Raw genomic sequence first — 53,930 nt, forward strand, 5'->3', positions numbered from 1 at the left:
ACCTCGACCAAAATGGGCGCGGGATCGACGCCCTGAGGCAGGATCAACCGCCCGGCCAGGGTTTCGCCCGCCCCCTGGAAGCGCGTTTCAATCACGTCAAAGCTGAGCTGCTGGGCGGCCTGGCCGTCGAAGGACGTCAGCCCCTGGGCGCAGTCGCCGAGCTGGAAGGGCGTGGGGTCCGGCTCCTGGGTCCAGCCGCGCGTGGCGCGCGCCTCGGCGCCCGCGCCGCTGATCAGCGCCGTGCGCCCGTCGACGGTGCGCCAGCGCAGCTTGCCGCTGACCGTGCCCCAGACCGAGACGACGCGGCCGTCGGCCAGCCGCGAGACGCCGGCCCCGCAGGCCGTGTCAGGCGAAGCGGCGAGCGCCTGGCCGTCGCCCGCCGGGACGCAGGCCGCTACGCCCGCCAGTGCGCCGGCCAGACCGAGCGCGCGCAAGGAACTCATGATCACGTCGAACCCCTCCCATAATTATGCCGCATTCAGGATAGCGGCGTCATGCGAGGACGAAAAGGGAGCGCTATCGCGATTGTGAGCGGTTCTAACAATGCCGTCAGCACGGTTACGTCGCACCCGCAAAAGCCGTAGCTCGACAGCGGCTGAAACAACATCGGGAACACGACATGGCTTATGACGCCGCGGCTCAAGGCACGTCTGGCGGCGTGTCGGGCGCCCATGTGGAGCGGCTGTGCGCCGCTTACGACTGCCTCCTGGAGCCGAGCGGCGCCGTCTCAGCCGAGGCCGAGCAGGAACTGAGGGCCCTGGCCCGCATCTTCGATCTGGACGCCGACCGGCCGGCCGGCGAGCTGTGGCCTTCCGTGCGCGCCGTGCTGGTGCGCCAGACCCCCGCCGCAGCGCCCGGCGCGGACCCGGCAGCCGCCCCCGCGTTCGAGCCGATGACCATCCTGCTGGTCGAGGACGACGCCATCGCAGCGGCCGACCTGACCGCGGCCCTGGGCGACGCCGGCCATCGGGTGGTCGGCCCCTTCCACAGCGCCGAGGCGGCCGAGGCGGCCACCGCCCTCTATCCCATCGATCTGGCGCTGCTGGACATCAACCTCTCGGGCGAAGCCACCGGCGTCGATCTGGCCCGAAGCCTGAAGGCGCGCTGGGGCGTGCCGGTCATCTTCCTGTCCGGCGATGTGACCGCGGCAGCCCGGAACGCCGAACTGGCCGCCGCCATGGTTATCAAGCCCTATACCGGCCGCGACGTGCTGGACGCCATCGCCCGCATCGGATCGCCCGGCGCGGCCGTCCGCTGACAGGCTCAGATCAGCAGCGTCTTGCGCAGCACGGCGCCGTCGGCCGCGCGGCTCTCCGTGCGCACCAGAACCTGGGTCTCGCGGGCCAGCCAGAAGCGGGCGGGCGGCGTCTTGTCGGTGTTGTAATCCGTCTCGACCACCCAGCAGTCGATCGACCGGCCGTCCGGGGCGGCCAGGGCCTCGACGCCCGTGACCCGCCACAGATAGCGCGCCGCCGTCTGGCTGCCCGGATGGTGGAAGGGGATGGAGACGGCGTAGCCCTCGGCCAGGGGCAGGGTCTGGAGCATCTCCATGTCGGTCTCGAAATTATACATGGGCTCGGGAAAGGCGAAGGAGAGGGCCGCCTGGCTGTTGTCGGCCAGACCTTCCAGGCCGCTGATCCGATCGGGCGCGAAACGGAACCCTTCGACCAGGCGCGCCTCTTCGCGCGTGCTGACGCGCACATGGGTCAGAGGACGGAAACTGCCGACCTCGAACAGGGAATCCCGCTCGACCAGGCCGACCGGCGTGCCCGCGCTGTCCCAGCGCTGGACGATGCGCAGCCGGGGCTGGCCGTCGATGGTCTCGAACCGTGTCTCGCGACGCCAGATGTCGATCGCCGTATGGCGGCCGTCCTTCTCGCGCGAACGCAGATAGGTCCGCACGCCGGGCTTCAGCCAGTCGAACCGCGCCAGAGGCTGACCGACCGCCAGCCGCTGCGGCTCTGCGGCCAGGGCGCGTCCGGCGGCGGCGACCCCGGGGACCGAGGCGAAGGCGCCGACAAGGGCGCGGCGCGAAAGGAGCGGCGGCAAGCGGGCCTCCTGCGGCTGATCGGGACTGAGACCCTAGACCGCAGCCCGCAAAACGCTCCAGTTAAGGTTCGGCAACATTTCCAGCGTCGGCGGCGTTGCGATCTGGGCAGGAGACGGGGCGCACGTGGACAGTATTGAGACCTTTCTTCTCTTCCTGGTCGTCGGCCTGCTGGCCCAGGCGGTCGACGGCGCCCTGGGCATGGCCTACGGCGTCATCTCGTCCTCGGTGCTGCTGGCGCTGGGGGTGCCGCCGGCGACCGCCTCGGCCAGCGTCCATGCCGCCGAGGTCTTCACCACCGCCGCCTCGGCCGGCAGCCACGCCTGGCACCGCAACGTCGAGTGGCGGCTGTTCCTGCCGCTGGCGGTCGCGGGCGTCATCGGCGGCGTGGTCGGCGCCTATGTGCTGACGGGGATCGACGGCAAGGTCATCAAGCCCTTCATCATCGGCTATCTGGCGCTGATCGGGGTGTGGATCCTGTGGCGGGCGGGTCATGACATCAAGCCGCGCTGCCTGCCCACCTGGTTCACCGCGCCTCTCGGCCTCGTCGGCGGCTTCCTGGACGCGGTCGGCGGCGGCGGCTGGGGACCGACGGTCTCCTCGACCATGGTCGGGGCCGGCCACGACCCGCGCAAGGCCATCGGCACGGTCAACACCGCCGAATTCTTCCTGACCGTCGCCGTCTCGGCCACCTTCGTCTGGGCGCTGGTCAGCGGCCACTGGAAAGACGCCGCCGCGCTCCAGAGCCACGCCGCCGCCGTCGGGGGCCTGGTGGTCGGCGGCCTGATCGCCGCGCCGTTCGCGGGCCTGATCGTCAAGAAGATCTCGCGCCGGGTGCTGACCTATGCAGTCGGCGTCCTGCTGCTGTTCCTGGCCGGGTTCCAGGGCCTGCAACTGGCCGGATTGATCGGTCGATAGAACAAGGGCGGGACCGGCCTGCGCCCGTCCCGCCCCTGTGCCTTGATCCCGAGATGGATCAGACCGGGGCGGTCGCGGCGAAGCTGGGGCGTTGCTCCAACGCGGCTTGCAGGGCGACCAGATGGGGGCGACCGGTCTTCCAGTCGTAGTCGGGATGACGGAAATCGAGCCAGCTGACGGCGACGCCCGCCGTCAGAACGCCCATGTCGAAGCGGCCCGCGTCCGGGGCGGCGGATTCCAGGGCGTCCAGCGCGCGCCCCATGTTGACGGTCCAGCGAGAAATCCAGGTCGGCGAACGCTCCTGCTCGGGGCGGCGCTTCTCCAGCACCAGCTTGACGCCCATCTCCAGCGCCGCATTGCCCAGGGTTTCCAGACGCCGCACGCGCAGACGCTCAGGCCCTTCGGCGGGCAGCAGGCGCGGGCCGGAACCGATCGCGTCCAGATACTCGGCGATGACCGGGCTGTCGGTCAGCGGCAGACCGTCCTCGGCCACCAGGGTCGGGACCTGCACCACCGGATTGGTCGCCAGCAGTTCGGGCGCGTTGGCGTAAGGGTCGACCGCGACCTCCTCGATCCGCTCGGACAGGCCTTTCTCACGGGCGACGATGCGGACCTTGCGCGCGAAGGGCGACGGGGTGGTGATGTAGAGCTTCATGTTCACTCGGCGGCTTTGCGGGCGGCGTCCAGTTCGGCGGCCTTGGCTTCGACCAGTTCGACGATGTGGTCGATCATGCCGTCATTGGCCTGTTTGCCGGCGATCTTGCCGTTCAGATAGACCATGCCGGCGCCCTTGCCGCCGCCGGTGAAGCCGACGTCGGTGTAGAGGGCCTCGCCCGGGCCGTTGACGACGCAGCCGATGATCGACAGCGACATCGGCGTGGTCACATGGGCCAGCTTTTCCTCAAGGATGCCCACCGTCTCGATGACGTTGAAGCCCTGACGCGCGCACGACGGGCAGGCGATGATGTTCACCCCCCGGTGGCGCAGGCCCAGCGACTTGAGGATGTCGAAGCCGACCTTGATCTCCTCGACCGGGTCGGCGGCCAGCGAGACGCGGATGGTGTCGCCGATGCCGGCCCACAGCATGTTGCCCATGCCGATGGCCGACTTGATCGTGCCGGTGCGCAGCGGCCCCGCCTCGGTCACGCCCAGATGCAGCGGGCAGTCGATGGCCTCGGCCAGCTGCTGATAGGCGGCGACGGTCAGGAAGGGGTCGGACGCCTTCACCGAGATCTTGAACTCGTGGAAGTCGAGGTCCTGAAGGATGCGGGCGTGGTTCAGCGCGCTCTCGACCATGGCGTCGGGACAGGGCTCGCCGTACTTCTCGAGCAGCTCCTTTTCCAGCGAGCCGGCGTTGACGCCGATGCGCATGGAGCAGCCGTGGTCGCGGGCGGCCTGGACGACCTCTTTCACCCGCTCCATCGAGCCGATGTTGCCCGGATTGATGCGCAGGCAGGCGGCGCCGGCCTCGGCGGCCTCGATGCCGCGCTTGTAGTGGAAGTGGATGTCGGCCACGAGCGGCACGCGCGCTTCGCGGGCGATGGTCCTGAAGGCGGCGGTCGAGTCCTCGTCGGGGCAGGAGACGCGGACGATGTCGGCCCCGGCCTCCTCCAGCTGACGGATCTGCTCCAGGGTCGCCGCGGCGTCCGAGGTCAGGGTGTTGGTCATCGACTGGACGGTGATCGGGGCGTCGCCGCCGACAGGCACCGAGCCGACCATGATCTGGCGGCTCTTGCGGCGCTCAATGTGGCGCCAGGGACGGACGTGGCCGAGTTCGGAACTATGGTCGCTCATGTCGCACGGACCATAGGCGAGGAACGACGGCAAAACCACGACATCCGGCGGCGTCCGCGACGATTCACCTCGCGGGCGGCGGAGCGGGCGACGTCGGCGCGACCGGCGCAGGGGCGGCGGCCAGCGCCGCAGCCGCCTGGGCGGCGCGGGCGCGGGTCTGGGCTTCGACGGCGGCGGCGGCGCGCGCCTCGGACTGGCGCTCCAGGGTCTGGGCCCGGACGTTCAACTGGCCCAGCGGCGTCTCCTTGGCCGGCAGGACGCCGCTGTGCTCGCCGTTCAGATAGACGTCGATGACGGCGGGGTCGGACACGTCGACCGTGGCCGACAGATTGGGCGGGGCGCGCCAGGCCTCGCCCGCCGCCAGTTGGCGCGCGAACAGGACCCGGCCGTCGCCCTGACGGATCACCAGGCTGGCGGCCTTGCGCGCCTGCAGGATGACCTGGGAGGCGGTGGCCGAGGCGCCGTAGATGGCGCCGCGCGGGTTGAAGGCGGCCTGGACCGGCAGCGCAGGCGGCGGCGCGGCGTTGGGGTCGGCGGGATCGATCCCGGTCAGCTGGGCCTCCAGCCCCGGGGTGACATAGAGTGCCGGGGTGGTCTGGTCCGGCGGGGCGTCGCGCGGCGCCCCCAGATAGAGGGGCCGTTCGGCCTCGGCGTCGGCCTCGACCGCCCAGTTCTTGGGCACGCCCGCCAGGTCGGACGGATGCGGCGGCTCGATGCGGACGACGCGCTGGAAGACGTTCCAGCCGATCACGGCCAGGACCACCGCCGCGACCACGGCCAGAATTTTGGGCGAGCTGCGGCGCATCTGCTGGACGGCGGCGCCGGTCGGGGCCTGAAGCGGCACGGCCGCCTCGGGGAATTCGCGCTTGAACCGCTCGACCGCCGTCAGTTCGTCCAGACCTAGGGCGCCGGCGTAGGCGCGGACATAGCCCATGGAGAAGATGCGCGACGGCAAGACGGCGAACTCGCCCTGCTCCAGCGCCGTCAGATAGCGCGAATGCACCCGCGTCATGGTCGACAGTTGGGCCATGGAACGGCCTGAGGCGAGACGCGCCGCGCGCAGGGCCGCGCCCAGCGTCTCGGCGTCCTCGAGGGACGGCGCGTCGTGCCGATCCTGATCCATGCAGCCGGGGTTCCGTTCGTGCGGACGCAGATGCGCCCTCCCTTTCGCTTAGACGAGGCCTGTCCTGCGGGCAACGCGGGAAAGCGGCTCCGCTTGGATCGGACCGCCGTCAGACGATGACGTTGAGCTTGCGCGCCAGGGACTCGATCTCGCCGCGCACCGATCCGGCCGAGGAGCCCAACAGGACGTTCATGCCCCGGCGGGCGGCGGGCAGGTCGGCCGACAGGATCATCCGCTTGACCGGCCCCACCCCGCCGGCCGGCGCCGACAGCCGAGTATAGCCCAGGGTGATGAGGGCGAAGGCCTCCAGCGGACGACCGGCCAGTTCGCCGCAGACCGAGACCGGCGTGGCGCTGTCGGCGCATTTCTGCTGGATCTCGGCCAGAGCCCGCAGGGCGGGCGGCGACAGCGGATCATAGCGGTCCGACACCAGCGGATTGGTCCGGTCGGCGGCGAACATGTACTGCAGCAGGTCGTTGGTGCCGATCGAGACGAAGTCGGTCAGCGGCAAGAGGGCGTCGAGGTGCCAAAGCAGGCTGGGGCATTCGACCATGGCCCCGACGCGCAGCAGCGACGGCAGAGGCCGCCCGCGGCGCCGCGCCCAGTCGCACTCGACATCGACCAGTTCACGCGCGGCGCGGAACTCGTCCACCGTGGCGATCATGGGGAACATGACGCGCAGTTCGCGCCCGGCGGCGGCGGTCAGCAGGGCGCGGATCTGCATCCGCAGCAGGGCCGGCCGGTCCAGGCCCAGACGGATGGCGCGACGCCCCAGCGCCGGGTTCTCTTCGCGCTCATTGTCCAGATAGGGCAGGACCTTGTCGCCGCCGATGTCGAGCGTGCGGAAGGTGACGGGCCGGTCACCCGCCGCGTCCAGCACCAGCTTGTAGAGCGCCGTCTGCGCGTCCAGACGCGGCAGCTCGTCCGAGACCATGAACTGGAACTCGGTGCGGAACAGGCCGATGCCCTCGGCCCCGGTCGCGTCCAGGTTTTCCAGATCCACCGCCAGACCGGCGTTGGTCAGGACGGTGATCCGCGTGCCGTCCCTGGTGACGGCGGGCGTGTCGCGCAGCAGGTCGAACTCGGCCCGGCGCTGCGCGCGCACGGCCATGCGGGTCTGGACCGCCGCCAGCATGTCGGGACGCGGGCGCAGATAGGCTTCGCCCGTCTCGCCGTCGACGATGACCTGATCGCCCTCGGACAGGCGGTCGCGCAGACCCTGAAGACGACCGACGCAGGGAATCTGCAGCGCGCGGGCGACGATGGCGGCGTGGCTGGCGGCCGAGCCCTCTTCCAGCAGCAGTCCGCGCAGCTTGTGGCGCGGATATTCCAGCAGGTCGGCGGGGCCGAGGTTTCTGGCCACCAGGATGGCGTCGTCGGGCAGGTCGCGATGGCCGGGGTTGTCGCCCGCCAGCACCCGCAGCAGCCGGTTGGCCAGGTCCTCGAAGTCGTGCAGCCGCTCGCGGATATAGGGATCGCGGGCGTTGGCGAAGCGGGCGCGGTGCTCGTTGCGCACCCGGTCGACGGCGGCCTCGGCGGTCAGGCCCGAGCGCACCGCCTCCTCCAGCGACCGGTTCCAGCCCCGGTCGTCGGCGAACATGCGATAGGTTTCCAGCACCTCGAACGAGACGCCGCCCAGCTTGGTCTGCCCGCCCTCCAGCATCAGGTCGATGCCGGCCTTGAGCGCCCGCAGGGCCTCGGCCAGACGCTTTTCCTCGGCGGCGGGATCGTCGGACAGCAGTTGTTCGGGGGCCAGGGGCGCCTCGTGCTGGACGACGACGCCATAGGCCAGGCCCTCGGCGAACTTCTGCCCCTTCAGCCGCTCGGGCCGGTGAGGGGCCACCTCGACGTCGCGCAGTTCGTCCTGGGCCAGAAGCTCGCCAGAGGCGACCGTCTCGGCCAGGACCATGGCGATGGTCTGGATGTCCTCGACCTCTTCCTCGTCATAGCGACGGGCGGCGCGGTTCTGGACGACCAGCACGCCGATGGCCCGACCGCCGCGCAGCAGGGGCGCGCCGAGGAAGGCGTGGAAGGGATCTTCGCCGGTTTCCGGACGATAGGAGAAGCTGGGGTGGGACGGGGCGTCCGACAGGCTGATCGGCTGGGCCAGCCGGGCCACCTCGCCGACCAGGCCCTCGCCGGGACGCAGGCGGGTGGTGTGCACGGCCTCGGGGTTCAACCCTTGCGTGGCGAACAGCTCCAGCTCGCCCGAGGCGCGCCGCAGATAGATGGAGCAGACTTCGGCGACCATCGACTGGGCGATGGTGCGCACCACCATGTCCAGCCGGTCCTGCGCCGGGCCGCCGCCGGCCATGGCTTCGCGGATCTGGCGCAGGAGGTTGCGCGGCCCCCTCGTCGTCAATCCGCCCTTCACCATGATCGCTCCCGCCTTGCCGCCCGCTTGGCCGCCCGTCTGGCCTCACCAGATAGGGCGGCGTTGCCGTTCATCCTAGCGCGTCGAGCCCGTAGGCCGAATGCAGCGCCCGCACCGCCAGTTCGGCGTAGGCGTCGTCGATCAGCACGCTGATCTTGATCTCCGACGTCGAGATGGCCTGGAACTTGACGCCCTTGTCGGCCAGGGCCCGGAACATGGTCTGGGCCACGCCGGCATGGCTGCGCATGCCCACGCCGATGACCGAGATCTTGGCCACGTCGTCGTCGATGCGAAGCTCCTCGAAGCCGATCTCGGCCTTGGCGGCGGTCATCATCTCGGCCGTGCGCTGGGCGTCGCGGCGTCCCGTGGTGAAGGTCAGGTTGACCGCGCCCTCGGTGCGGGCCTGGCTTTGCACGATCATGTCGACATTGACGTTGGCCTCGGCCAGACGCGTGAAGACGTCGGCGGGGGCGTCGGTGCGGTCCGACAGGCCCAACAGCGTGATCCGGGCTTCGTCCCGGCTCATGGTCACGCCGGAAACGATGCGCTTTTCCACGATCTCATCCTCGTCGCAAATCAGGGTGCCGGAGGCTTCCGGCAGAATTCCGTTTTCATCCGGCTCGATGAAGCTGGACAGGACCCGCACGGGGACCTGCTTGGCCATGGCCAGTTCGACCGAGCGGGTCTGCAGCACCTTGGCCCCCAGGGAGGCCATTTCCAGCATCTCCTCGTAGGAGACCTTTTCCAGGCGCCGCGCGCGGCTCTCGATACGCGGGTCGGTCGTATAGACGCCGTCCACGTCGGTGTAGATGTCGCAGGGCGCTCCCAGGGCGGCCGCCACGGCCACCGCCGAGGTGTCGGAGCCGCCGCGGCCCAGGGTGGTGATGCGGCCGTCGCGGGTCACGCCCTGGAAGCCGGGCACAATGGCGATCTGGCCCGTGTCGATGGCGGCGCCCAGGACCTCGCCGGGCACGTCCTCGATGCGGGCGCGGCCGTGGGCGTCGTCGGTCAGGATCGGGATCTGCCAGCCCATCCAGCTGCGGGCATTCAGACCCATGTTGCGCAGGGTCAGGGCCAGGAGCCCCGACGTCACCTGCTCGCCCGAGGCGACCACCACGTCGTATTCGTCGTCAGACAGGGACAGGCCGGCGGCGGCCGGTCCCGCGCCGTCGGTCCAGGCCACCAGCTCATTGGTCTTGCCCGCCATGGCCGAGACTACGACCGCGATCTTCTTGCCCTTGGCGGCTTCGGCGGCGACGATCCGCGCCGCACGGCGGATGCGCTCGAGGTCTCCCATGGAGGTCCCCCCGAACTTCATCACCAGTCGTGTCGTTTCGGGCCGCGTCATCGTGGCGTTTCGTCCCCTGCTTGCATGGGCGGCCAAGGCGGTTCATGCCTGCGGCCATGTCCGCTTCTAACGACAGCCTTGATCCGCGCAAACCCCAAAGCGAAGAGGGTTTTTCACCCTTGGTGACCGATCGTGCCGAGGGGCCCAGCATCGATCCTGCCGACGTGGCGCGCTTTTCCGCCCAGGCGGCGGAGTGGTGGGACCCGAAAGGCCCCTTCGCCCCGCTGCACCGCTTCAACCCGGCGCGGCTGAAATTCGTTCGCGACCGCGCCGCCGAGCATTTCGGCCGCGATATTCGGGCGCGCGCGCCGTTCACGGGCCTCAGCCTGATCGACATCGGCTGCGGCGGCGGGCTGATCGCCGAGCCGATGCGGCGCATGGGCTTCGAGGTCACAGCACTGGACGCCTCGTCCGAGAACATCGGCACGGCCCGCGCCCATGCCGAACAGATGGGCCTCGACATCGCCTATCGCGCCGCCACGGTGGAGCAGATGGTGGAAGCGGGCGCGGGGCCCTTCGACGTGATCCTGACCATGGAGGTGATCGAGCATGTCGCCGATCCCGAGGCCTTCGTCCGCGCCTGTTCCAGGCTGATCAAGCCCGGCGGCCTGATGATCGTCGCCACCCTGAACAGGACCCTGAAGGGCCTGCTGCTGGGCAAGGTCGCCGCCGAATACCTGCTGCGCTGGGTCCCCGCCGGCACCCATGACTGGCGCCAGTTCCTCAAGCCCGAGGAGTTGCGCGCCATGCTGGACGGCGAGCCCCTGACCGTTACCGGCCCCTACGGCCTGGCCTATGACCCGCTCAATGACCGCTGGAGCGAGGGCGACGACGTCGGCATCAACTACATGATGATGGCGACGCGGGACGCCTGATCCTCCGCCCTTCAGAGCGACCGGATCATGTAGCGGGCGTCGGCGCCGTAGCTGGCCAGCTTCTCGGCCATGCCGGGCGGGTTCTGGACCTCGAAGCCGTGACGGCCCCAAAAGGCGGTCGCCTCGTTGACGGCCACCAGGGCGATGTCTCGCCAGCCCGCCGCCTTCGACCGCTCCGCCAGACGCTCGACGATGGGACGGGTGTGACCGCCGCCGCGCGCAGCGGGGTGCAGGGCCAGGTCGTGCAGATAGACGACGTCGGCGTCCTCGGGGATCGCGTCGATCAGGGTGTTCAGCGGCGGGGCCGCGTTGCGCCGCCAGGGATAGGCGACCAGATAGCCCATAATCGGCGCATCCTCGCCCTTGGCCTCGCCCGCCAGGACGAAACAGCCGTCGGGGTTGAGGGCCAGACGGTTAGCGAAACAGGCGTAGTCCTCGGGATGATCGGGGAAGGACAGCTTGGCCACCGCAGTCACGCCGTCCAGATCCCACGGCGTCATCGGCCGCCAGTTGGGTTCCGCCATCTAATTGGCCTTGGACGGATCGGGCGGCAGGCTGGGCAGGGGCGCGCAGGGCACGCCGTCGTCCTTCAGCTTCCTGACGTCGGCGGGGGTGGCCTCGCCGTAGATTTCGCGTTTTTCGCTGCGGCCTTCGTGGATGTCGCGGGCCTCGCGGGCGAAGGCGTCGCCGACATAGTCGAAATTCTGCTCGACGTGCGCGCGCACCTCGCGCGCCGCCTGCAGCATCATGGCTTGCATCTGCTTCATCGCGTCGGGCGCAGGCGCGGCCTTCTTGGTGCCGGCGACGGCCGGGGCCATCACCTGCTTGCGCATGGCGGTCGAGCCGCAGAAGGGGCATTCGACCAGACCGCGCGCCGCCTGATCGTCGTAGTCGGACGAGGAGGCGAACCAGGCCTCGAAGCCGTGGTCGCGGTCGCAGGACAGGGCGTAGCGGATCATTGCGGCCAGTCGAAATCGCGGTCGTGCAGCAGGGAAGGGATCGAAGCGCGCGCCCGCTGGACCGCGCTCAGGTCCAGGGTGGCGGCGACGACGCCGGGCTCGTCATGCTCGGCCTTGGCGATGACCTCGCCCCATGGGCCGACGATCAGGGAACGGCCCCAGGTCTGACGGCCGTCCTCGTGGGTTCCGCCCTGGGCCGGAGCCAGGACGAAGGCGCCGGTCTCGATGGCGCGGGCGCGCACCAGGGTCTCCCAGTGGGCCTCGCCGGTCGGGCGGGTGAAGGCGGCGGGCACGGCGATCATCGCCGCGCCCGCCTTGGCCAGGGCCCGGTACAGGTGGGGGAAACGCACGTCGTAGCAGATGCTGAGGCCCAGCCGGCCCCAGGGGGTTTCGGCCGCCGTCGCGCCGACGCCGGGTCGAACCGAGGCGCTCTCGCGATAGGTCTCGCCGCCCGGCAGGTCGACGTCGAAGACGTGCAGCTTGTCGTAACGGGCCACCACCGCCCCGGTCGGGTCGATCAGCAGCGAGCGGTTGGCGGCGCGGTCGTCGCCCGCCGCGTCCGAGCGGACGATGGCCGAGCCGATCAGCAGCCAGACGCCCAGGTCGCCCGCCAGACGGCGCAGGCCCAGAACGGCGGCGTCGGCGTCCTCGGTGGACAGGGCGGCGTCGCGCAGACCCCGGCGCTGTTCGAGGAAGTTCGTGCCCTCGGGCGTCAGGATCAGTTTGGCGCCGCCCGCCGCCGCCTCGCGAATCAGCGGCTCGACATGGGCCAGCCCTGCGTCCGCCGTCGCCGGCGTCCGCGTCTGGATCAGCGCTACGTCGAGCCGCTCGACCATCAGGCCGCCAGCAGGGGATCGAGGCCGCCGCGCGCATCCAGGGCGTGGATGTCGTCGGAGCCGCCGATGTGTTTCTCGCCAACGAAGATCTGCGGGAAGGTGGAGGCGCCGTTCGCGCGGGCGACCATCTGGGCCTTGATCTCCGGATCGCGCGAGGCGACAATTTCGGTGAAGTCGACGCCCTTGCGCTTCAGCAGGGCCATGGCCGCGGTGCAATAGGGGCAACCGGGCTTGGTGTAGACGACGACTTCGGCCAACTCAGAGTCTCCTTACTCAGATTAACGCCCTACTTAGGCGGTTCGCGCGCGGTTCGCACCCTCGCGATGACCGCCAGATCCACCGCACGGGCCCCGGCGGACAAAAGGACGCGGGCGCAGGCCTCGGCGGTCGCCCCGGTCGTCAGCACGTCGTCGACCAGAAGGATGCGCCGACCCTTGATCCGGCGCCGACCCGCTTCGGTGACGGCGAAGGCCTTTTTGACGTTCAGGCGGCGGCCCCGCGCCGACTTGCCGCCCTGGCTGGCGGTCGGCGCCGCCCGGATCAGGGCGTCGGGCAGGTAGTCGAGCCCGGCGCTGCGGGCCAGCGGCCGGGCGATCTCGGCGGCCTGATTGAAGCGCCGCGCCAGAAGGCGGCTCCGGTGCAGGGGCACGGGGACCACCGCGTCGGCCTCGGCCGTCACGTCCGCGCCTGCCCGGGCGATCCAGCGGGCGAACAGGGGGGCGAACTGCTGCTGGTCGCCGTGCTTGAACTTGAGGATCAGGCCGCGCGAGGCCTCGTCATAGACGCAGGCCGCGCGGGCGCGGGCGAAGGCGTAGGGCTGGACCTGACAGGCCAGGCAGCGGTCCGAGGCGAAGTCGCCGCCGTCGTATTCAAACGCCGCGCCGCAGCCGTCGCAGACCGGCGCCTCAAGGAAGACCACCCGGCTCCAGGCGTCCGGCGACAGGCCGGCCGAGGCGGCGGCCTCGCGGCTGTCATGAGCCATGGGCGGCAGCAGCAGGTCTAGCAGGCCGCGCGCCATGCCGCGCGCGCCCAGCGATATACGTGCGGTCGCGTCTTTCATTCCGGCCCGCCAGCCCCCATCCTGAACGGACATGAGCGCCCCCTCCTCCGGTCCCCCGATACTCTTCGACGCCGCCCGCCGCGCCGCGCGCCTGAGCCGCGCCGCCCGACGTTTCCCCGACGCCGACTTCCTGCACGTTCGCGCCGCCGAGAATGCGGTCAACAGTCTGGAGGTGATCCTGCGCGAGTTTCAGACGCCCGTCGACCTGTCGCCCCACCCCGGCGTCTTCGCCCGCGCTCTGGCCGACAGTCCGGCGAAGCAGCAGGTGGCCGAGGTTCGCGCCGTCGGATCGATCGCCGAGCGCGCCGCCCCGGGGGCCGGGCCTCTGGGGCTGGAGGACCAATCGGTCGACCTGATCGTCAACCTGCTGGGCCTGCACTGGGCCAACGACCTGCCGGGCGCCCTGAGCCAGATCCGCCGCGCGCTGAAGCCGGACGGTCTGTTCATGGCCAGCCTGTTCGGCGCGGCGACGCTGAAGGAACTGCGCGGCGTGCTGACCGAGGCCGAGTTGGAGGTGAACGGCGGGGCCCAGGCCCGCGTCTCGCCCTTCGCTGACGGCTTCGACGGCGCGGCTCTGCTGCAAAGGGCTGGATTCGCCCTGCCGGTGACGGACGTGGACCGGGTGACGGTGCGCTATGCCGATCCCTTCGCCCTGATGCGCGACCTCAGGGCCATGGGCGAAACGAACGTGCTGGCGGGTCCCATTCGGCCGCTGAGCCGCGCCGTTCTGGCTCGCGCCGCCCAGCTCTACGCCGAACGCCACGCCGAGGCGGACGGGCGGATTCCGGCGACGTTCGAGATGGTGCATCTGGCTGGCTGGGCCCCGCACGACAGCCAGCAGAAGCCGGCCCGGCGCGGCTCGGCGAAAACCCGGCTGGCCGATGCGCTGGGCGTCAGGAAACAGACCGGCGAGTAGGCGGTCTAGCCGATGGCCGTCGTGATGACGGCGCCGATCCAGTCGTACATGGCGCCCGACTTCGAGGTGAAGGCGCCGATGGCGGTGACGATGGCCAGGAAGACCAGGCCCGCGATCAGGCCGTACTCGATGGCGGTGGCGCCGCTGTCGTCGCGATAGAGCCGGCCGATGAAACGTCGCATCCTGGCCCCCTCCCGCGGCGGCTGGTCAGAGCAGGTCGCGCAACCAGGCGACCAGGGGTTCGTCGGCCGGCGGCATGGGATAGTCCGACAGCTTGTTCGGCTTCACCCAGGCCAGACCCGCATGTTCGCGGGCGACGACCACGCCGGACCAACGCCGACACAGATACAGTGGCATCAAGAGATGAAATGAATCGTAAGCGTGACTGGTAAACACGAAGGGGGCCAGGCAGGCCTCGTTGACGTCGATGCCCAGTTCTTCCTTCAGCTCGCGGATCAGGGCCTGCTCGGGCCGCTCGCCAGGCTCGACCTTGCCGCCGGGGAATTCCCACAGCCCCGCCAACTGCTTGCCCTCGGGCCGCTTGGCGATCAGCACCCGGCCGTCGGCATCGATCAGGGCGACGGCGACGACGAGAACGGTAGGAACCGCCGCCTCGCTCACGAGCGATAGTCCCCGTTGATCTCGATGTAGCGCTTGGTCAGGTCGCAGGTCCACACCGTGGCCGAGGCCCGGCCCGAACCCACATGCACCGTGATGTCGATCTCGGCGTTCTTCATATAGGCGCTCATCTGGGCCTCGTCGTAGGTCGGCGACGGGGCGCCGTCGACGGCGGCGACGTGGGGGCCGAAATTGATGGCCAGACGGTCGCGGTCCACGGCCTCCTCGGTCTTGCCCACCGCCATGACGATGCGGCCCCAGTTGGCGTCCTCGCCGGCGATTGCGGTTTTCACCAGGGGGCTGTCGGCGATCGACTTGGCCAGCTTGCGCGCCGAGGCGGGCGAGGCTGCGCCGTCCACGGTGATGCGGACGAACTTGGTCGCGCCCTCGCCGTCCTTGACCAGTTGGTGCGCCAGATCGAGCATGACCTTGTCCAGCGCCGCCGAGAATTCCTTCAGACGGCGGTCGCCGACCCGGCCGACGCGCGGCGCGCCCGAGGCGCCCGTGGCGAACAGCAGGGCCGTGTCGTTGGTCGAGGTGTCGCCATCCACCGTCACGCTGTTGAAGGTGGTGCGGACGTGCAGGTTCAGCAGGGCTTTCAGCACCGGCGGGGCGATATCGGCGTCGGTGACGATGAAGGCCAGCATGGTCGCCATGTCGGGCGCGATCATGCCCGAGCCCTTGGCGATGCCGGCGATCTTGACCTTGACCCCCTCGATCTCGCACTCGGCGTAGGAGCCCTTGGGGAAGGTGTCCGTGGTCATGATGCCGAGCCCGGCTTGCGCCCAGGCGTCGGCCTTCAGCCCCGCCTCGATGTCGGCCAGGCGGGCGGTGATCTTGGTCTCGTCCAGCACCACGCCGATGACGCCGGTCGAGGCCAGCATGACGTCGCGTTGGCGGCAATCGAAGCGCTTGGCGACTTCGGCAGCCGTGCGGCGGGCCGCGTCGGCTCCCGCCTTGCCGGTGAAGGCGTTGGCGCAGCCGGCGTTGACGACCAGGGCCTTGACCCCCTCGCCGCCGCCCCTATCGGCTTCCAGCTGGCGCTTGCACCAGTCGACCGGGGCCGAGCCGACCTTGTGACGGGTGAAGACGCCGGCGCAGGACGCCCCCTCGGGGAAGTGGAAGACCACCAGATCGTCGCGCTCGTGCTTGTAGAATCCGGCGCGGGCGGTGGCGATTTCGACCCCGCCGATGGGCGGAATGGTCGGGAAGGGCACGGCCAGGGGCGAGATCATCAGGCCCGGCTTGCCGGGGGAAGCCTTGGCGGCCGACGGCTGGGCGGCGCGCTTCAGGGCCGAGGTCAGCGGGTCCAGCGCCTTTTCGAGGGCGGATTCGATCATCTGGCCGGTCGAGCCGGATTTGGCGGGCGGACGGTTCATGAGGCGACGGTTCCGGCGGGGGTGACAGGCGCGGCCGGGGCCGCAGCGACAGGAGGAAGAGCGACCGACTTGGCGGCCGGTTGGGCGGCCGGTTTGGCGGGATTGAGGAAGACTTCGAGCGAGGCCTTGCCGCGAAGTTGCTCCAGCAGTTGCCGCACGCCCTCATAGGTCAGGTAGCGGACAATAAGAGGGCGGGCCTGATCCAGCGTCGGCGGCGTTTCCAGGCGGCGGTCCTCGACGCGGAGAACGGCCCAGCCGCCCTCGGTCTGGACCGGCCCGACCACGACGCCCGGGGCCTGGCCGCGCACGGCGGCGGCGTAGGCGTCGGGCAGGACGTCGAGCGTCGAATAGCCCAGGTCGCCGCCGGAATAGCGGGTGGCGTCGTCGACCGACCGCTGGGCGGCCACCGCCTCGAAGGCGGCGCCCTGGCCCAGCACCCCGACCACGGCGTCGGCCTGTTCCTTGGTGTGCGACAGGATCAGGCGGACGCGGACCTCTTCGGTCGTCTGCGCCCGGCGCTGCTGCTCCTGATAGAGCCGCTCGACCGCCTGGTCGGACACGGCGCCGCTGACGACGGATTCCACCAGCATGTCGCCGAGGATGCGTTCATGCACCGCCTCCAGCCGCCGCTGGGCCGCAGCGCTCTTGTCCAGACCGCGGCGGCGGGCCTCGGCGGCCAGCAGCTTCTGATCCACCACCTCGTCCAGCACGCGGCGGAACAGTTCTGACTTGATGTCCAGCGGGTCATCGTCGCCGATCAGGCCCTGGGCCACCGCCTCGCGACGCACGTCCGAGGCCCAGACCGAACGGTCCTGAACCCGCGCCACGACCAGATCGTCCTTCTCGGGCGGCGTTTCCACATCGCCGCGCCCGCAGGCGGCCATCAGCGTCAGGGCCAGAAGAGCCGACGCCAGCAGAGGCCGCAGGATTCGAAAGGAGGGACGCGAAAGACGCATCAGGCGCTCCGGGCAGGCGGAAAACGGGGCCGAAAAGCGAGGTCGGAGGGCCTGTCTCGCCAAGCCCATGAAAGCCCCTCGCGTTGACAGGGGTTAGGGCGGTGCTTAAGTCCCGGCTGCGCCCAAGTCGAGGGGTTTTCGATCGTCTGCGCGGCCCCTGCGCGCGTCCCGTATTTCGGGGGTCGCCGGGACCGGCGTCGATCCGGGCCTTCGATCACGACGCTTCCTGTTTCAGAGCCTTCAGCCGCTCGACCGCCTTTACCGGATCGCCCATGCTCGGCTTCGCCAAGAAAATCCTCGGCTCCTCCAACGACCGCAAGGTCAAGGCCTTCCAGGCCCAGGCGCAGAAGATCAACGCCCTGGAATCCAAGTTCGAGGCCTTCTCGGACGACGAACTGCGCATGATGACGCAGACCTTCAAGGACCGGATCGAAGCCGGCGAGAGCCTGGACAAGATCCAGAACGAAGCCTTCGCCGTGGTGCGCGAGGCGTCCAAGCGGGTCCTGGGCCAGCGTCAGTACGACGTGCAACTGGCCGGCGGCATGATCCTGCATGAAGGCGGCATCGCCGAAATGCGGACCGGCGAAGGCAAGACCCTGGTGGCCGTGGCCCCGGTCTATCTGAACGCCCTGGCGGGCAAGGGCGTCCACGTCATCACCGTCAACGACTATCTGGCGCGCCGCGACGCCGAGACCATGGGCCGCGTCTATCGCTTCCTGGGCCTCGAAGTCGGCGTCATCGTCAATGGCCTGTCGCAGGGCCAGCGTCAGGCGGCCTACAACGCCGACATCACCTACGGCACCAACAACGAATTCGGCTTCGACTATCTGCGCGACAACCTGGTCTATGACCGGCGCGAGATGGTGCAGCGGACCCACCATTTCGCCATCGTCGACGAGGTCGACTCCATCCTGATCGACGAGGCGCGCACGCCTCTGATCATCTCGGGACCGACCGAGGATCGTTCGGACCTCTACAAGATCGTCGACGCGATCGTGAAGGAGTTGATCCAGGACAAGGCCACCTACGACCTGGACGAGAAGCAGCGCCAGGCCCTGCTGACCGAGCTCGGCTCGGAACGCATCGAGGAGATGCTGGAGACCGGCGGCCACTTCGCCGAAAACACCAACGACCTGTACGATCCGGCCAACGTCAGCCTGGTCCACCACACCAATCAGGCCCTGCGCGCCAACACCCTGTACCAGCGCGACAAGGACTACATCATCAAGGGCGGCGAGATCGTCCTGATCGACGAATACACTGGCCGCATGATGACGGGCCGTCGCCTGTCCGAAGGTCTTCACCAGGCCATCGAGGCCAAGGAAGACGTCAAGATCATGCCCGAGAACCAGACCCTGGCCTCGGTGACGATCCAGAACTATTTCCGCCTCTACGAAAAGCTGTCCGGCATGACCGGCACGGCGGCGACCGAAGCCCAGGAATTCCTCGACATCTACAAGATGGACGTCCTGGAAGTGCCGACCAACCGGCCGATCCTGCGCAAGGACTACGACGACGAGGTCTATCGCACCTTCGGCGAGAAGAATGCCGCCATCGCCGCCCAGATCGCCGAGTGCCACGTCAAGGGTCAGCCGATCCTGGTCGGCACCGTGTCGATCGAAAAGTCCGAGGAACTGTCCGAAGTCCTCAACACCTATGAATACAAGGTCGAGACCGGCCGCACCCTCAAGGCCGAATACGCCGGCCGAGAGAAGGACGCCCAGAAGGTCGGCGACGACGCCTACGACATCACTTTCGTCACGGGCCGCGGCATTCCGCACAACGTCCTGAACGCGCGCCAGCACGAGCAGGAAGCCTATATCGTCGCCGACGCCGGCCTGCCCGGCGCGGTGACCATCGCCACCAACATGGCCGGTCGCGGCACCGACATTCAGCTGGGCGGCAACCTGGAGATGCGCATCCAGCGCTGGACCCAGGAACAGCGCAACATGGGCGTCGAGGTCACGCCCGAGGCGCTGGCCGTGATGGAGGCCGAGTACAAGTCCGAGATCGCGGTGAACCGCGAGACGGCCCTGGCCGCCGGCGGTCTGTTCGTGCTCGGCACCGAGCGCCACGAAAGCCGCCGCATCGACAACCAGCTGCGCGGCCGCACCGGCCGTCAGGGCGACCCCGGCACCTCGAAATTCTACCTGTCGTGCGAAGACGACCTGCTGCGCATCTTCGCCGGCGACCGTCTGGACTCGATCATGCGCAGCTTCGGCGTCGCCGAGGGCGAGGCCATCAGCCACCCCTGGCTGAACCGCGCCGTCGAGACGGCCCAGAAGCGGGTCGAGGCGCGCAACTACGACATGCGCAAGAACGTGCTGAAGTACGACGACGTCGTCAACGACCAGCGCAAGGCCGTGTTCGAACAGCGCCAGGAGTTCATGGACGCCCAGGACCTGTCGGAACTGGTGGCCGATTTCCGCAGCGACGTGATCAACGATCTGGTCGAGCGCTACATGCCGCCCAAGGCCTACGCCGAGCAGTGGGACATGGAAGGGCTGGACGAGAAGGTCCGCTCGACCCTGGGCCTCGAACTGCCGCTGCGCGAATGGGCCGCCGAGGAAGGCGTCTCCAACGAGGAAATCGAAGAGCGGCTGATGGCCGCCGCCGAGGCCCGCGCCGCCGAGCGTCTGGAAATGATCGGCGCCGACCAGACCCGCGGTCTGGAAAAGCAGTTCATGCTGCAGATGATCGACATGCAGTGGCGCGAGCATCTGGTCCATCTGGACCACCTGCGCGGCGTCATCGGCCTGCGTGGTTACGGCCAGCGCGACCCGCTGAACGAATACAAGACCGAAGCCTTCAACCTGTTCGAGACGCTGCTGCACGACCTGCGCCACAACGTCACCCGCTGGCTGATGACCGTCGAGTTCCGCTTCGAGGCCCCGCCAGCCATGGAGATGCCCGAGTTCCAGGAAATCCACCTGAACCCCGGCACGGGCGAGAACGAAATGCTCAACCCGATGGCCCAGAACCCGGAAGGCATGCTGACCGGCGACGACCGCTCCAAGCTGCCGGTCGAGGCCCTGCCCGCCGACTGGGAACGCACCAGCCGCAACGCCGACTGCCCCTGCGGCTCGGGCCGCAAGTTCAAGCACTGCCACGGCAGCTTGATCTAGGAAATACTGAGGCGGGTTCGCGAAAGCGGCCCGCCTTTTTTCTGGGTGCTCTAAATTTCCCGCTCATCCCGGCGGACGCCGGGATGAGCGGTCGAGAGGGATCCCTACCTTTTCACTTGGGCCGATGCGCGATCCGGGTAAGGTCGGAGCATGAGCTACAAGCCCCTCTTCTCGCGTGCGCTGGGCCTCGATCCCGAACGGCTGCATTTCGCCGCCCACAGCCATCACCTGTGGCCCGACGCCTCCTTCGACGCCCAGGTCCAGGCCTGGGCCGAGGCCAACCGCTTCGCCGACCGCAAGTGGGACCTGATCTTCGGCGAGGTCATTCCCGAGGCGCAAGGTCACGTGGCGCGCGAGCTGAACCTGCCCTCGCCCGACAGCCTCGTCTTCGCCCCCAACACCCATGACTTCTTGCTGCGCATCGTCTCAGGGCTCGAGACCAAGCCGGTCCGCATCCTGTCCACCGATGGCGAATTCCACTCCTTCCGCCGCCAGTCGGAACGCTGGGAGGAGGCGGGCGAGGCCGTGGTCACGCGGGTGCCGCTGCACCCCTCCGCCACCTTCGCCGAGCGCTTCGTGGCGGCGGCCCGCGCGGGCGGGCACGACCTGATCCTGGTCAGCCAGGTCTTCTTTCGCACCGGCCAGGTGTTCGACGCGGTCGCCGAACTGGCGGCTCTGGCTGATCCGGCGGGTCCGTGGGTGGTGGTCGACGGCTATCACGGCTTCATGGCCACCCCGACCGATTTGTCGACCGTGGCCGACAAGGTCTTCTATCTGGCGGGCGGCTACAAATACGCCATGGCCGGCGAAGGGGCCTGTTTCCTGCACGCCCCGCCCGGCTTCTGCCCGCGCCCGGTCATCACCGGCTGGTTCGCCGAGTTCGGCCATCTGGAAGGCCCGCCCGGCGGGGTCCAGTACCGCACCGACGGCGGCCGCTTCTGGGGCGCCACCTTCGACGTCAGCGCGCTTTATCGCTTCAACGCCGTGCGCCGGATGCTGGACGAGCGGGGGCTGAGCACCGCCGACATCGCCGCCCATGCCCGCGGGCTGCAAAGCCGGTTCCAGACGGCGGTCAGGGCCGGCGAGGCGGGCGCCCTGTCGCAGGCCGAGATCCTGAACCCGGTCGAAGGCGACGCCCCCCGCGCGCGCTTTCTGGCCCTGCGCTCGGACGAGGCCTCGCGCTGGAAGGCCGACCTGCAGCACATGAACATCGTCACCGACGTGCGTGACGACGTGATCCGCTTCGGCTTCGGCCTGTACCAGAGCGAGGAAGACGTGGAGCGGCTGATCCACGCCTGCGCCCGGCTGACCTGACGCCTCAGAAGAACAGGCTGTCGTCCTGACGCTGCGCCTCGGGCGGGCGGCGCGGCGGGGGCGGTCGCGGCGCGGGACGCGGAGACGCGGCGACAGACGGCGCGGCGGCGGGTTCGACCACATCCTCGCCCGGCACATCCGCGTCGTCGAAGATCGAGCGCCAGATCGAGGTCGCGGCCCTCGCCGGGGTTTCGGCCTGCGCTTGCGGCGGCGGCGACCCCGGCCCCACCGCCGGATAGGGCAGAGGCGACGTCGCCTCATCGCTCGACCGAATGACCGCTTCGGGCGCGGCCGCCAGGGCCGCCGCCTCGCTCTCGGGCATCGACCGGCGCGGATCAGCCGCCTTTCCCAGGACGGCCACGCCGAGCGCCAGCAGGATCAGGCCGATCACGGCGCCGATCAGCAATCCCAGGAGGATGCGCGGCAGGTGGGAAGAGGCGGCGGACGACGACATCGCCTCTCAGGCCTAGCACCGAACAGCCTGACGACAACCCAGGTTCGGATCAGAACGCCGTCCGCATGGCCTCGGTCGTCCAGCGCACCACCACCTTTTCCTCCTGGTCGGCGCCCAGGCGCGCATAGAAGCGCCGCGCCCCGTGGTTGTCCGCCCTGACCTCCCAGCGCGCGGCCAGCCCCTCGGCCGACGCCTCGGCGGCGAAGGTCCGCATCAGCGCCTCGCCAACGCCTGCGCCGCGCGCGGCGGCGGCGACGAACAGGTCGTCGAGGTTGAGATAGTCGCCGCCGCGCCAGATGCCGTAAACCCGCGTCCAGGAGACGAAGCCCACGGCGCGGCCTTCGATTTCCGCCAGCAGAAAGGCGGCGCGCGGCGGCTGGGCCGAAAGGGCCTGGGCCAGACTATCGGGCGTGGCCGCCAGATAGGCCGCATCGCCCTCATGCTCCGCCAGAGCCTGCATCAGGGCGTGCACCCGGGCGGCGTCGTCAGCCGTGGCGCGGCGCACCGTGAGTTCTGACGTCATGATGGTCGATGCCCCAACGTTCCCTTTTTGTTTTTTTAGCGTGCGCCTTGCGGCGCGCCAAGCTCAGACCGCGAGGTCGAGCAGGGCGTCGCGCACGACGTCGGGATGGGTCATGGGGAACAGATGCCCGCCACCCGCGACGGTTTCGACCTGAAGCGGGGGTCCCTTCGAGGCCGTCAGGGCGCAGAGACTGCCGGTCTCGGCCTTGAGGATGCGGACCGCGCCCGGATAGCGCCGCAGGGCGCGCCAGGGATTGTGCGCCTGGGCGGCGTAGTTGGAGGCCTCCCACGCCGGCGTGCAGGTCAGTTCGAAACCACGATCCGTCTCGCCCAGACCGTCGACGAGGTAGTCGGCCAGCATCATGTCCGACCAGCCCTTGAAGGCCCCGCGCCCGCGATAGGCGGCCAGGGCCTGTTTCCGGCTGTCGAACAGGGCGCGTCGCTTGCGCGTTCCGGCCACGATCGGATTGCGCTCGGCCAGCCGCCCCACCAGGGGCAGGTTCATCGCCAGCACCATCTCGCGGCGCCAGATCACCGGGTCCAACAGCAGCAGGCGCGACACCCGCTCGGGCCGCCCGGCCGCGGCCAGCAGGCCGCTGGTTCCGCCGATGGAATGGCCGGCCAGGGCCACGGGCAGGCCGTCGATGGCGTCCAGCAGGGCGATCAGGTCGTCGCGGTGATCCTTCCAACTACGCCGGCCGTCCGGTTGGGCGGGCAGTCGGGTGCGGCCATGGCCGCGCAGGTCGGGCGCCCAGATGCGCAGGGCGCCGGACAGGGGCTGCAGCAGGGCGCGATAGGTCCAGGCGTTGAAGCCGTTGGCGTGGACGAAGACCAGATCGACCGGACGCTTGGGATCGCCGAAGTCGAGCACGGCCATCTCGCCGCCGCCCCAGCGGTTGTCGATGGGAACGGTCAGACGACGCGGCGCCGACAGGGCCAGGGCGTCCATGCGCGTCAGGCCGCCACGCGGCAGGCCGGACAGCGGCCGTGGCCCTCGATCGTCGTGCGTTCGATGGCGTAGCCGGCCAGGGACGCCGCCTCGGCGAAGGCCTCGCCGCCGGCCGCCGCGACCTCTTCCGTCGCGCCGCAGCAGTCGCAGATCAGGAAGGCGGCGGCGTGGACGCGGCTGTCGCCGGCGTCGGCGGTGCAGGCCACATAGGCGCTGATCGAGGCGATGCGGTGCACCACGCCCCGACGCTCCAGAAACTCGAGGGCGCGATAGACCGTCGGCGGCTTGGCCGCCTGGCCGTCGGCGCCGAAGCGGGCGATCAGGTCATAGGCCTTGACCGGCTCTCCGGCCGCCAACAACAGTTCCAGCACGCGTCGGCGAGGCGCGGTCATGCGCTCGCCTTCGGCGACGCAGCGCGCCTCAACGGAGACAAGCGCCCGCGTGACCTCGGCGGGACCCGGTCGGCTGTCGGCGTGATCGTGATCGCAGGCGGCGCCCATGGCTCACAGCTAAGGGTTCGCCAGCCTCGCCGCAACCGGCCTCGGCGTCGCATGGCGCATCGAGGCGGGCCGGCGTTCGTCGAACGTCCGCGTTTGCCGCGCGCCCGACCATAGGCTAGAAGGCCCGACCTTTCTGTTCAGAGCCGATCCGAAGCATCATGACCGACACCACGTCCCAAGCGTCCGGCGCCCTGTCCGGCAACGTCCTGTTCTACACCCAGCCGGAGCCGATCTCGATCGAGGCCCACGGCAAGCTGGGCGTGACGCCGGCCGACAAGCCCTACGCCTTCGTCGCCCAGACCAATATCGTGCCGCTGACCGTGACCGAGTTCGCGCCAGCCGCCCTGTCCTATCCGATCGTCTTCGTCGGCGACCTGAAGCAGCCGGTCGTGGCCATGGGCCTGCGCCAGAACGACAACCTGTTCATCGAGAACGGCGACTTCCGCCCGGACGCCTACATTCCGGCCTATGCGCGCCGCTATCCGTTCGTCTTCGCCAACGACGACACGCAGAACCGCATGATCCTGTGCATCGACCGCGCCGCCGCCTTCGTCGGCGAGAACGCCGAGATTCCGCTGTTCGAGGGCGACAAGCCCAGCGACTACGTCAACAACGCGATGGAGTTCTGCAACAATTTCGAGCAGGAGCGCCTGCGCACGGAATCCTTCGTCAAGCTGCTGATCGACCTGGACCTGTTCGAAACCCGCGAAGCCTCCTTCACCCCGCGCAACCCGGACGGTTCGGCCGGCGAAGTGCAGAAGCTGGCCGAGTATTTCGCCGTGTCGGAAGACAAGCTGAAGGCCCTGCCGGCCGACAAGCTGGTCGAACTGCGCGACAACGGCGCCCTGGGCCAGATCTACGCCCACCTGGTGTCGCTGCTGGGCTGGGACCGCCTGATCGCCATGGCCTTCACGCGCGCCGCCGCCGAAACCCCGGTCGCCGCCAACGCCTGATCGGCGTCGGAAAGACTAAAGCAGACGCCCCGCCGGACCTCCGGCGGGGCGTTTTCCGTTGAGCGATCCCTTCTCCCCTTGCGGGAGAAGGATTCTTGGGGGGCAAACGCCCTTCGGGCTGCTTGAGCGGCTTCTCCCGCAAGGCAAGAAGGGAAAGTGGTTCTCAGCGTCGCGCGATCAGGCCCCGGGTCAGGCAGGAGAAGACCAGCCGTCCGGCTTCGTCGAGCAGGTCGTGCTGGGCGATGACGATGCCCTTCTCGTCGCCCACCGGATCCTTGCCCATGACCGTCAGGCGGCCGCGCAGCAGTTCGCCCGGCGGCGGATTGCGCAGGAAGCGCAGGCCGTCGACCGCCAGCATCTTGGCCCCGGCCCAGCCGCCGGCCTTCTCGACCGACAACCGGCTCCACAGCGCAAAGACCAGGGCGTCGGGCGCGCCGTAGGCCACGTCCCACCCCGGCGCGAACCGTTCGGCGAAGATGTCCAGCGCCTCGGCGTCCACGGCGCAGGCGCCCAGCGGAACGACCTGGCCGACCTCGAGATCCTCGAAATGGACGTGCAGCGGTTCGGTCATCCGGGGCTTCCTGTCCTGGCGCCTGGCTCAGGCGGCGGGCTCTTCCGACACCCGCACCAGCAGCTTGCCGTCATGGTCGCCGGTGAACAAGCGGTTCAGCGACGTCACCGCTCCTTCCAGGCCGTCGTCGACGTGGACCTTCCACTTGACCTTCCCCTCGGCCAGCCACGGCCCCATCTCCGCGACCATCTCCCTGGCGCGGTGGGCGTAGTCCAGCACCAGGAAGCCCTGGACGTTCAGGCGGTGGGTGATGATGCGGCTGAAGTTCGGCGAGGGCGGCATCCGCGTGGCGTTGTAGCTGGAGATCAGGCCGCAGACCGCCATGCGCGCATGGACGTTCAGCCGGTTCCACACCGCGATCATGATGTCGCCGCCGACGTTCTCGAAATTGAGGTCGACGCCGTTGGGGGCCAGCCGATCCAGCGCCGCGCCCACGTCCTCGTTCTTGTAGTCGACGGCGGCGTCGAAGCCGAGCTCCTCGGTCAGCCAGCGGCATTTGTCGGGTCCGCCGGCGATGCCGATGACGTGCGCGCCGCGCTGCTTGGCCACCTGGCCGGCGATGGAGCCGACGGCGCCCGCCGCCGCCGAGATCACCAGGGTCTCGCCCGGCTTGGCCTTCAGCACGTCGGTGACGCCGAAATAGGCGGTCAGGCCGGTCATCCCCAGCACCGACAGATTGGCCGTCAGCGGCAAGCCCGGCGCGCGGTGGACCGGGCGCAGCCCCTGTTCATTGACCACCGCATAGTCGGCCCATCCGCCCGACAGGGGCGTAACCACGTCGCCGACCTTGAACCGTTCGGACTTCGACTGCTCGACCACGCCCAGCGTCAGCCCGCGCATGACCTCGCCCAGGCCCACCGGCGGCAGATAGCCTTGAGCGTCGTTCATCCAGGTGCGGTTGGTCGGGTCCAGCGACAGGTAGAGGGTGCGGACCAGGACCTCGGCCTCCTTGAGGTCCGGGACCGGCGTCTCGATCAACTCCAGATCACCGTCCTGGACCAGCCCCTGGGGCCGCTGGCGAAGAACCCACTGACGATTGCGAAGGGCCATGGCGCGTCTCCGATGCGTTTTCTTTAAGAACCCTATAGTGCGGCTCGCCGCGCCCCTGTCGAGGGCCTTCCCAGAAAAAAGCGGACCCTTTCGGATCCGCTTGAGGTGGCATCATCGAGAATGAGGCGTGGAGCCAGCCAACCGGCGAACCGGTCGTAAGTCGGGGGGGCTTTGCCGTCTCCACGCTGACATAACGACGGCTTGCGTCGCGGGTTCCGCGCGCCGCTCAAATATAATTCCGCGCCCCGCCCCGACCGGAACAGCCGCGCCGCGGCCTGCGTTTCAGAACCAGACCTCTGAACCGGAGAGCGCGATGACCCATGAGGATCCCCACTCCCATTCCGCCGACGCCGTCGAGCACCATGCGCCAATCGAAGCCCAGTATGTCCGTCAGGGCCGCAGCGGCGTGCGCATTCTGTGGCTGCTGATCCTGTCCGGCGGGGCGGCGGCCGTCCTGTTGCTGGGCATGTGGCTGCTGAGCAACGGCGGCTTCCAGACCGTCAACCCCGACGCCGGCGGAACGCGCGAGGATTCCGCCGCCTTCAGCCGGCCGCACGCCTCGACCCCGCCCGCAGGGCCAGCGCCAGCGCCAACGACGGCTCCGGCCGCGCCGCAGCCCTGACAACCTCGGGCCCCGATGGACGCCACCGGGGCCGAAGGTCGGGAGACGGCCTCGGCGAGCGTCAGGCGGCCTGTTTCTGGCGCGAGGGGTGGAAGAACAGCGCCTGGCTGATCGCCGCCTTCACCGTCTCGGGCTGGAACGGCTTGGTGATCAGGAAGGTCGGCTCGGGCCGTTCGCCGGTCAGCAGCCGCTCGGGGAAGGCGGTGATGAAGATGACCGGCACGTCGAAGCGTTTCAGGATGTCCTTGACCGCGTCGATGCCCGACGAGCCGTCGGCCAGTTGGATGTCGGCCAGGACCAGGCCGGGGCGATGCCGCGTCACGGCGTCGACCGCTTCGTCATGGGTGGTGGCGGTGCCGGTGACGCGATGGCCCAGTTCCTTCACCAGGCTTTCGATGTCGGCCGAGATGATGGCCTCGTCCTCGATGATCAGGACGTCGGTGGCCAGTTCGGCGTCGATGTCGGTCTGGGCCTCGGCGATCAGGCGTTCGACCGTGCGCGGATCGACGCCGAGAATCTGCGCCGCTTCCGACGGGGTGAAGCCTTCCAGAGCCGTCAGCAGGAAGGCCTGGCGCGACCGCGGCGAAATCCGCATCAGACGGCGCGAGGCGTCGTCGCCGCTCTCCAGGCCGCTGCCGTCCTCGAGCTGGGCGCCCGTCGAGGACCAGATGGCGTGGAAGACGTGATAGAGGGCGACGCGCGGCGTCATGTCGGTCGGCAGCTGACGCTCGCCGGCGGCCAGCGCCTCCAGCGCGACGCGGACATAGTTGTCGCCCGTGCTCTGGTCGCCGGTCAGGGCGCGCGCGTAGCGGCGGACGTAGGGCAGATGCGGCGCAAGCCTAGCCAGAAGACTCATACAAATTTCCCCGACGGTTGAAGCCCTCAATACGAAGGCGCAGCAATCCATTCCAACGTATCAAATCCGCAACGGTTCCCGCCCCTTTCGCAAGCTTGAGCATAAAAATGCGCGACGCTAGGAACTCTTCCACCGAGGCGGCGTTTTCCGCTTCCATGAACGACACCTCAAGGCTTGGGCGGCGGCCGGAACTCCATGATTGATTCAAAAGACACCAGCCCGCGTCCCGACGCGCCCGCGTCGAAGGACCAGGGTCTGGAAGAGGTGCGTCTGCGCCAGCAGGCCATCGGCGTGAAGTTGCGCCACATGTTCGACCAGGTGGTCAACGAACCGGTCCCGGACGAGTTCCTGGACATCCTGCGGCGGGCCGACGAACGGTCGTCGGCCAAGGAGGGCCAGTGAGCATCTCGAGCGCGCCGCCCAAGCCGCCGTCGGCCGACGACGCGGCCTTCAAGAAGGAATTGGTGACGCTGATCCCGCATCTGCGGGCCTTCGCGCGCACCCTGACCGGCGACCCCACTTCGGCGGACGACCTGGCCCAGGAAGCGATGATGAAGGCCTGGGACGCCCGGGCCAGTTATCAGATGGGCACCAACATGAAGGCCTGGACCTTCATGATCCTGCGCAACCAGTTCTACTCCGAAAAGCGCCGCTCCTGGCGCCAGACCCAGTTGGATCAGGAAGCCGCCGAACGCACCCTGGTCGCGGTCGACGATCCCGAGGCGCCGGTCGCCCTGGACGAGTTGCGTCAGGCGCTGAAGACCCTGCCCGAAGAGCAGAGGGAAGCCCTGATCCTGGTCGGGGCGGGCGGCTTCGCCTACGAGGAGGCTGCCGAGATCTGCCAGTGCGCCGTCGGCACGGTCAAAAGTCGCGTATCACGGGCGCGCAAGGCGCTGCAGGCGACGCTGGAGCGGGGCGGTTACGGTCGCGACGGCAAGGCCGCGGGCGACGCCATGCGCTCCATCCTGGCGGACGCCGACAGGTTGAGCGGCGCCGGGCGAACCTAGGGTGCTGCGGTTCGGCCGCGCCTGGGCCCGCCGACTGAGTCGCCCCAGCGTTCAGGGCATCCGCTTTCGTCTGGGCCTGGCCATGGCCGCCGCCCTGCTGCCGATCCTGCTGCTCAGCGCGATCCAGACCCAGGCCGAATTCCGACGCCAGGCGGACGAACGCCGCATCGACCTGCAGTTGTCGGCCGAGCGCAGTTCCACGGACGCCAAGGCCAGGATCGACAGCACCGTGGTGCTGCTGCAGGCCCTGGCCCCCGAAGCGGTCGGCTTTTACTGCGAGCCGCGCCTGACGGCGCTGGTCGCCCGGCTGGACGCCATCTCCGCCCTGCACCGCTACAGCGCCACCGGCGAAGAGGTGTGCGCCTCACGGTCGCCCGACCGGGCCGCCGGGCCGAACAACGTCCGCCCGCAGGACTGGTACCAGCGCCTCAGGCTCGGCGAAGACGTGGTCATGGAGCGGGCGCCGAACGACCCCAACTCGCTCATCGTCGCCGTCCGATCGGAACGGCCGCTGGGCGCGTTCCAGGGCGCCGTCGCGGCCGTGATCCCGCTGACGGCGCTTCAGCCCGACATCTTAGATCCAGCCCTGCCGCCGGGCGCCCAGTCGGCCTTGACCGACGCCGAGGGGCGCATCCTCGTCTCGACCGATCCGACCGTCTTCGACCTGACCGACAAGGGCGACGGGGCCCTGACCGACTGGGTGGCCGAGGCGCGCCAGGGGCGGTCCTCGCTGTTCGAAAGCCGCGATACCGCCGGGCGTTCGCATGTCTACGCCGGCACCGCCCTGGCGGGGCGCGATCTCTTCGTGCTGCTGTCGGCCCCGGCGCCCGGCATTCTGTCGTGGGCGCGGCTCAATCCGATCGGCACCCTCCTGCTGCCGCTCGGGGCCTGGGCCCTGGCCTTCGCCGCCGTCATGCTGCTGTCCGAGCGGATCGTGATCCGCTGGCTCGGCTATCTGGAACGCGTCGCCGCCATCTACGCCCGGGGCCGGTTCTCGGTGCGTCCGATCCAGGCCGAGCACGCCCCGGCCGAGATCCGCGTCCTGGCCCGCACCCTCGGGACGCTGGGCGACACCATCACCCGCCGCGACAAGGCCCTGCTCGACTCGCTGGACGAGAAGGACGTGCTGATGCGCGAGATCCACCACCGGGTGAAGAACAACCTTCAGATCATCTCGTCGCTGCTGTCGATGCAGCAGCGGGCGGTGACCGACCTGGCGGCCCGCTCGGCCCTGGGCGACACCCGCCAGCGGATCACCGCCCTGGCCCTGATCTACCGCACCCTCTACCAGAGCGACGACATCCGCGAGGCCGACGCGCGCACCTTCCTGACCGAGTTGGTCGGACAACTGGTGGCCGGCGAGGCCATGCGCGGCCCCCTGGTCACCAGTTCGGTCCAGGCCGACCCCCTGGTGATCGACCCCGACAAGCTGGCGCCCATGGCCCTGTGGCTGGTCGAAGCCGTCTCCAACGCCCAGAAGCACGCCTTCGCCGGGCGCGGCGGCGACCTGCAGGTCCGCTTCCGCGTCCACGGCGACACCAGCGTGCTGGAGGTTCAGGACGACGGCCCCGGCATGGGCGACGCGATCATCGGCGCAGGGGTCGGGCGGACCCTGATGAGCGCCTTCGCCAAACAGCTGCGCGGCCAGGCGGAGATGGTCGAGGCCCCGGGCGGCGGCTCCATCGCCCGCCTCACCTTCGCGACGCCCGACGCCCAGGCCCCGTCGCCGCGGCCAGCTTGAGAGGAACCGCCCCGCTCTGGTCGCGTTGATCCGGCGATGGGCTTTTTGCCCCTTTTCAGGAGCCGACCATGCGCAAATCGTTCATTCTCGTCGCCGCCGCCGCCCTTCTCGCCATCGCCGCCTGCAACACCGTCGCCGGCGCGGGTAAGGACACTCAGGCCGCCGGCCGGGCCGTCGAAGACGCCGCCAAGCATTAACGCCTCAGGCGAACGCCGCGCTCCAGGGCGCGGCCTCGCCGTCTTCATCGCCAGCAGGGGAAGCCGGCTGGCGCGGAGGCCGCGCGGATCGGCGCCGTCGGGTCCCGGGACGCCGCCAGAAACGGACCGCCGCCTCGACGCCGCGACGCAGCCGAGTCTTGACCAGCGGCAGGCGCGCATGGCCGGCGATCAGGCTGACGGCGACGACCACCTCGACATAGGCCAGGACGTCGCCGGCCATCAGCAGCGCCAGTTCGAGCGGCATCAACTGGATCATCAACAGCGCCCCCGCCAGAACCGCAACGGCCCGCAACGCCGACCCGCCGAACGCCACGCCGGTCTTCTCCAGAACAAAAGCCCTGCTGGGCCGATGCCCCGCGCAGGCCAGACCCGCCAGCGCCAGAAACAGGGGCAAAAGCGGAACCCCGCCCGCCGACAGGCCCGGCGCGGCGGTCAGAGCCGCCAGCAGGGCCAGGCTGAGCCACAGCCGATCCGCCTGATCATCGAACATTCCGCACCCCCAAGCTTGGCCATTCAAAATGGGACGGCCGGCGCGCGCGGCAAGACCCTGGCGGAACAGCGTCACGCCGCTGGTCGTTTCGACGGCGCGGGTTTAGCGTTCGCGGGCCCCGCCGGGAGGGCGAGAACTCAGGGACGAAATCCATGCGCGTCGGCGTGCCCCGCGAGATCAAGACCAACGAACACCGGGTCGGGCTGACGCCCACGGCGGTGCGCGAGTACGTGGCCCACGGCCATGAGGTCCGCATCGAGACCGACGCCGGACTGGGCGCGGGCTTCACCGACGCCGACTACGTCAGGGCCGGCGCCAGCATCGTCGCCGACGCCGAAACGGTCTTCGCCGACAGCCAGATGATCGTGAAGGTCAAGGAGCCGCAGCCGGTCGAATGGGCGCGGCTGCGGCCCGACCACATCCTCTTCACCTACCTGCACCTGGCGCCTGATCCCGAACAGACCCAGGGGCTGCTGGCCTCGAACTGCGCCGCCATCGCCTATGAGACGGTGACCGACAGGAACGGCGGCCTGCCGCTGCTGGCGCCCATGTCCGAGGTGGCCGGGCGCATCGCCGTCTTCTCGGCGGCCGAGACCCTGTTGAAGCACAACGGCGGCATGGGTCTGCTGTTCTCCGGCGTGCCGGGCGTGGCGCCGGCAAGGGTTCTGGTGCTGGGCGGCGGGGTCGTGGGGCTGAACGCCGCGCGCATGGCCATGGGGCTGGGGGCCGAGGTGGTGGTGCTGGAGCGCTCCATTCCCCGGATGCGCGAGATCGACGAACTGACCGGCGGGCGGGTCATCACCCGCTATTCCTCCATCGGGGCCATCGAGGAGGAACTGGTCAAGGCCGACGTGGTGATCGGGGCCGTCTTGGTCCCCGGCGCCGAGGCCCCCACCCTGGTCCGGCGCGACCAGCTGAAGTCGATGAAGCCGGGCAGCGTCCTGATCGACGTCGCCATCGACCAGGGCGGCTGTTTCGAGACCTCCCGGCCGACCACCCACGAGGATCCGACCTATGTCGTCGACGGGGTCGTCCACTACTGCGTCGCCAACATGCCGGGGGCTGCGCCGCGCACCAGTTCCGAAGCCCTGAACAACGCCACCCTGCCCTTCGGCCTGGCCCTGGCGGACAAGGGTCTGGAGGCCCTGAAGCAGGACCCGCATCTGGCGCACGGCCTCAACGTGCTGAAGGGCGAGATCACCTATCCCGCCGTGGCCGAGGCCCTGGGCCTGCCGTGGAGCGATCCGTTCGGGGTGTGGGCGCGGGGCTAGAATTGCGCTTGGCTTTTCACTGGCCTGTAAATCGCCGCTCTCTTCGGCCATAAGGCCGAAATGAAGTTCCTCGACCAGGCCAAGATCTACATCCGTTCGGGCGCTGGCGGCGCCGGCGCCGTCTCGTTCCGCCGCGAGAAATTCATCCCCAACGGCGGCCCCGACGGCGGCGACGGCGGCAAGGGCGGCGACATCTGGGTCGAGGCGGCGGACGGGCTGAACACCCTGATCGACTTCCGCTATCAGCAGCATTTCAAGGCCCAGACCGGCCACCACGGCCAGGGCCGCCAGATGCATGGCGGCAAGGGCGAGGACGTGGTCCTGCGCGTTCCCGTCGGCACCCAGGTGCTGGACGAGGACAAGGAAACGGTCCTGGTCGACATGGACAAGGCGGGTCAGCGGGTGAAACTGCTGTCCGGCGGCAACGGCGGCTGGGGCAACACCCGGTTCAAGGGCCCGACCAATCAGGCCCCGACCCACGCCAACCCGGGGCAAGAGTTCCAGGAACGCTGGATCTGGCTGCGACTCAAACTGATCGCCGACATCGGTCTGGCGGGCCTGCCCAACGCCGGCAAGTCGACCTTCCTGGCGGCCGTCTCGGCGGCCAAGCCCAAGGTGGCCGACTATCCCTTCACCACCCTGACGCCCAACCTCGGCATGGTGGACCTGAGCCCGTCCGAGCGCTTCGTCATCGCCGACATCCCCGGCCTGATCGAAGGCGCCCACGAGGGCGCGGGTCTGGGCACCCGCTTCCTGGGCCACGTCGAGCGTTCGGCCAGTCTGATCCATCTGGTGGACGGCACGCAGGACGACGTGGCCGAGGCCTACCGCATCATTCGCGGCGAGTTGGACGCCTATGGCGAAGGTCTGGCCGACAAGGTCGAAATCCTGGCCCTGAACAAGATCGACGCCCTGACGCCCGAAGTCCGCGAGGAGAAGATCGCCGAGCTGGAGGCCGCCGCGGGCAAGCGTCCGATGCTGGTCTCGGGCGTGTCGGGCGAAGGCGTGCCGGAACTGCTGCGCGCCGCCTGGGCCGAGGTTCGCAAGACCCGCGGCGAGATCACGGTCGAGGGCGCGGCTGTCATCCCCGAGACGCCAGGCGGCTGGCAGCCGTAGGGCGACACCTCACTTCCCGCTCATCCCGGCGGACGCCGGGAACCAGTGAGAACCGCCTGCACCGCCGTCAGAATTCCTGATCGCGGCGCCGAGCGCCAAAGAACTGGATCCCGGCGTCCGCCGGGATGAGCGGAACAGGAATCACATGGATGACGGGGGGCCTCGGCCCCCCTATGTTCGCGCCATGACCGACGCGCCCATCGAATCCGCCGCCCGCCCCCTGACCCAGGACGGACCGCCGCCCCGGCTGTGGCTGATCGACGCCTCGGCCTATATCTTCCGCGCCTATCACGCCCTGCCGCCCCTCACCCGCAAGTCGGACGGCCTGCCCGTCGGCGCGGTGCAGGGCTACTGCAACATGTTGTGGAAGCTGATCCGCGACATGAAGGGCGAGGATGGCCCGACCCATCTGGTCGCCGTCTTCGACCACTCGGACAAGACCTTCCGCAACGATCTCTACGATCAGTACAAGGCCCACCGCCCCCCGGCGCCCGAGGATCTGGTGCCGCAGTTCCCCCTGGTGCGCGAGGCCACCGCCGCCTTCGGCGTGCACGGCATCGAACTGGCCGGCTATGAGGCCGACGACCTGATCGCCACCTATGCCTGCAAGGTCCGCGACCTGGGCGGCGAGGCGGTCATCGTCTCCTCCGACAAGGACCTGATGCAGCTGATCGGCGACGGCGTGGTCATGTACGACCCGATGAAGGACCGGCGGCTGGACGAAGAGGCCGTGTTCGAGAAGTTCGGCGTCACGCCCGACAAGGTGGTCGAGGTTCAGGCCCTGATCGGCGACAGCGTCGACAACGTCCCCGGCGCCCCCGGCATCGGGCCGAAGACGGCGGCCCAGCTGATCCACGAATACGGCGACCTCGACACGCTTCTGGCCCGCGCGGGCGAGATCAAGCAGCCCAAGCGGCGCGAGACCCTGATCGCCTTCGCCGACCAGATCCGCCTGTCGCGAGAGCTTGTGACCCTGACCTGCGACGCCCCGGCGCCCGAGGCGATCGACGACTTCCTGATCCGCGATCCCGACCCGGCGGTGCTGTCGGAGTTCCTGGAGCGGATGGAGTTCCGCTCGCTGCTGCGTCGCGTCGGCGACGGCAAGGCGCCGCAAAAGGAAGGCTCGACCTTCGCCCGCCAGCCGACGGCGCCGGTGGCCACGCCGCGCTATGGCCAGACCGAGGTCGCGACGCCCGCCGAGGCCCACGAGTTCGACCGCGACAAGTATGAGTGCGTGCAGTCGCTGGAGGACCTGGACCGCTGGATCGCCCGCGCCCGCGCCGTCGGCGTCATCGGCTTCGACACCGAGACGGACGCCCTGTCGTCCACCCACGCCGGGCTGTGCGGCGTCTCCATCGCGGTCGGGCCGAACGAGGCCTGCTACGTCCCCCTGACCCACGATCATGAGCCGACCGGCGACGCGTCGCTCAGCGGCGGTTTCGACTTCGGTCTGGAACCGGCCCAGGGGGAGACGCGCGAGCCGCTGACCCAGATTCACAAGCCGACCGCGCTGGAGCGGCTGAAGGCCCTGCTGGAAGACCCCGCGGTGCTGAAGGTCGGCCAGAACATCAAATACGACCTCGCCGTCATGGCCCGTCGCGGCATCCGCGTGGCCCCGATCGAGGACACCATGCTGATCTCTTACGTCCTCGAGGGCGGCCTGCACGGGCACGGCATGGACGAACTGGCGCGGCTGCACCTCGGCCACGAGCCCATCCCGTTCAAGAGCGTGGCGGGCGTCGGCAAGAGCCAGAAAAGCTTCAAGCACGTCGAGCTGAAGCCGGCGACCTGCTACGCCGCCGAGGACGCGGACGTGACCCTGCGCCTCTACAAGCTGCTGAAACCGCGTCTGGCGACCGAGCGCCTGACCACCGTCTATGAGACGCTGGAGCGCGGCATGCCCGCCGTCCTGGCCGACATGGAGCTGAACGGGGTGCGGGTCGATCCCGACCGCCTGCGCTCCCTGTCCTCGACCTTCGGCCAGCGCATGGCCGAGCTGGAGGAGCAGGCGCACAAGCTGGCCGGTCGCCCCTTCAACATCGGCAGTCCGCGTCAGATCGGCGAGATTCTGTTCGGCGAAATGAGCCTGCCCGGCGGCAAGAAGACCGCCAGCGGCCAATGGGGCACCGAGGCCAGCGTGCTGGAAGAACTGGCGCTGACGCATGACCTGCCGCGCGCCATTCTGGACTGGCGCCAGCTGTCCAAGCTGAAGGGCACCTATACCGACGCCCTGGTCGCGGCCTCGGACCCGACGACCCACCGGGTGCACACCTCCTACCAGCTGGCGGCGGCGACGACCGGCAGGCTGGCCTCATCCGACCCCAACCTGCAGAACATCCCGATCCGCACCGAGACCGGCCGCCTGATCCGCCAGGCCTTCATCGCCTCGCCGGGCCATGTGCTGATCAGCGCCGACTACAGCCAGATCGAACTGCGGCTGCTGGCCCATATCGGCGACATTCCCGAGCTGAAGCGCGCCTTCAAGGCGGGCCTCGACATTCACGCCGCCACGGCGTCGGAGATGTTCGGCGTGCCGGTCGAGGGCATGCCGTCCGAGACCCGCCGCCGCGCCAAGGCCATCAACTTCGGCATCGTCTATGGCATCTCGGCCTTCGGTCTGGCGGCCCAGCTGGGCATCGATCAGGGCGAGGCCGGGGCCTATATCAAGACCTATTTCGAGCGTTTCCCCGGCATCCGCGCCTACATGGACAAGACCAAGACCTTCGTGAAGGAGCACGGCTTCGTCACCACCGTCTTCGGCCGTCGCATCCACATCCCGGCCATCCATTCCAAGTCAGGCGCCGAGCGTCAGTTCGGCGAGCGCGCCGCCATCAACGCCCCGATCCAGGGCGCCGCCGCCGACATCATCCGCCGCGCCATGATCCGCATGCCCGCCGCCCTGACCGAGGCGGGCCTCAAGACCCGCATGCTGCTGCAGGTCCACGATGAACTGATCTTCGAAGCCCCCGAGGCCGAGGCCGAACGCGCCCTGGCCGTGGTGCGCCAGATCATGGAAGGCGCCGCCGACCCCGCCGTGGCCCTGACCGTCCCCCTGGTGGTCGAGGCCAAGGCCGCCGCCAACTGGGACGAGGCGCACTGATGAAGACCGACATGAACCTGGACCCCGACATCCACGACAACGCCGAGGCCCGACGCTACGAGCTGACGGTCGACGGCGAGACCGCCGTGGTCCTCTACAACCCCGTGGCGGGCGGGTTGCTGGTCACCGAGACCCTCGTGCCGGTCCCGCTGGAGGGGCGCGGCCTCGCCAGCCGGATGGCGAGGCATGTGCTGGCCGACCTGAAGCAACGCGGCCGGGTGATCCTGCCGACCTGCCCCTTCTTCGCCGGCTATCTGAAGAAGCATCCCGAATACGGCGACCTCGTGCATCCGGCCTATCGGACCGCGCTGGGTTTGTAAGGGGGCCTGCAAGGTCGCCTCGGACGCCCGGCCCTGCTAGGGCGAGGCGATGAAGAACCCAGACATCGACGTCCTGATCGTCGGCGCCGGCGCGGCCGGCATGATGTGCGCCATCGAAGCGGGCAAGCGCGGCCGCCGCGTGCGCATCATCGACCATGCCCGCGCGCCGGGCGAGAAGATCCGCATCTCGGGCGGCGGGCGCTGCAACTTCACCAACCTGGGGACCAGCGGCGCCAATTTCCTCAGCGAGAACCCGCGCTTCGCCCTGTCGGCGCTGAAGCGCTTCACCCAGCACGACTTCCTCAAGATGGTCGAGCGCCACGGCATCGCCTGGCACGAGAAGACCCTGGGCCAGCTGTTCTGCGACGACAGCGCCAAACAGATCATCCGCATGCTGACGGACGAGATGAAGGCGGCCGGCGTGACCCTGTCGCTGGGTCTCGGCGTCACCTCGATCGCCCGCAGCGGCGACCGCTTCGAGGTCGAGCTGGACGACGGCGCACGCGTCTCGGCGGCCTCTCTGGTGGTGGCCACCGGCGGCAAGTCCATCCCCAAGATGGGCGCGACCGGCTGGGGCTATGAGGTGGCGCGTCAGTTCGACCTGCGGCTGACGGAGACGCGGCCCGCGCTGGTGCCGCTGACCTTCGAACCCAACCTGCTGGAGCAGTTGACGCCCTTGGCGGGAGTCGCCGTCAATGCGGTCGTCAAGACGGCCTCAAGCAGCCCGAAGGGCGATAGGCCCAAGGAAACAAGCTTCGAAGAAGCCATGTTGTTCACCCATCGCGGCCTGTCGGGGCCGTCGATCCTGCAGATCAGTTCCTACTGGCGCGAGGGCGAAGCCATCACCGTCAACATGGCCCCCGGCGAAGACGTCGCCGCGCGTCTGCTGGCCGCCAAGACCGAGAACGGCAAGCAGGCGGTGCATACGGCGCTGGGCCATATCATCCCGCGCCGTCTGGCCGAGGTCATCTGCGCCCGCGAGGGCCTGGCCGGCAAGCTGGCCGAGGTCGGCGACAAGAAGCTGCGGGCCTTGGCCGAGGCGGTCAACGCCTGGACCGTCAAGCCGGTCGGCTCGGAGGGCTATCGCACCGCCGAGGTGACCCTGGGCGGGGTCGACACCGCCGCTCTGGACCAGCAGACGATGGAGGCCAAATCGGTCCCCGGCCTCTTCTTCATCGGCGAGGTGGTCGATGTGACCGGCTGGCTGGGCGGCTATAATTTCCAGTGGGCCTGGTCGTCGGGCTGGGCGGCGGGACAGAGCTGCTAAGGCCGAGCTCGCCTGTCCCTGCGGCGTCTGCGCACGTTGTGGGGCCGGGGACAGCGCCCTAACCCTTTCCTCAGCGGGACGGGCCCCTCTGGCGCGGCGAAAGCGGCGTGATGTCGGACCGCATTCTTCGACCCTGAGGATTCCATGCCCCTATTGATGTGCCCCAACGACAACGCCGCCATGCAGACGCTGGACCGCCACGGCGTCCAGTTCGACATGTGCCCGACCTGCCGCGGCGTCTGGCTGGATCGCGGCGAGCTGGAAAAGCTGATGGCCGTGGCCGCCGACGAAGGCCGCGCCTCGGCTCCTCAAGCCGCGCCCGCCGCGCCGCCGACTTATCCGCCGTCGACCCCGCAGCCCTGGGGCGCACAGCCGCGGGTCTATCGCGAGCCGCCCCGCTACCAGGACGATCGTCATCGCGACGACGGCTACCGCAAGAAAAAGAAGCGGATGGACATCTTCGACATCTTCGACTGACGCCTTGAACGCGATCTAGGCGGCGAGGCCGACCGCCTTCATCAGCGGACGCAGCGTCTGCACCGCCTCGGGCGCCGCGCTCAGGGCGGTGCGAACCTCGGGCGCGCGGAACAGTTTGACCGCCTCCGCCCTGGCGCGATCGGCCACGGGGCCGGTCGGTCCGGTCTCGCCGGCGGCCAGCCGCAGCAGGGCGGCCAGCTTCTGCGGCGCCGGCGCGGGCGCGCGAACGATCTGGGCGGTCAGTTTGGCGTCCGCCTCGACCGAACCGCCGACCACGCCCAGGGCGGCGACCACCGCATCGCGATCCCGCTCGGACAGGGCGGCGTTGCGCACCGCGCGCTGCAAGGTCGCCAGCGCCAGCAGCTTCTGGCCCGGGGTCTGGCCCGAGGCCCGCATCTCGGTTTCGAACCGCAGCGAGGTGACGCAGGCGTCCAGCCAGCGCGCCGCCGAGCGCTTGTTGCCCCCGCCGGTGACGTTTTCGCACAGCCGCGTCAGCCGTTCGACCTCGCACAGCACATTGGCGCAGTCCTTGACGTAGGCGGCGACGAAATCGGCGGTGACCAGGCTTTTCGAACGCTCGACGAAGGCGGTTTGCACCTCCTCCAGCGTCAGCAGTCGTCCGGCCGTGGCGGTCAGGGTCATGGCCAGGGCGCGCAGGATGTCGATCTCGCCCTCGGGGTCGCCGGGCCGCAGGCGGCGCTGGCTCATCAGTTCGCGCACCACCATCCGCGCCAGAGACGCCGCCAGCAGCGGAAACTCGCCCGCCGCCAGCCGCTCGCCCAGACGCGCCGGGCCGCCTTCGACCGGCGGGACCAGGACCGCCAATTTGGGATCGCGCGCGATCAGGGCGCCGATCTCGCGCGGGGCGACCATCCGCACCACGGCCGCCAGGCTGGACCCCTGATCCAGCGCCGGGCCGACGATCTGGGCCAGACTGGCGCGCGCGCCCAGCAGCTCGCACAGCAATTGTTCGACGGGCACCAGGACCAGGGCGCGCGGCGGCCCGTCCATCGGAGCCCGGTCGCACAGGTCCATCAGCCGGTCCAGCCGCGCCCGCGCGCCCTTGACGCCCTTCAGCGCCCCGGCGACCACCCCGCCCATGATGAAGGCGCGGTCCGGCGACCCGTTCAGCCGATGGGCCACGTCGGCGACCGACCGTTCGGCCAGGCTGGGAAACTGATTGCGTCGCCCGGCCTGAAGCAGCCGCTCGATCGCCTGTTCGCTGAGCCGCTGATAGTGGCGCACCAGGTCGTGGACGGCCTGGCCGGTGTTCTGGCTTTCGGGCACGGCGACCTTCTGGATCGCGTGCTGCAGTTCAACGCCCGAGGCCTCCAGCCGTTCGGCCAGATCAGGCCGGTGCAGCAGTTCGAAAGCCGTCGCCCCCTGTCGGTTCAGCCAGTCCTCCAGGACCCGGCCGATCAGGTCGCGGGCGTGGGGGGCGTAGAGATCCTGAACGCCGCGGCAGTTGGGGCCGGCCTGCTCCTCGCTGACCGGACGCTTGCGCTTCACCTCGGGCGCGCCGCGGTTCAGGACGACCACGCTGGCGAATTCCATCGTGTCCGGGTCCAGCGTCTCCTTGGTCACGCGCACGGCGCAGGCGCGGCCGTCCCTGAGCAGGTCTTCGGCCGTTTCGACCGCCTGCTTGCGGTCCTCGGTCGCCATCGCCAGCGCCCAGGACGCGGGCGGCGTCTTGCGGATGTAGATTTCGTAGTGAACCGGACCGGCCATGGCGTCTTTCAGGCGGATTGACCCGCCACCCTGCGCCATGAGGATTTAAGGCGAGGTTTCGCCCTTTCGCGGCCAAGGTTGCAAGACAGGCTCTGGCGAACCATTTGCTGTGGCCGTAATGTCACCACGATAGAATAGAACGGTTACGCTTGTCGCGCGTTGAGCCATCGACCCGCGACGGGCGATCGAGACGTCCGCCGCCGCCCGCACTTAGGAGAAGCCCTTGGCCAACATCACCCTGGTCGACGACGACGAAAACATCGTCGCCTCCGTCTCCCTGGCCCTGGAAAGCCATGGCCACAAGGTCACGGCCTATCACGACGGCGCCTCGGGCCTGGAGGCGCTGGAGAGCACGCCGCCGGATCTGGCGATCCTGGACGTGAAGATGCCGCGCATGGACGGCATGGAGGTGCTGCGCCGCCTGCGCCAGACCTCGCAGATTCCGGTCATTATGCTGACGTCCAAGGACGAGGAGATCGACGAGATTCTCGGCTTCAACCTCGGCGCCGACGACTATATCCACAAGCCCTTCAGCCAGCGCCTGCTGATCGAACGGGTCAAGGCCCTGCTGCGCCGCACCGGCGCCGACGGCGGCGAGATGGAAACCGCAGCGGAGGCCGCCGGCAAGGCGATCAAGCGCGGCAAGCTGTCGATGGACCCGGCGCGCCACGAGAGCACCTGGGAGGGCCGGCCGGTCAAGCTGACGGTCACAGAGTTCCTGCTGCTCCAGGCCCTGGCCCAGCGCCCCGGTTTCGTGAAGAGCCGCGACAGTCTGATGGACGCCGCCTACGACGATCAGGTCTATGTCGACGATCGCACCATCGACAGCCACGTCAAACGGATGCGAAAGAAGTTCCGGGTGGTCGATCCCGAGTTCGACGCGATCGAGACCCTGTATGGCGTCGGTTACCGCTACCGCGAAAGCTGAGATCGAGGACGCCCCGGCGCGGCGTCGGTTCCGCTTCGGCGGATCGCGTCTGGGCGGCTTCATTCTCGCGCTCAATCTTCTCAGCCTGCTGATCCTGTTCGGCGGGGCGCTGTTGCTGAACGAATGGCGACGCGGCCTGATCGAGGCGCGCCAGGAATCCCTGTCGGTCCAGGCCGAGCTTCTGGCCAATGTGCTGGGCGAACTGGGCATCACCCGCGGCGAGCCCTATCCGGCGCTGGACCCCGGCGCGGCGGGCCTGTGGCTGCGCGACAACTTCATTCCCGAGGGTCAGCGCGCGCGCCTGTATGATCAGGACGGCCTGCTGGTGTCCGACAGCTTCGCCGTCACCGACGCCATTCCGGGCCAGCCCTTGCCGCCCGCCCACCCCGCCGGAACGCCGGTCGAATCCAGCGAACCGACGCGGCGCGAGGAAACCCGCCTGACCCGCGCCAACGCCGAACTGTCAGCCGAGGTCGAACGCGCCCTGCAGGGCGCGCCTCAGGCCGGTGTGCGCCGCAACGAGAACGGCGACCGGGTCGTCTCCGTCTCCCTGCCCGTCCGCCACGTTCAGCAGGTGCTGGGCGTGCTGACCCTGGAGGCCGGCGACGTGGATCAGACCCTGGCCGCCCAGCGCCGGGCCCTGACCCCCTTCGCCCTGGTGGCCCTGGCGGTGAACCTGCTGGCCTCGCTGGTGCTGCATCTGTTCGTGGCCCGTCCGGTGATGCGCCTGTCGGCGGCGGCGGATCAGGTGCGTCTGCAGCGCGCCCGCGCCATCTCCCTGCCCGACCTCGAAGACCGCAAGGACGAGATCGGCGACCTGGCCCGCGCCCTGGAATCCATGACCGACACCCTGTCGACGCGCATGGACGCCATCGAACGCTTCGCCGCCGACGTCAGCCACGAGATCAAGAACCCCCTGACATCGATCCGCTCGGCGCTGGAGACCCTGCCCCTGGTCAAGACCGACGAGCAGCGGCAGCGGCTGACCAATCTGCTGCAACAGGACGTGCGTCGTCTGGACCGGCTGATCACCGACATCGCCAACGCCTCGCGTCTGGACGCCGAACTGTCGCGCGACCGGCCCCGTCTCATCGACCTCAACGAACTGCTGGGCGACATCGTCGCCGTCTATCAAGGCGGCCACAAGCCCGGCGAAGCCAACGTGCGCTTCGCCTCCACCGCCGAGGCCGCGCGGGTGATGGGCCGCGACATTCCCCTGGGCCAGGTGTTCCGCAACCTGATCGACAACGCCCGCTCGTTCAGCCCGGCCGACGGCGAGGTCCGCGTGCGGCTGGAGCGCGACGACAGTCACCCCGACCTGCCGCTGCGCATCCGGGTCGAGGACGACGGCCCCGGCATCCCGCCCGAAAACCTCGAGACGGTGTTCGAACGCTTCTACACCTCGCGGCCCAAGGGCACGGCCTTCGGCGCCAACTCGGGCCTGGGCCTGTCCATCGTGCGCCAGATCGTCGACGCCCACGGCGGTCGGGTCCGCGCCGAGAACCGCGTGGATGAAAGCGGAGCCGTCGTCGGCGCGCGCTTCGAAATCCTCCTCCCCCTGGCTGGACGGCGCCCATGAGCGCGCCCTTGCAGCCGATCCACGCCACCGCCGTGGCCCGCATGACGCCCCACGGCTGGCGCGGTGTGCTGATCCAGGGGCCGTCCGGCGTCGGCAAGAGCGATCTGGCCCTGCGCCTGATCGGCCAGGGCTGGCGTCTGATCGCCGACGACTGGACGCATCTCTGGGCCTCCGACGGCGCGCTCTACGCCACGGCGCCGGCCACGATCGCCGGCCGGATCGAGGTGCGCGGCCTGGGCATCGTCGCCGCCCCCCTACGCCCCCTGGCCCGCATCGTCCTGGCCGTGGCCTGCGTCCACGAGGCCGTCGAGCGCCTGCCCGAGCCCGCCGCCTGGACCTGGGGGGGCGTGGCGATTCCGCAACTGCGCCTCGACCCCCGCCCGGCTTCTGCGGGTCAGGTCGTCGCAACCGCGCTCGCCGCCCTTTGAACCGGCGCGCGATTGGCCTATGAAGGCCGGCTTGCAGATCAGTCCGGGCGCCCAAGGGCGTTCGCTGAGGACAGCAGCGCGGGGCGGATTGTCTTGGTGAAGCCTTCATGATCGGGCTGGTGATCGTCACCCACGGGGGCCTGGCCTCTGAATTTCTGGCGGCGATGGAGCACGTGGTCGGCCCGCAAAGGGGCGTGGCCGCGATCTGCATCGGCCCCGAGGACGACATGGAGCGGCGCCGCCGCGACATCGTCGACGCAGCCGCCGCCGTGAACGACGGCGACGGCGTCATCCTGCTGACGGACATGTTCGGCGGCACGCCCTCCAACCTGGCCATTTCGGTGATGGAGCAGACCCACGCCGAGGTCATCGCCGGGCTGAACCTGCCCATGCTGATCAAGCTGGCCAGCGTGCGCGGGCGCGAAAGCCTGGAGACCTGCGTCGCCCATGCCCAGGACGCGGGACGCAAATACATCTCCGTGGCGTCGTGGGTGCTGGCGGGCGAAAAATGAGCGACGCCCCGGTCCAGACCCCCGTTCGGGCCACGGTCAACATCTGCAACCAGCGCGGCCTGCACGCCCGCGCCTCGGCCAAGTTCGTCAAGCTGGCCTCGGGCTTCGAATCCGAAATCCGTGTCACGCGCGACGGCGTCACCGTCGACGCCCGCTCGATCATGGGCCTGCTGATGCTGGGCGCCGGCATCGGCTGCGGCGTCGAGATCGAGGCCGAGGGTCCCGACGCGGCCGAAGCCCTCGAAGCGCTCAGCGACCTGGTCGCCCGCCGCTTCGACGAGGACCAGTAGCCCCGATCAAGGGCTCCGGCTCGCGGTTTCAGGGCGTCTCGGTGATCAGCAGGGTCGCGTTGGCCGTGCCGCCGCCGAAGGTGCCGATCCAGATGTCGTAGGCGCCGCTGCGCGGCTTGTCGAAACGCACCTGGGCGTCGCCGTCGCCATAGCTGTCGTCGTCGCAGAACCAGTTTCCATCCGGCCCGTTGACGATCAGGGTCGTGTCCACCGACGACAGGGTGCGGAACACCAGCGGCCGCCGCCCCGCCTCATAGGTCACTTCGAAATCCGGCGCGTCCGCGACATCGCCGACGCAGGTCGCCGGCAGCGGCGTATCCGCATAGGCGTCGATCGCGCCCCCCGCCGTCACCGCGACGCGGTAGGGATCCGGGGTGAACCCGACCCGCAGGACGATCTCGCCATAGGCGGCGGTCTTGCTGGAATCCTGAGGCGCAGCGCCCGGCGAGGCGGACATAAGCGCGAGCCCGGCCGCGCCCGCGAACAGCAGGTTTCTCATGACCTTCTCCCGTCCCGGCCAGGCCGGGCTCCACGGCGCCACTGCTGCGCCGCGCCCCGTTAACCGTCAAGACGCCGCTAACCGAACACGGAAAAGTCATATTTTAGCCCGGATTGACGCCGCGTCGGGGCCGCCGCGCCCGGTGCGCGCGGAAACAGGCCGGCTTCGCAGCCGGCCTGTCGGGCGCCGCCGTCAGACGTCGACGGCGGCGTCCAGGGCGTTTTCCTGGATGAATTCGCGGCGCGGTTCGACCACGTCGCCCATCAGCTTGGCGAACAGGTCGTCGGCGTCGTCGGCGTGGTCGACCTTGACCTGCAGCAGGGTGCGGGCGTTGACGTCCAGCGTCGTCTCCCACAGCTGTTCGGGGTTCATCTCGCCCAGGCCCTTGTAGCGCTGGATGGCGATGCCCTTCTTGCCCGCGTCCAGCACGGCGGTCAGCAGGTCCAGCGGACCGCGGATGGTGATGGATTTGTCCTTGCGGCGATAGACGGCGGGCTTGTCGAACAGGCCGTCGAAGGCCGCCGCGCGCTCGGCCAGGCGACGCGCGTCCAGCGAGCGGCCCAGTTGTTCGTCCAGAACGATCGTCTCGCTGACGGCGCGACGGACGCGGCTGAAGACCACCCCGCCCTGCTCGGCGCGACCGCCCGACCAGGGGCCGTCGCCTTCCTCGGCGTAGAGATTCAGACGCTCGGCGGTCTCGGCGGCGCGCGCTTCCAGTTCGCCCGCGCTCTCGGTGAACAGACCCGCCAGGGCGCCCTGCTCGATAGCGAAGGCGGGGGCGCGCGGCGACAGCCGGTCGACCAGACCCTTGAAGGCCTTGGCCTCGCGCACCAGGGCCTGGAGGTCCAGCCCCATGCGGCGCTCGCCCGACGCCAGGTCCAGCTCGGCGTCGGCGCAGCCTTCCTCGATGAGGTAGGCGTCCATCTCGGACTGGTCCTTGATGTAGCGGCTCTGCTTGCCCTTGGAGACCTTATAGAGCGGCGGCTGGGCGATGTAGACGTGGCCGCGCTCGATCAGCTCGGGCATCTGCCGATAGAAGAAGGTCAACAGCAGGGTGCGGATGTGGGCGCCGTCGACGTCGGCGTCGGCCATCAGGATGATCTTGTGATAGCGCAGCTTGTCGGCGTTGAAGTCGTCGCGGCCGATGCCGGTGCCCAGGGCCAGGATCAGAGTGCCGATCGTCTCCGACGACAGCATCCGGTCAAAGCGCGCGCGCTCGACGTTCAGGATCTTGCCGCGCAGGGGCAGGACGGCCTGGTTCTCGCGGTTGCGCGCCTGTTTGGCCGAGCCGCCGGCGCTGTCGCCCTCGACGATGAACAATTCGGACTTGGCCGGATCGCGTTCCTGACAGTCGGCCAGCTTGCCCGGCAGGCTCGAGATCTCCAGGGCCGACTTGCGCCGCGTCAGGTCGCGCGCCTTGCGGGCGGCCTCACGCGCCGAGGCGGCTTCGATGATCTTGCCGACGACCACCTTGGCCTCGACCGGGTGTTCCTCGAACCATTGGGCCAGGCCTTCCGAACACAGGTTCTCGACCGCCGGGCGCACCTCGGACGAGACCAGCTTGTCCTTGGTCTGGCTGGAGAATTTGGGATCCGGCACCTTGACCGACAGAACGCAGGTCAGGCCTTCGCGGGCGTCTTCGCCAGAGACGGAGACCTTCTCCTTCTTGCCGGCGCCCGAGCTCTCGATATAGGCGCCCATGACGCGGGTCAGGCTGGCGCGGAAGGCCGACAGGTGAGTGCCCCCGTCCCGCTGCGGGATGTTGTTGGTGAAGCACAACATGGTCTCGTGGTAGCTGTCGTTCCACCACAGGGCGAGATCCAGCTCGATCCCTTCCTTCTTGCCGCGAATGACGATGACGTCCTTCAGGATCGGCGTCTTGGACTTGTCGAGGTGGCGCACGAAGGCTTCGACGCCGCCCTCATAGTGCAGCATGATCTCGACCGGCTCGGCGCCGCGATGATCGGCCAGCTTGATGACCACGCCCGAGTTCAGGAAGGCCAGCTCGCGCAGCCGGTGTTCCAGCGTCTTCAGGTCGAAGTCGATGTGGCTGAAGGTGGTGACCGATGGATAGAAGGTGACCTCGGTGCCGCTCAGCGGCTGACCGGCCTTGTCGCCGTCGGTGCGGATCGGCGCGTCGCCGGTGACGACCAGCGACTTGACCGTGTCGCCGCGCTCGAAGCGCATCTGGTGCGCCTTGCCGTCGCGATAGATCTTCAGTTCCAGCCAGTCGGACAGGGCGTTGACGACCGAGACGCCCACGCCATGCAGACCGCCCGACACCTTGTAGGAGTTCTGGTCGAACTTACCGCCGGCGTGCAGCTGGGTCATGATGACCTCGGCCGCCGAGACGCCTTCGCCCTCGTGGATGCCGGTCGGAATGCCGCGACCGTTGTCGGTCACGGTGACCGAGCCGTCCTCGTTCAGGATGACCTGGACCAGGTCGGCGTGACCAGCCAGGGCCTCGTCGATGGCGTTGTCGACCACCTCATAGACCATGTGGTGCAGGCCGGAGCCGTCGTCGGTGTCGCCGATATACATGCCGGGGCGCTTGCGCACCGCGTCCAGGCCTTTGAGAACCTTGATGGAATCAGCGCCGTATTCCGGCGAGGCGTCAGTCTGGTCGGTCATGAAAACGTCGGCTCAGGGTCCGCGAACGGACAGGGAAAAGACGGCCTCTCAGCCGCCCGCATCAGGTCGCGATTCAACGCGCCCCGATGACGATAACATATAGGAAATTTGACGGGAAAAGCCACCTTTTGTCCTTCTCCCCTTGCGGGAGAAGGTGGGCGCCGAAGGCGCTCGGATGAGGGGTCTCGCCCCGCGATATTCCAGGCGGCTGAACGACGCGCTCTGAGGACCTCCGAACGCGGCGCTACCCCTCATCCGTCTCGCTGCGCGAGCCACCTTCTCCCGCAAGGGGAGAAGGAGAAAGGAGCGCCCCGCCTTCCACCGAAACGAACTGCGCCCGGCCTTCCAGCGCGGCGAACAGACTGCGCTCCGTCCCTGTCATGAAGGCCTGCAGCCGCAGGGCCTCGATCTCGTCGAACAAGGCGGCGCGACGAACCTCGTCGAGGTGGGCCGGGGCCTCGTCCAGCAGCAGGACGGGCTGCGCGCTCTGCCCCGCCAACCGCCCCACCTGGGCCAGGATCAGGTTCAGCACGAGCGCCTTCTGTTCACCCGAAGACCCTTCGGCGGCGGGCCGGTTCTTCTCGCGGTGGATGGCCGTCAGGTCCGAGCGATGCGGCCCGAACAGCGAGCGTCCGGCGGCGGCGTCGCGCGCCCGCGCCCGCACCAGACCCTCGCCCAGCATGCCGACGATATCGGCCTCGTCCGCGCCCGCCGCCGCCATCGCCTCGGCCTCGCCGGTCAGACCCAGATCGGCCTGAGGGAAGGGCCGGTCGCCGCGCGCGTCAATGCCGACCTGCAGCGCGGTCAGCGCCCGGGTCCGCGCCATCGCCGCCCGCGCCCCGGCCTCGGACAGCCGCGCTTCCAGCGCATCCAGCCACAGGGGATCGGCGGGCCGACCTTCCGCCCCGTCGGTCAGCAGCCGCAGCCGCTCGCGCAGGGCCTTTTCATAGGTCGAGACCGTCGCCGCATGATCGGGATCAGCCGCGAACACCAGCCGGTCGAAGAACCGCAACCGCGCCGCCCGCGCGTCGGAAAACAGCCGGTCCTGCTCGGGCGTGGCCCAGACGGGGCGTAAGTGATCCAGCAGCCGCCCCGGCGGCGCCGTCTCGCCGTCGATGCGGACGATGCGCCTTGCAGCCCCCGGCGCCTGCACGCCGGTGCCGAGACGGACCTCTTCGCCCTGCTCGTCCAGGGTGACCATGACGGCCCAGGCCCGGCCTGTGGCCTCGCCCGGCTCGCGCCGCCCCATCTCCTGCGCCGTCGCCCCGCGCAGACCCTTGCCGGGGGTCAGCAGACTGATCGCCTCCAGCAGGTTGGTCTTGCCCGCCCCGTTCGGCCCATGCAGCACCACGGCCCCGCCGGAAACCGGCAGGCTGGCGCTCGCATAGGAACGGAAGTCGGTGAGGGCGAGGGAGGTGATCATGCGTCGATCAGCAGATACACCGATTTGGTGGACTGAGGCTCACCAAGAAACCGCTCACCCCGGCGGACGCCGGGGTCCAGTAAGAGCCCACATGCTCGATGCTTAAAGCCAAAGGACTGGATCCCGGCGTCCGCCGGGATGAGCGGAGGTTCAGACCACGTCCTCAAAGCAAGGTCGGAAGCAGATCATCCCAGCCTGGGTTCATCCGTTCGATCAGGTCGAGCTTCCATTCGCGCCGCCATTCCTTGATCTGGCGCTCACGGCGAAAGGCCTCGTCGCGCGTTCCGTGGTGCTCATACCAGACCAGACGGGAAACCCCATACCTGGCCGTGAACCCGCCGCGCAGCTTCTCGCGATGTTCGACGACCCGCTTCAACAGGTCATCGGTCGAGCCGGTATAGAGGACGCCGTTGCGACGACCGGCCAGGATGTAGGTGTAAAAATACATCCAACCTCCCGGCGCGGCTCGCACTGGACCCCGGCGTCCGCCGGGGTGAGCGGGTTGTGTAGCGCCTACACCCGCAGCGGCATCAGCACGTACTGCACGCCCGGATCGGCCGGATCGAGGACCAGGGTCGGGCTGGCTGGGTCGGCGAATTTGAAGTGGGCGGTCTCGCCGGTGATCTGGCCGGCGACGTCCAGCAGGTAGCGGGCGTTGAAGCCGATTTCGAACGGCTCTTCGGAATAGCCGATCTCGACCTCTTCCTCGGCCTGGCCGGCTTCCATGTTGCGGACGGTCAGCTTGACCCGGTCGTTGTCGAAGGCCAGCTTCACCGAGCGGCTCTTTTCCGCCGAGATGGTGGCGACGCGGTCGACGGCCTTGGCGAACAGGGCGTTGTCGATGTCGGCCTGCTTGTCGTTCCCCTTGGGGATGACGCGCAGATAGTCGGGGAAGGCGCCGTCGATGACCTTGGAGGTCAGGCTGGCCTGGCCGAACTCGAAGCGGATCTTCTGGGCCGAGACCTGGACCTGGACCGGGCCGTTGCCGTCGTCCAGCAGGCGGCGGACCTGATCGACCGTCTTGCGCGGCACGATGACGCCGGGACCGCCCGCCGCGCCTTCCGGCGCCGGGGTCTCGGCCAGCGCCAGACGGTGGCCGTCGGTGGCCACGGCGCGCAGCAGCGGAATGCCGCCCTCGGCCACCGTGTGCAGATAGAGGCCGTTCAGATAATAGCGCGTCTCTTCGGTCGAGACGGCGAAACGGGTCTTGTCGATCAGGCGCGCCAGATCTTCCTTGGGCAGGGTGTAGCGGGCGCCCGTGGATTCCGTCGACATGACGGGGAAGTCGCCGGCCGGCAGGACCGGCAGGTTGAACTTGGACCGGCCCGCCGAGATCACCAGCCGCGGATCATCGCCCGAATAGGTCAGGGAGACCTCGGCGCCGTCCGGCAGCTTCTTGACGATTTCGTACAGGGTGTGGGCCGGGGCCGTGATCTGGCCCTCGACGTTCACCTGGGCCTCGGCCTCGTCGACCATCTCCATGTCGAGGTCGGTGGCGGCGAAGGCCAGGCGGTCGCGCCCGGCGCTCAACAGCACGTTCGACAGGATCGGAATGGTGTTGCGGCGCTCGACCACGCTCTGAACGTGCCCGAGGGCCTTCAGGAGCGCGGAACGTTCGATGGTCAGCTGCATGTGGTCTCGCCCGGGCGCGACGCCTTCATCAGCGTCGCCGTAAGGATGGGCTGGAACACTAGCGCATTGAGCGGCGGGGGCAACGGGGGGCCGTCGTCATGAAACGACTGCCCCCGCTATCCACAGGCCGCCCGTGGAAGAACCTTAGCCGCGCAGCTTGCGCGGCACTTCCCTTTTATCCGCGCAGCTTGCGCGTCAGGGCCTCGACGTCGCGGGCGATCTGTTCTTCCTTGGGCATCAGCTCCTCGATCTTGCGCACGCCGTGCAGGACGGTCGTGTGATCGCGTCCGCCGAAGCGACGGCCGATGTCGGGATAGGAGCGGGTCGTGTGCTGCTTGCACAGGTACATGGCGATCTGGCGCGGGCGGGCGATGGCGCGGGTGCGGCGCTCGCTCAGCAGATCGGCCTGCTTCAGGTTGAAGTGGTCGGCCACCGTCTTCTGGATCTCGTCGACGGTGATGCGGCGCTCGGGTCCGCCGCGCAGGGCGACGCCCAGCAGGCTCTGGGCCTCGTCCACGCCCAGCGAGGCCAGGCGGGCGCCGGCCACGGCGGCCAGGGTGTTCACGGCGCCTTCCAGCTCACGCATCGAGCCGGGGGTGCGGTCCACCAGATGTTCCAGAACGTCGGTGCGGGCCTGGCCCGAGACGACGCCCAGCTTGGCCAGGGCGCTCAGGCGCGACTGCGCCACGGCGATCTTCAGGCTGCGGTCGGCGGCCTCGACCGGGCAGGTCAGGCCGGCGGCCAGGTGGCTGCGCAGACGCGGCTCGACGTCGGTCAGGGCGGTCGGGGCGCGGTCGGCCGACAGGACGATGCGTTTGCCGTCCTCGATCAGGGCCGTCAGCGTGTTCAGCAGCTCTTCCTGGGTGCTCGTCTTGCCGCCGACGAACTGGACGTCGTCCAGCAGCAGCATGTCGGCCGAGCGCAGGCTTTCCTTGAAGGCCGCGGTCGAGCGGTCCTGCATGGCGCGCACGAAGGTCGACAGGAAGCGTTCGGCGGTCAGATAGACCACCTTGGCGTCCGGGCGCAGACGCTGCGCCTCCCAGGCGATGGCGTTCAGCAGGTGGGTCTTGCCGTAGCCGTAAGGGCCGCAGAAGAAGACCGGGTTGAAGTGGCCGTCCGCCCAGCTGGCGACCTGCTTGGCGATGGCGAGGGCGAAGGCGTTGCCCTGGCCTTCGACGAAGCTGTCGAAGGTCAGGCGCTCCTGCAGGCCGGCGGCGCGGACGGCGCGGGCGCCGTCGGTCGAGGGGGCGAAGGCGGAGGCGGCCATGGCCGAGGCCGGAGCCATAGCCGAAGCCGGGGCGACCACGCCGCCCACCGAGGCCAGGCGCGGGGCCTCGCCGGCGGGGAAGGCGGTCGCCGGGGCGGGCGAGCCCACCTCGGCGCGGCAACGAACGTCCAGACGGCGCGACAGGCCGTCCAGGCCCAGCCACAGCTCGTTCATGCGACGCAGGGCGTTCTTGCGCACCCAGTCCCGCGCATAGGCGGTCGGCGTCACCAGGATCAGATTGCCCGATCCGTCCAGCCGCACGGCCGACGGCGCGATGTAGCTGCTGAACGGCCCATCGCCGATCTCGGTCTTCAGGCGGCCCGCCGCCTCAGTCCAGATACGGTCAGGATCCGTCATGCCCGTCATCGCCGCGCCCCCCAAAATCGTCAAAGCACACCCGCCAAGAGTTAGAACCACCGAACGAACGCACGTCGAAGGCGACCGCCGGGACGACTTCTCCTGCCCCGCGAAGCCAAGGCTTTGCAGGTGGGGTCGTACTCACGGACAGACGTCTCCCGCCGGCGGAAACCATTGATTTCCCCCGTCTTCATCCGGATTGGGATGGAAGTGCGTTACAGGCCAAAACTTACGCGCCGCACGCCGGAGATCAACGCTGATTCGAGTCGAGATTCGCACTTAAATTGTTTGACTCCGGCAAACCCCGGCAGCGCTTGGGAAAATGGCGATTTCGCCGCAATTTCGAACGCTGGATTCTCTCGGCGACTTAGCGCCAGACAGCAAGACGGCGAGGGAGCTTGCGCTTCCTCGCCGTTGAAATCGTTAGATTTTCTTGCGACAACCCTGTTACGGGTCGTCCGAACGCGTCAGATGACGTCGTTTGACGAAGTCGTGAAACCCCGTCCGCGACGCCCTCTGGATCAGGCGGCCGACAGCTTCTTCAGCTGGGCGGCCAGGCGCGAAACCTTGCGCGAGCCGGTGTTCTTGTGAACCACGCCCTTGGACACGGCGCGCATCAGTTCCGACTGAGCGGTGATGAAAGCGGCCTTGGCGGAGGCGGCGTCGCCACCCGTCAGGGCTTCCTGGAACTTACGCAGATAGGTGCGGACGCGGGTACGGCGGGCCTTGTTTACTTCGGTCCGCGCTTCGATCTTGCGGATCGCCTTGCGGGCGCCTGCATTGTTGGCCATCGGGTAAAACCTTCGAACGAAAACGCCGCAGACCCACGTCCACGGCGAGGAAATCTCAAGAGCGGGCGGCTATAGCGGAAAGGCTCCGACCGGTCAACGCGCACCCGGCCGGAATTGAGTCAGGCAAAGGATTTGGGCGGGCTTCAGCGTCCCTTGAAAACGGGTTTCCGCTTCTCGACGAAGGCGGCCATCCCCTCCTTCTGGTCCTCGAAGGCGAACAGGCTGTGGAACAGGCGGCGCTCGAACACCACCCCTTGTGTCAGGGTCGTCTCGAAGGCGGCGTTGACCAGTTCCTTGTTGGCCATGACGGCCAGCAGCGACTGGGAGGCGATCTTGGCGGCGACGGCGCGGGCCTCGTCCAGCAGGGCGTCAGACGCCACCACGCGCGACACCAGGCCGGCGCGCTCGGCCTCGGCCGCGTCCATCATCCGCCCCGTCAGGCACATGTCCATCGCCTTGGCCTTGCCCACGGCGCGGGTCAGACGCTGCGAGCCGCCGATGCCGGGGGCCACGCCCAGGTTGATCTCGGGCTGGCCGAACCTGGCCGTCTCCGAGGCGATGATGAAGTCGCACAGCATGGCCAGTTCGCAGCCGCCGCCCAGGGCGTAGCCCGACACCGCCGCGATGATCGGCTTGCGGAAGCTGGCCACCCGGTCGTGGGCGCGAGCGAAGAAGTTGCCGCGATACATGTCGGCGTAGGCCTGATCCGCCATCTCCTTGATGTCGGCGCCGGCGGCGA

The 53,930-nt window shown here is 69.1% G+C and carries 56 protein-coding genes (2 of these 56 only partly in view); 23 read left to right on the forward strand and 33 right to left on the reverse strand.

Going from position 1 to position 53,930, the window contains the following annotated elements:
* Nucleotides 1–443, reverse strand: the 5' end (the start) of a protein-coding gene (locus AB4Y68_RS06535) for an alpha/beta hydrolase family protein (RefSeq protein WP_441454697.1). It extends 910 nt beyond the left edge of the window; only the first 443 of its 1,353 coding nucleotides appear in the window; it begins with the start codon at nt 441–443; the stop codon falls past the left edge of the window.
* Nucleotides 444–619: 176 nt separating this feature from the next.
* Here AB4Y68_RS06535 and AB4Y68_RS06540 point away from each other — a divergent pair, with 176 nt between their 5' ends.
* The gene (locus AB4Y68_RS06540; protein WP_441454698.1) at nt 620–1,258 is read left to right on the forward strand and encodes a response regulator; all 639 of its coding nucleotides are present in this window, start codon (nt 620–622) and stop codon (nt 1,256–1,258) included.
* Nucleotides 1,259–1,263: 5 nt separating this feature from the next.
* Here the strand turns inward: AB4Y68_RS06540 and AB4Y68_RS06545 are convergent, their stop codons facing one another.
* A complete protein-coding gene (locus AB4Y68_RS06545; RefSeq protein WP_441454699.1) occupies nt 1,264–2,049 on the reverse strand; it encodes a DUF3108 domain-containing protein in 786 nt (261 codons plus the stop codon).
* Nucleotides 2,050–2,173: 124 nt separating this feature from the next.
* Between AB4Y68_RS06545 and AB4Y68_RS06550 the strand changes: the two genes are divergently transcribed.
* Nucleotides 2,174–2,965: a sulfite exporter TauE/SafE family protein gene (locus AB4Y68_RS06550; protein WP_441454700.1), complete on the forward strand. Its 792-nt coding sequence runs from the start codon at nt 2,174–2,176 to the stop codon at nt 2,963–2,965.
* 58 nt (nt 2,966–3,023) lie between these two features.
* On the opposite strand, the gene AB4Y68_RS06555 is transcribed toward AB4Y68_RS06550, so the two are convergent.
* From AB4Y68_RS06555 to AB4Y68_RS06575, 5 genes are all read right to left on the reverse strand, one after another.
* A complete protein-coding gene (locus tag AB4Y68_RS06555; RefSeq protein ID WP_441454701.1) occupies nt 3,024–3,620 on the reverse strand; it encodes a glutathione S-transferase N-terminal domain-containing protein in 597 nt (198 codons plus the stop codon).
* Between the two features lie 2 nt (nt 3,621–3,622).
* On the reverse strand, nt 3,623–4,759 hold the full coding sequence (gene ispG / locus AB4Y68_RS06560) for a flavodoxin-dependent (E)-4-hydroxy-3-methylbut-2-enyl-diphosphate synthase (protein WP_441454702.1): 1,137 nt from the start codon (nt 4,757–4,759) through the stop codon (nt 3,623–3,625).
* A 64-nt stretch (nt 4,760–4,823) separates the two neighbouring features.
* Nucleotides 4,824–5,882: a helix-turn-helix domain-containing protein gene (locus tag AB4Y68_RS06565; protein WP_441454703.1), complete on the reverse strand. Its 1,059-nt coding sequence runs from the start codon at nt 5,880–5,882 to the stop codon at nt 4,824–4,826.
* Nucleotides 5,883–5,991: 109 nt separating this feature from the next.
* Nucleotides 5,992–8,196, reverse strand: a complete 2,205-nt coding sequence (gene ptsP, locus AB4Y68_RS06570; protein ID WP_441454761.1) for a phosphoenolpyruvate--protein phosphotransferase — start codon at nt 8,194–8,196, stop codon at nt 5,992–5,994.
* A 130-nt stretch (nt 8,197–8,326) separates the two neighbouring features.
* Nucleotides 8,327–9,604 carry an aspartate kinase gene (locus AB4Y68_RS06575; protein WP_441454704.1) on the reverse strand — a complete coding sequence of 426 codons (1,278 nt, stop codon included), beginning with the start codon at nt 9,602–9,604 and terminating at the stop codon, nt 8,327–8,329.
* Between the two features lie 56 nt (nt 9,605–9,660).
* Between AB4Y68_RS06575 and ubiG the strand changes: the two genes are divergently transcribed.
* Nucleotides 9,661–10,479, forward strand: coding sequence for a bifunctional 2-polyprenyl-6-hydroxyphenol methylase/3-demethylubiquinol 3-O-methyltransferase UbiG (gene ubiG / locus AB4Y68_RS06580; protein WP_441454705.1), 819 nt, complete (start codon nt 9,661–9,663; stop codon nt 10,477–10,479).
* An 11-nt stretch (nt 10,480–10,490) separates the two neighbouring features.
* On the opposite strand, the gene AB4Y68_RS06585 is transcribed toward ubiG, so the two are convergent.
* From AB4Y68_RS06585 to AB4Y68_RS06605, 5 genes are read right to left on the reverse strand one after another with little or no spacing between them, the layout of a single operon-like run.
* Complete coding sequence (locus AB4Y68_RS06585; protein WP_441454706.1) at nt 10,491–11,003, reverse strand: GNAT family N-acetyltransferase; 513 nt, start codon at nt 11,001–11,003, stop codon at nt 10,491–10,493.
* Nucleotides 11,004–11,438, reverse strand: a complete 435-nt coding sequence (locus AB4Y68_RS06590; RefSeq protein ID WP_441454707.1) for a DUF1178 family protein — start codon at nt 11,436–11,438, stop codon at nt 11,004–11,006.
* On the reverse strand, nt 11,435–12,274 hold the full coding sequence (locus AB4Y68_RS06595) for a carbon-nitrogen hydrolase family protein (RefSeq protein ID WP_441454708.1): 840 nt from the start codon (nt 12,272–12,274) through the stop codon (nt 11,435–11,437). The genes AB4Y68_RS06590 and AB4Y68_RS06595 overlap by 4 nt, the downstream gene beginning before the upstream one ends.
* A complete protein-coding gene (gene grxC / locus AB4Y68_RS06600) occupies nt 12,274–12,531 on the reverse strand; it encodes a glutaredoxin 3 (RefSeq protein WP_441454709.1) in 258 nt (85 codons plus the stop codon). Before grxC ends, AB4Y68_RS06595 begins: the two co-directional genes overlap by 1 nt.
* Before the next feature lie 29 nt (nt 12,532–12,560).
* Entirely contained in the window at nt 12,561–13,367 is an 807-nt protein-coding gene (locus AB4Y68_RS06605; RefSeq protein ID WP_441454710.1) for a ComF family protein, read from the reverse strand.
* Here AB4Y68_RS06605 and AB4Y68_RS06610 point away from each other — a divergent pair.
* Nucleotides 13,366–14,250: a methyltransferase domain-containing protein gene (locus AB4Y68_RS06610; RefSeq protein WP_441454711.1), complete on the forward strand. Its 885-nt coding sequence runs from the start codon at nt 13,366–13,368 to the stop codon at nt 14,248–14,250. The genes AB4Y68_RS06605 and AB4Y68_RS06610 overlap by 2 nt on opposite strands.
* Nucleotides 14,251–14,255: 5 nt before the next feature.
* On the opposite strand, the gene AB4Y68_RS06615 is transcribed toward AB4Y68_RS06610, so the two are convergent.
* The 4 genes from AB4Y68_RS06615 to AB4Y68_RS06630 are packed head-to-tail and all read right to left on the reverse strand — an operon-like array spanning nt 14,256 to nt 17,203.
* Entirely contained in the window at nt 14,256–14,432 is a 177-nt protein-coding gene (locus AB4Y68_RS06615; protein ID WP_441454712.1) for a Flp family type IVb pilin, read from the reverse strand.
* 25 nt (nt 14,433–14,457) lie between these two features.
* Entirely contained in the window at nt 14,458–14,871 is a 414-nt protein-coding gene (locus AB4Y68_RS06620) for a (deoxy)nucleoside triphosphate pyrophosphohydrolase (protein WP_441454713.1), read from the reverse strand.
* Nucleotides 14,868–16,247 carry a bifunctional glutamate N-acetyltransferase/amino-acid acetyltransferase ArgJ gene (gene argJ / locus AB4Y68_RS06625; protein WP_441454714.1) on the reverse strand — a complete coding sequence of 460 codons (1,380 nt, stop codon included), beginning with the start codon at nt 16,245–16,247 and terminating at the stop codon, nt 14,868–14,870. The genes AB4Y68_RS06620 and argJ overlap by 4 nt, the downstream gene beginning before the upstream one ends.
* A complete protein-coding gene (locus tag AB4Y68_RS06630) occupies nt 16,244–17,203 on the reverse strand; it encodes a peptidylprolyl isomerase (RefSeq protein WP_441454715.1) in 960 nt (319 codons plus the stop codon). Before AB4Y68_RS06630 ends, argJ begins: the two co-directional genes overlap by 4 nt.
* A gap of 272 nt (nt 17,204–17,475) precedes the next feature.
* On the opposite strand from AB4Y68_RS06630, the gene secA reads away from it, so the two are divergent.
* Both secA and AB4Y68_RS06640 read left to right on the forward strand, forming a co-directional pair.
* Nucleotides 17,476–20,328: a preprotein translocase subunit SecA gene (gene secA / locus AB4Y68_RS06635; protein WP_441454716.1), complete on the forward strand. Its 2,853-nt coding sequence runs from the start codon at nt 17,476–17,478 to the stop codon at nt 20,326–20,328.
* A 150-nt stretch (nt 20,329–20,478) separates the two neighbouring features.
* A complete protein-coding gene (locus AB4Y68_RS06640) occupies nt 20,479–21,642 on the forward strand; it encodes an aminotransferase class V-fold PLP-dependent enzyme (RefSeq protein WP_441454717.1) in 1,164 nt (387 codons plus the stop codon).
* 4 nt (nt 21,643–21,646) lie between these two features.
* On the opposite strand, the gene AB4Y68_RS06645 is transcribed toward AB4Y68_RS06640, so the two are convergent.
* The 4 genes from AB4Y68_RS06645 to AB4Y68_RS06660 all read right to left on the reverse strand — a co-directional run bounded on the left by AB4Y68_RS06645 (nt 21,647) and on the right by AB4Y68_RS06660 (nt 24,067).
* On the reverse strand, nt 21,647–22,096 hold the full coding sequence (locus AB4Y68_RS06645) for a hypothetical protein (protein ID WP_441454718.1): 450 nt from the start codon (nt 22,094–22,096) through the stop codon (nt 21,647–21,649).
* A 49-nt stretch (nt 22,097–22,145) separates the two neighbouring features.
* Nucleotides 22,146–22,619 (reverse strand): GNAT family N-acetyltransferase, encoded by a 474-nt coding sequence (locus AB4Y68_RS06650; RefSeq protein WP_441454719.1) that lies wholly within the window; start codon nt 22,617–22,619, stop codon nt 22,146–22,148.
* A gap of 63 nt (nt 22,620–22,682) precedes the next feature.
* Nucleotides 22,683–23,567 (reverse strand): alpha/beta fold hydrolase, encoded by an 885-nt coding sequence (locus AB4Y68_RS06655; protein WP_441454720.1) that lies wholly within the window; start codon nt 23,565–23,567, stop codon nt 22,683–22,685.
* A gap of 5 nt (nt 23,568–23,572) precedes the next feature.
* The gene (locus AB4Y68_RS06660) at nt 23,573–24,067 is read right to left on the reverse strand and encodes a Fur family transcriptional regulator (RefSeq protein WP_441454721.1); all 495 of its coding nucleotides are present in this window, start codon (nt 24,065–24,067) and stop codon (nt 23,573–23,575) included.
* A gap of 158 nt (nt 24,068–24,225) precedes the next feature.
* On the opposite strand from AB4Y68_RS06660, the gene AB4Y68_RS06665 reads away from it, so the two are divergent.
* Nucleotides 24,226–25,020 carry a SapC family protein gene (locus tag AB4Y68_RS06665; protein ID WP_441454722.1) on the forward strand — a complete coding sequence of 265 codons (795 nt, stop codon included), beginning with the start codon at nt 24,226–24,228 and terminating at the stop codon, nt 25,018–25,020.
* A gap of 163 nt (nt 25,021–25,183) precedes the next feature.
* Here AB4Y68_RS06665 and AB4Y68_RS06670 read toward each other — a convergent pair whose 3' ends face one another.
* Together AB4Y68_RS06670 and AB4Y68_RS06675 are read right to left on the reverse strand one after the other, a co-directional pair.
* Entirely contained in the window at nt 25,184–25,591 is a 408-nt protein-coding gene (locus tag AB4Y68_RS06670) for a MaoC family dehydratase (protein WP_441454723.1), read from the reverse strand.
* A 27-nt stretch (nt 25,592–25,618) separates the two neighbouring features.
* Nucleotides 25,619–26,641: an NADP-dependent oxidoreductase gene (locus AB4Y68_RS06675; RefSeq protein ID WP_441454724.1), complete on the reverse strand. Its 1,023-nt coding sequence runs from the start codon at nt 26,639–26,641 to the stop codon at nt 25,619–25,621.
* Nucleotides 26,642–26,954: 313 nt separating this feature from the next.
* Here AB4Y68_RS06675 and AB4Y68_RS06680 point away from each other — a divergent pair, with 313 nt between their 5' ends.
* Nucleotides 26,955–27,263: a hypothetical protein gene (locus tag AB4Y68_RS06680; RefSeq protein ID WP_441454725.1), complete on the forward strand. Its 309-nt coding sequence runs from the start codon at nt 26,955–26,957 to the stop codon at nt 27,261–27,263.
* Nucleotides 27,264–27,324: 61 nt separating this feature from the next.
* Here AB4Y68_RS06680 and phyR read toward each other — a convergent pair whose 3' ends face one another.
* Nucleotides 27,325–28,119 carry an anti-anti sigma factor/receiver protein PhyR gene (phyR, locus tag AB4Y68_RS06685; protein ID WP_441454726.1) on the reverse strand — a complete coding sequence of 265 codons (795 nt, stop codon included), beginning with the start codon at nt 28,117–28,119 and terminating at the stop codon, nt 27,325–27,327.
* A gap of 195 nt (nt 28,120–28,314) precedes the next feature.
* On the opposite strand from phyR, the gene nepR reads away from it, so the two are divergent.
* The 4 genes from nepR to AB4Y68_RS06705 all read left to right on the forward strand — a co-directional run bounded on the left by nepR (nt 28,315) and on the right by AB4Y68_RS06705 (nt 31,064).
* Nucleotides 28,315–28,521 carry an anti-sigma T factor NepR gene (gene nepR / locus AB4Y68_RS06690; RefSeq protein ID WP_441454727.1) on the forward strand — a complete coding sequence of 69 codons (207 nt, stop codon included), beginning with the start codon at nt 28,315–28,317 and terminating at the stop codon, nt 28,519–28,521.
* Nucleotides 28,518–29,126 carry a sigma-70 family RNA polymerase sigma factor gene (locus AB4Y68_RS06695; RefSeq protein WP_441454728.1) on the forward strand — a complete coding sequence of 203 codons (609 nt, stop codon included), beginning with the start codon at nt 28,518–28,520 and terminating at the stop codon, nt 29,124–29,126. Before nepR ends, AB4Y68_RS06695 begins: the two co-directional genes overlap by 4 nt.
* An 82-nt stretch (nt 29,127–29,208) precedes the next feature.
* Complete coding sequence (phyK, locus tag AB4Y68_RS06700) at nt 29,209–30,867, forward strand: sensor histidine kinase PhyK (protein WP_441454762.1); 1,659 nt, start codon at nt 29,209–29,211, stop codon at nt 30,865–30,867.
* Between the two features lie 68 nt (nt 30,868–30,935).
* Entirely contained in the window at nt 30,936–31,064 is a 129-nt protein-coding gene (locus AB4Y68_RS06705) for an entericidin A/B family lipoprotein (protein WP_441454729.1), read from the forward strand.
* Nucleotides 31,065–31,068: 4 nt separating this feature from the next.
* On the opposite strand, the gene AB4Y68_RS06710 is transcribed toward AB4Y68_RS06705, so the two are convergent.
* Nucleotides 31,069–31,575: a hypothetical protein gene (locus AB4Y68_RS06710; RefSeq protein WP_441454730.1), complete on the reverse strand. Its 507-nt coding sequence runs from the start codon at nt 31,573–31,575 to the stop codon at nt 31,069–31,071.
* A 152-nt stretch (nt 31,576–31,727) separates the two neighbouring features.
* Here AB4Y68_RS06710 and ald point away from each other — a divergent pair, with 152 nt between their 5' ends.
* From ald to AB4Y68_RS06740, 6 genes are all read left to right on the forward strand, one after another.
* Nucleotides 31,728–32,846, forward strand: a complete 1,119-nt coding sequence (ald, locus tag AB4Y68_RS06715) for an alanine dehydrogenase (protein WP_441454731.1) — start codon at nt 31,728–31,730, stop codon at nt 32,844–32,846.
* A gap of 60 nt (nt 32,847–32,906) precedes the next feature.
* Nucleotides 32,907–33,962, forward strand: a complete 1,056-nt coding sequence (gene obgE, locus AB4Y68_RS06720; RefSeq protein WP_441454732.1) for a GTPase ObgE — start codon at nt 32,907–32,909, stop codon at nt 33,960–33,962.
* A 184-nt stretch (nt 33,963–34,146) separates the two neighbouring features.
* Complete coding sequence (polA, locus tag AB4Y68_RS06725; RefSeq protein WP_441454733.1) at nt 34,147–37,062, forward strand: DNA polymerase I; 2,916 nt, start codon at nt 34,147–34,149, stop codon at nt 37,060–37,062.
* Nucleotides 37,062–37,382, forward strand: a complete 321-nt coding sequence (locus AB4Y68_RS06730) for a GNAT family N-acetyltransferase (RefSeq protein ID WP_441454734.1) — start codon at nt 37,062–37,064, stop codon at nt 37,380–37,382. Before polA ends, AB4Y68_RS06730 begins: the two co-directional genes overlap by 1 nt.
* A gap of 49 nt (nt 37,383–37,431) precedes the next feature.
* The gene (locus tag AB4Y68_RS06735) at nt 37,432–38,649 is read left to right on the forward strand and encodes an NAD(P)/FAD-dependent oxidoreductase (RefSeq protein ID WP_441454735.1); all 1,218 of its coding nucleotides are present in this window, start codon (nt 37,432–37,434) and stop codon (nt 38,647–38,649) included.
* 144 nt (nt 38,650–38,793) lie between these two features.
* Entirely contained in the window at nt 38,794–39,126 is a 333-nt protein-coding gene (locus tag AB4Y68_RS06740) for a zf-TFIIB domain-containing protein (RefSeq protein WP_441454736.1), read from the forward strand.
* A gap of 15 nt (nt 39,127–39,141) precedes the next feature.
* Here AB4Y68_RS06740 and AB4Y68_RS06745 read toward each other — a convergent pair whose 3' ends face one another.
* Nucleotides 39,142–40,854 (reverse strand): hypothetical protein, encoded by a 1,713-nt coding sequence (locus AB4Y68_RS06745; protein ID WP_441454737.1) that lies wholly within the window; start codon nt 40,852–40,854, stop codon nt 39,142–39,144.
* Between the two features lie 223 nt (nt 40,855–41,077).
* Between AB4Y68_RS06745 and AB4Y68_RS06750 the strand changes: the two genes are divergently transcribed.
* The 5 genes from AB4Y68_RS06750 to AB4Y68_RS06770 all read left to right on the forward strand — a co-directional run bounded on the left by AB4Y68_RS06750 (nt 41,078) and on the right by AB4Y68_RS06770 (nt 44,591).
* Nucleotides 41,078–41,782: a response regulator transcription factor gene (locus AB4Y68_RS06750; RefSeq protein ID WP_441454738.1), complete on the forward strand. Its 705-nt coding sequence runs from the start codon at nt 41,078–41,080 to the stop codon at nt 41,780–41,782.
* On the forward strand, nt 41,751–43,361 hold the full coding sequence (locus AB4Y68_RS06755) for a stimulus-sensing domain-containing protein (protein ID WP_441454739.1): 1,611 nt from the start codon (nt 41,751–41,753) through the stop codon (nt 43,359–43,361). The genes AB4Y68_RS06750 and AB4Y68_RS06755 overlap by 32 nt, the downstream gene beginning before the upstream one ends.
* Nucleotides 43,358–43,789, forward strand: a complete 432-nt coding sequence (locus AB4Y68_RS06760; protein ID WP_441454740.1) for an HPr kinase/phosphorylase — start codon at nt 43,358–43,360, stop codon at nt 43,787–43,789. Before AB4Y68_RS06755 ends, AB4Y68_RS06760 begins: the two co-directional genes overlap by 4 nt.
* Nucleotides 43,790–43,896: 107 nt before the next feature.
* Nucleotides 43,897–44,301, forward strand: coding sequence for a PTS sugar transporter subunit IIA (locus AB4Y68_RS06765; protein ID WP_292035039.1), 405 nt, complete (start codon nt 43,897–43,899; stop codon nt 44,299–44,301).
* A complete protein-coding gene (locus AB4Y68_RS06770; protein ID WP_441454741.1) occupies nt 44,298–44,591 on the forward strand; it encodes an HPr family phosphocarrier protein in 294 nt (97 codons plus the stop codon). Before AB4Y68_RS06765 ends, AB4Y68_RS06770 begins: the two co-directional genes overlap by 4 nt.
* 28 nt (nt 44,592–44,619) lie before the next feature.
* On the opposite strand, the gene AB4Y68_RS06775 is transcribed toward AB4Y68_RS06770, so the two are convergent.
* The 8 genes from AB4Y68_RS06775 to AB4Y68_RS06810 all read right to left on the reverse strand — a co-directional run.
* Nucleotides 44,620–45,090: a peptidase S1 gene (locus tag AB4Y68_RS06775; RefSeq protein WP_441454742.1), complete on the reverse strand. Its 471-nt coding sequence runs from the start codon at nt 45,088–45,090 to the stop codon at nt 44,620–44,622.
* Nucleotides 45,091–45,282: 192 nt separating this feature from the next.
* Nucleotides 45,283–47,721 (reverse strand): DNA topoisomerase (ATP-hydrolyzing) subunit B, encoded by a 2,439-nt coding sequence (gene gyrB / locus AB4Y68_RS06780; RefSeq protein WP_441454743.1) that lies wholly within the window; start codon nt 47,719–47,721, stop codon nt 45,283–45,285.
* Between the two features lie 244 nt (nt 47,722–47,965).
* A complete protein-coding gene (recF, locus tag AB4Y68_RS06785) occupies nt 47,966–49,144 on the reverse strand; it encodes a DNA replication/repair protein RecF (RefSeq protein WP_441454744.1) in 1,179 nt (392 codons plus the stop codon).
* 163 nt (nt 49,145–49,307) lie between these two features.
* On the reverse strand, nt 49,308–49,592 hold the full coding sequence (locus AB4Y68_RS06790; protein ID WP_441454745.1) for a GIY-YIG nuclease family protein: 285 nt from the start codon (nt 49,590–49,592) through the stop codon (nt 49,308–49,310).
* A gap of 65 nt (nt 49,593–49,657) precedes the next feature.
* Nucleotides 49,658–50,776 carry a DNA polymerase III subunit beta gene (gene dnaN / locus AB4Y68_RS06795; protein ID WP_441454746.1) on the reverse strand — a complete coding sequence of 373 codons (1,119 nt, stop codon included), beginning with the start codon at nt 50,774–50,776 and terminating at the stop codon, nt 49,658–49,660.
* Nucleotides 50,777–50,951: 175 nt separating this feature from the next.
* Nucleotides 50,952–52,409 carry a chromosomal replication initiator protein DnaA gene (gene dnaA, locus AB4Y68_RS06800; protein WP_441454747.1) on the reverse strand — a complete coding sequence of 486 codons (1,458 nt, stop codon included), beginning with the start codon at nt 52,407–52,409 and terminating at the stop codon, nt 50,952–50,954.
* Nucleotides 52,410–52,921: 512 nt separating this feature from the next.
* On the reverse strand, nt 52,922–53,191 hold the full coding sequence (gene rpsT, locus AB4Y68_RS06805) for a 30S ribosomal protein S20 (RefSeq protein ID WP_441454748.1): 270 nt from the start codon (nt 53,189–53,191) through the stop codon (nt 52,922–52,924).
* Nucleotides 53,192–53,334: 143 nt separating this feature from the next.
* Nucleotides 53,335–53,930: the 3' portion of an enoyl-CoA hydratase gene (locus tag AB4Y68_RS06810; RefSeq protein WP_441454749.1), read on the reverse strand. It continues 190 nt past the right edge of the window; the window shows 596 of its 786 coding nt (coding positions 191–786); its start codon lies off the right edge, out of view; its stop codon occupies nt 53,335–53,337.

Origin of the sequence: Brevundimonas sp. 2YAF1 (assembly GCF_052114745.1) — a bacterium.
In the GTDB taxonomy this organism is placed as follows: domain Bacteria; phylum Pseudomonadota; class Alphaproteobacteria; order Caulobacterales; family Caulobacteraceae; genus Brevundimonas.

What these genes read in the sequence shown, in the direction of transcription:
- AB4Y68_RS06540 (WP_441454698.1), top strand. Translation starts at nt 620, where the DNA reads ATGGCTTATGACGCCGCGGCTCAAGGCACGTCTGGCGGCGTGTCGGGC.
- AB4Y68_RS06555 (WP_441454701.1), bottom strand. Translation starts at nt 3,620, where the DNA reads ATGAAGCTCTACATCACCACCCCGTCGCCCTTCGCGCGCAAGGTCCGC.
- ispG (WP_441454702.1), bottom strand. Translation starts at nt 4,759, where the DNA reads ATGAGCGACCATAGTTCCGAACTCGGCCACGTCCGTCCCTGGCGCCAC.
- AB4Y68_RS06565 (WP_441454703.1), bottom strand. Translation starts at nt 5,882, where the DNA reads ATGGATCAGGATCGGCACGACGCGCCGTCCCTCGAGGACGCCGAGACG.
- ptsP (WP_441454761.1), bottom strand. Translation starts at nt 8,196, where the DNA reads ATGGCCGGCGGCGGCCCGGCGCAGGACCGGCTGGACATGGTGGTGCGC.
- AB4Y68_RS06575 (WP_441454704.1), bottom strand. Translation starts at nt 9,604, where the DNA reads ATGACGCGGCCCGAAACGACACGACTGGTGATGAAGTTCGGGGGGACC.
- ubiG (WP_441454705.1), top strand. Translation starts at nt 9,661, where the DNA reads ATGTCCGCTTCTAACGACAGCCTTGATCCGCGCAAACCCCAAAGCGAA.
- AB4Y68_RS06585 (WP_441454706.1), bottom strand. Translation starts at nt 11,003, where the DNA reads ATGGCGGAACCCAACTGGCGGCCGATGACGCCGTGGGATCTGGACGGC.
- AB4Y68_RS06590 (WP_441454707.1), bottom strand. Translation starts at nt 11,438, where the DNA reads ATGATCCGCTACGCCCTGTCCTGCGACCGCGACCACGGCTTCGAGGCC.
- AB4Y68_RS06595 (WP_441454708.1), bottom strand. Translation starts at nt 12,274, where the DNA reads ATGGTCGAGCGGCTCGACGTAGCGCTGATCCAGACGCGGACGCCGGCG.
- AB4Y68_RS06610 (WP_441454711.1), top strand. Translation starts at nt 13,366, where the DNA reads ATGAGCGCCCCCTCCTCCGGTCCCCCGATACTCTTCGACGCCGCCCGC.
- AB4Y68_RS06605 (WP_441454710.1), bottom strand. Translation starts at nt 13,367, where the DNA reads ATGTCCGTTCAGGATGGGGGCTGGCGGGCCGGAATGAAAGACGCGACC.
- AB4Y68_RS06615 (WP_441454712.1), bottom strand. Translation starts at nt 14,432, where the DNA reads ATGCGACGTTTCATCGGCCGGCTCTATCGCGACGACAGCGGCGCCACC.
- argJ (WP_441454714.1), bottom strand. Translation starts at nt 16,247, where the DNA reads ATGAACCGTCCGCCCGCCAAATCCGGCTCGACCGGCCAGATGATCGAA.
- AB4Y68_RS06630 (WP_441454715.1), bottom strand. Translation starts at nt 17,203, where the DNA reads ATGCGTCTTTCGCGTCCCTCCTTTCGAATCCTGCGGCCTCTGCTGGCG.
- secA (WP_441454716.1), top strand. Translation starts at nt 17,476, where the DNA reads ATGCTCGGCTTCGCCAAGAAAATCCTCGGCTCCTCCAACGACCGCAAG.
- AB4Y68_RS06640 (WP_441454717.1), top strand. Translation starts at nt 20,479, where the DNA reads ATGAGCTACAAGCCCCTCTTCTCGCGTGCGCTGGGCCTCGATCCCGAA.
- AB4Y68_RS06645 (WP_441454718.1), bottom strand. Translation starts at nt 22,096, where the DNA reads ATGTCGTCGTCCGCCGCCTCTTCCCACCTGCCGCGCATCCTCCTGGGA.
- AB4Y68_RS06650 (WP_441454719.1), bottom strand. Translation starts at nt 22,619, where the DNA reads ATGACGTCAGAACTCACGGTGCGCCGCGCCACGGCTGACGACGCCGCC.
- AB4Y68_RS06655 (WP_441454720.1), bottom strand. Translation starts at nt 23,567, where the DNA reads ATGGACGCCCTGGCCCTGTCGGCGCCGCGTCGTCTGACCGTTCCCATC.
- AB4Y68_RS06660 (WP_441454721.1), bottom strand. Translation starts at nt 24,067, where the DNA reads ATGGGCGCCGCCTGCGATCACGATCACGCCGACAGCCGACCGGGTCCC.
- AB4Y68_RS06665 (WP_441454722.1), top strand. Translation starts at nt 24,226, where the DNA reads ATGACCGACACCACGTCCCAAGCGTCCGGCGCCCTGTCCGGCAACGTC.
- AB4Y68_RS06670 (WP_441454723.1), bottom strand. Translation starts at nt 25,591, where the DNA reads ATGACCGAACCGCTGCACGTCCATTTCGAGGATCTCGAGGTCGGCCAG.
- AB4Y68_RS06675 (WP_441454724.1), bottom strand. Translation starts at nt 26,641, where the DNA reads ATGGCCCTTCGCAATCGTCAGTGGGTTCTTCGCCAGCGGCCCCAGGGG.
- AB4Y68_RS06680 (WP_441454725.1), top strand. Translation starts at nt 26,955, where the DNA reads ATGACCCATGAGGATCCCCACTCCCATTCCGCCGACGCCGTCGAGCAC.
- phyR (WP_441454726.1), bottom strand. Translation starts at nt 28,119, where the DNA reads ATGAGTCTTCTGGCTAGGCTTGCGCCGCATCTGCCCTACGTCCGCCGC.
- nepR (WP_441454727.1), top strand. Translation starts at nt 28,315, where the DNA reads ATGATTGATTCAAAAGACACCAGCCCGCGTCCCGACGCGCCCGCGTCG.
- phyK (WP_441454762.1), top strand. Translation starts at nt 29,209, where the DNA reads ATGGCCGCCGCCCTGCTGCCGATCCTGCTGCTCAGCGCGATCCAGACC.
- AB4Y68_RS06705 (WP_441454729.1), top strand. Translation starts at nt 30,936, where the DNA reads ATGCGCAAATCGTTCATTCTCGTCGCCGCCGCCGCCCTTCTCGCCATC.
- AB4Y68_RS06710 (WP_441454730.1), bottom strand. Translation starts at nt 31,575, where the DNA reads ATGTTCGATGATCAGGCGGATCGGCTGTGGCTCAGCCTGGCCCTGCTG.
- ald (WP_441454731.1), top strand. Translation starts at nt 31,728, where the DNA reads ATGCGCGTCGGCGTGCCCCGCGAGATCAAGACCAACGAACACCGGGTC.
- obgE (WP_441454732.1), top strand. Translation starts at nt 32,907, where the DNA reads ATGAAGTTCCTCGACCAGGCCAAGATCTACATCCGTTCGGGCGCTGGC.
- polA (WP_441454733.1), top strand. Translation starts at nt 34,147, where the DNA reads ATGACCGACGCGCCCATCGAATCCGCCGCCCGCCCCCTGACCCAGGAC.
- AB4Y68_RS06730 (WP_441454734.1), top strand. Translation starts at nt 37,062, where the DNA reads ATGAAGACCGACATGAACCTGGACCCCGACATCCACGACAACGCCGAG.
- AB4Y68_RS06735 (WP_441454735.1), top strand. Translation starts at nt 37,432, where the DNA reads ATGAAGAACCCAGACATCGACGTCCTGATCGTCGGCGCCGGCGCGGCC.
- AB4Y68_RS06740 (WP_441454736.1), top strand. Translation starts at nt 38,794, where the DNA reads ATGCCCCTATTGATGTGCCCCAACGACAACGCCGCCATGCAGACGCTG.
- AB4Y68_RS06745 (WP_441454737.1), bottom strand. Translation starts at nt 40,854, where the DNA reads ATGGCCGGTCCGGTTCACTACGAAATCTACATCCGCAAGACGCCGCCC.
- AB4Y68_RS06755 (WP_441454739.1), top strand. Translation starts at nt 41,751, where the DNA reads ATGGCGTCGGTTACCGCTACCGCGAAAGCTGAGATCGAGGACGCCCCG.
- AB4Y68_RS06760 (WP_441454740.1), top strand. Translation starts at nt 43,358, where the DNA reads ATGAGCGCGCCCTTGCAGCCGATCCACGCCACCGCCGTGGCCCGCATG.
- AB4Y68_RS06765 (WP_292035039.1), top strand. Translation starts at nt 43,897, where the DNA reads ATGATCGGGCTGGTGATCGTCACCCACGGGGGCCTGGCCTCTGAATTT.
- AB4Y68_RS06770 (WP_441454741.1), top strand. Translation starts at nt 44,298, where the DNA reads ATGAGCGACGCCCCGGTCCAGACCCCCGTTCGGGCCACGGTCAACATC.
- AB4Y68_RS06775 (WP_441454742.1), bottom strand. Translation starts at nt 45,090, where the DNA reads ATGAGAAACCTGCTGTTCGCGGGCGCGGCCGGGCTCGCGCTTATGTCC.
- gyrB (WP_441454743.1), bottom strand. Translation starts at nt 47,721, where the DNA reads ATGACCGACCAGACTGACGCCTCGCCGGAATACGGCGCTGATTCCATC.
- recF (WP_441454744.1), bottom strand. Translation starts at nt 49,144, where the DNA reads ATGATCACCTCCCTCGCCCTCACCGACTTCCGTTCCTATGCGAGCGCC.
- AB4Y68_RS06790 (WP_441454745.1), bottom strand. Translation starts at nt 49,592, where the DNA reads ATGTATTTTTACACCTACATCCTGGCCGGTCGTCGCAACGGCGTCCTC.
- dnaN (WP_441454746.1), bottom strand. Translation starts at nt 50,776, where the DNA reads ATGCAGCTGACCATCGAACGTTCCGCGCTCCTGAAGGCCCTCGGGCAC.
- dnaA (WP_441454747.1), bottom strand. Translation starts at nt 52,409, where the DNA reads ATGACGGGCATGACGGATCCTGACCGTATCTGGACTGAGGCGGCGGGC.
- rpsT (WP_441454748.1), bottom strand. Translation starts at nt 53,191, where the DNA reads ATGGCCAACAATGCAGGCGCCCGCAAGGCGATCCGCAAGATCGAAGCG.